The sequence below is a fragment of the Arthrobacter sp. G119Y2 genome (assembly GCF_038069765.1).
Taxonomy (GTDB): domain Bacteria; phylum Actinomycetota; class Actinomycetes; order Actinomycetales; family Micrococcaceae; genus Arthrobacter_B.
Map to the genome: position 1 here is coordinate 449,591 of NZ_JBBPFS010000004.1, position 52,284 is coordinate 501,874.

The 52,284-nt window shown below is 66.1% G+C and carries 58 protein-coding genes, 1 other RNA gene and 1 riboswitch (1 of these 60 running past the window's edge); of the genes, 23 read left to right on the top strand and 36 right to left on the bottom strand.

The genetic code is table 11. From position 1 onward, the window contains the following. Positions 1-502: the 3' portion of a hypothetical protein gene (locus tag WKB88_RS11470; protein ID WP_341394682.1), read on the top strand. The gene continues 110 nt to the left of window position 1, outside the view; only the last 502 of its 612 coding nucleotides appear in the window; its start codon lies off the left edge, out of view; the stop codon is at positions 500-502. On the opposite strand, the gene WKB88_RS11475 is transcribed toward WKB88_RS11470, so the two are convergent. From WKB88_RS11475 to nadE, 3 genes are read right to left on the bottom strand one after another with little or no spacing between them, the layout of a single operon-like run. Then, positions 499-1,353, bottom strand: coding sequence for a hypothetical protein (locus WKB88_RS11475; RefSeq protein ID WP_341394683.1), 855 nt, complete (start codon positions 1,351-1,353; stop codon positions 499-501). The genes WKB88_RS11470 and WKB88_RS11475 overlap by 4 nt on opposite strands. 2 nt (positions 1,354-1,355) lie before the next feature. Then, positions 1,356-2,159: an exodeoxyribonuclease III gene (locus WKB88_RS11480; RefSeq protein WP_341394684.1), complete on the bottom strand. Its 804-nt coding sequence runs from the start codon at positions 2,157-2,159 to the stop codon at positions 1,356-1,358. Between the two features lie 42 nt (positions 2,160-2,201). After that, the gene (nadE, locus tag WKB88_RS11485; protein WP_341394685.1) at positions 2,202-3,026 is read right to left on the bottom strand and encodes an ammonia-dependent NAD(+) synthetase; all 825 of its coding nucleotides are present in this window, start codon (positions 3,024-3,026) and stop codon (positions 2,202-2,204) included. Positions 3,027-3,094: 68 nt separating this feature from the next. On the opposite strand from nadE, the gene pyrE reads away from it, so the two are divergent. After that, positions 3,095-3,664 carry an orotate phosphoribosyltransferase gene (pyrE, locus tag WKB88_RS11490; RefSeq protein ID WP_341394686.1) on the top strand — a complete coding sequence of 190 codons (570 nt, stop codon included), beginning with the start codon at positions 3,095-3,097 and terminating at the stop codon, positions 3,662-3,664. A 57-nt stretch (positions 3,665-3,721) separates the two neighbouring features. Further along, positions 3,722-4,717 carry an alpha/beta hydrolase gene (locus WKB88_RS11495; RefSeq protein WP_341394750.1) on the top strand — a complete coding sequence of 332 codons (996 nt, stop codon included), beginning with the start codon at positions 3,722-3,724 and terminating at the stop codon, positions 4,715-4,717. On the opposite strand, the gene WKB88_RS11500 is transcribed toward WKB88_RS11495, so the two are convergent. Further along, positions 4,714-5,466: an HAD-IIA family hydrolase gene (locus WKB88_RS11500; RefSeq protein WP_341394751.1), complete on the bottom strand. Its 753-nt coding sequence runs from the start codon at positions 5,464-5,466 to the stop codon at positions 4,714-4,716. The genes WKB88_RS11495 and WKB88_RS11500 overlap by 4 nt on opposite strands. 134 nt (positions 5,467-5,600) lie before the next feature. Between WKB88_RS11500 and WKB88_RS11505 the strand changes: the two genes are divergently transcribed. The 3 genes from WKB88_RS11505 (at position 5,601) to WKB88_RS11515 (ending at position 7,881) form a co-directional block, all read left to right on the top strand. After that, positions 5,601-6,296, top strand: coding sequence for a TrmH family RNA methyltransferase (locus tag WKB88_RS11505; protein ID WP_445818912.1), 696 nt, complete (start codon positions 5,601-5,603; stop codon positions 6,294-6,296). Positions 6,297-6,433: 137 nt separating this feature from the next. Next, complete coding sequence (gene fbaA, locus WKB88_RS11510) at positions 6,434-7,453, top strand: class II fructose-bisphosphate aldolase (RefSeq protein WP_341394687.1); 1,020 nt, start codon at positions 6,434-6,436, stop codon at positions 7,451-7,453. Continuing rightward, positions 7,453-7,881 (top strand): DUF3151 domain-containing protein, encoded by a 429-nt coding sequence (locus WKB88_RS11515; protein WP_341394688.1) that lies wholly within the window; start codon positions 7,453-7,455, stop codon positions 7,879-7,881. Before fbaA ends, WKB88_RS11515 begins: the two co-directional genes overlap by 1 nt. A 68-nt stretch (positions 7,882-7,949) precedes the next feature. Here WKB88_RS11515 and WKB88_RS11520 read toward each other — a convergent pair whose 3' ends face one another. From WKB88_RS11520 to WKB88_RS11535, 4 genes are all read right to left on the bottom strand, one after another. Further along, entirely contained in the window at positions 7,950-8,456 is a 507-nt protein-coding gene (locus WKB88_RS11520) for a DUF427 domain-containing protein (protein WP_341394689.1), read from the bottom strand. Positions 8,457-8,724: 268 nt separating this feature from the next. Further along, on the bottom strand, positions 8,725-9,180 hold the full coding sequence (locus WKB88_RS11525; RefSeq protein ID WP_341394753.1) for a class F sortase: 456 nt from the start codon (positions 9,178-9,180) through the stop codon (positions 8,725-8,727). Positions 9,181-9,487: 307 nt separating this feature from the next. Then, on the bottom strand, positions 9,488-9,943 hold the full coding sequence (locus WKB88_RS11530) for an excalibur calcium-binding domain-containing protein (protein ID WP_341394690.1): 456 nt from the start codon (positions 9,941-9,943) through the stop codon (positions 9,488-9,490). Positions 9,944-10,083: 140 nt separating this feature from the next. Beyond that, positions 10,084-10,677, bottom strand: coding sequence for a hypothetical protein (locus WKB88_RS11535; RefSeq protein WP_341394691.1), 594 nt, complete (start codon positions 10,675-10,677; stop codon positions 10,084-10,086). A 230-nt stretch (positions 10,678-10,907) separates the two neighbouring features. On the opposite strand from WKB88_RS11535, the gene WKB88_RS11540 reads away from it, so the two are divergent. Continuing rightward, positions 10,908-12,197: an adenylosuccinate synthase gene (locus tag WKB88_RS11540; protein ID WP_341394692.1), complete on the top strand. Its 1,290-nt coding sequence runs from the start codon at positions 10,908-10,910 to the stop codon at positions 12,195-12,197. Positions 12,198-12,486: 289 nt separating this feature from the next. Here the strand turns inward: WKB88_RS11540 and mscL are convergent, their stop codons facing one another. The 3 genes from mscL to WKB88_RS11560 form a co-directional block, all read right to left on the bottom strand. Beyond that, on the bottom strand, positions 12,487-12,915 hold the full coding sequence (gene mscL / locus WKB88_RS11550; RefSeq protein WP_341394693.1) for a large conductance mechanosensitive channel protein MscL: 429 nt from the start codon (positions 12,913-12,915) through the stop codon (positions 12,487-12,489). A 103-nt stretch (positions 12,916-13,018) separates the two neighbouring features. Next, on the bottom strand, positions 13,019-13,579 hold the full coding sequence (locus WKB88_RS11555) for a CueP family metal-binding protein (protein ID WP_341394694.1): 561 nt from the start codon (positions 13,577-13,579) through the stop codon (positions 13,019-13,021). Between the two features lie 59 nt (positions 13,580-13,638). After that, positions 13,639-14,631 (bottom strand): DUF2804 domain-containing protein, encoded by a 993-nt coding sequence (locus tag WKB88_RS11560; RefSeq protein ID WP_341394695.1) that lies wholly within the window; start codon positions 14,629-14,631, stop codon positions 13,639-13,641. A gap of 100 nt (positions 14,632-14,731) precedes the next feature. Between WKB88_RS11560 and WKB88_RS11565 the strand changes: the two genes are divergently transcribed. The 3 genes from WKB88_RS11565 (at position 14,732) to WKB88_RS11575 (ending at position 17,124) form a co-directional block, all read left to right on the top strand. Next, complete coding sequence (locus WKB88_RS11565) at positions 14,732-15,538, top strand: carbon-nitrogen hydrolase family protein (protein WP_341394696.1); 807 nt, start codon at positions 14,732-14,734, stop codon at positions 15,536-15,538. Positions 15,539-15,716: 178 nt separating this feature from the next. Further along, positions 15,717-16,283, top strand: a complete 567-nt coding sequence (locus WKB88_RS11570) for an RNA polymerase sigma factor (protein WP_341394697.1) — start codon at positions 15,717-15,719, stop codon at positions 16,281-16,283. Beyond that, entirely contained in the window at positions 16,267-17,124 is an 858-nt protein-coding gene (locus WKB88_RS11575) for a hypothetical protein (RefSeq protein ID WP_341394698.1), read from the top strand. Before WKB88_RS11570 ends, WKB88_RS11575 begins: the two co-directional genes overlap by 17 nt. Here WKB88_RS11575 and WKB88_RS11580 read toward each other — a convergent pair. Then, positions 17,121-17,627 carry a CoA-binding protein gene (locus tag WKB88_RS11580; protein WP_341394699.1) on the bottom strand — a complete coding sequence of 169 codons (507 nt, stop codon included), beginning with the start codon at positions 17,625-17,627 and terminating at the stop codon, positions 17,121-17,123. The genes WKB88_RS11575 and WKB88_RS11580 overlap by 4 nt on opposite strands. Beyond that, entirely contained in the window at positions 17,617-18,957 is a 1,341-nt protein-coding gene (locus WKB88_RS11585) for an O-acetylhomoserine aminocarboxypropyltransferase/cysteine synthase family protein (protein WP_341394700.1), read from the bottom strand. Before WKB88_RS11585 ends, WKB88_RS11580 begins: the two co-directional genes overlap by 11 nt. Positions 18,958-19,111: 154 nt before the next feature. Between WKB88_RS11585 and WKB88_RS11590 the strand changes: the two genes are divergently transcribed. Next, complete coding sequence (locus WKB88_RS11590; protein ID WP_341394701.1) at positions 19,112-19,372, top strand: hypothetical protein; 261 nt, start codon at positions 19,112-19,114, stop codon at positions 19,370-19,372. On the opposite strand, the gene acs is transcribed toward WKB88_RS11590, so the two are convergent. The 5 genes from acs to WKB88_RS11615 all read right to left on the bottom strand — a co-directional run bounded on the left by acs (position 19,366) and on the right by WKB88_RS11615 (position 25,394). Continuing rightward, on the bottom strand, positions 19,366-21,390 hold the full coding sequence (gene acs, locus WKB88_RS11595; RefSeq protein ID WP_341394702.1) for an acetate--CoA ligase: 2,025 nt from the start codon (positions 21,388-21,390) through the stop codon (positions 19,366-19,368). The genes WKB88_RS11590 and acs overlap by 7 nt on opposite strands. Further along, complete coding sequence (locus WKB88_RS11600) at positions 21,381-22,271, bottom strand: ABC transporter permease (RefSeq protein ID WP_341394703.1); 891 nt, start codon at positions 22,269-22,271, stop codon at positions 21,381-21,383. The genes acs and WKB88_RS11600 overlap by 10 nt, the downstream gene beginning before the upstream one ends. After that, complete coding sequence (locus WKB88_RS11605; protein WP_341394704.1) at positions 22,271-23,326, bottom strand: aliphatic sulfonate ABC transporter substrate-binding protein; 1,056 nt, start codon at positions 23,324-23,326, stop codon at positions 22,271-22,273. The genes WKB88_RS11600 and WKB88_RS11605 overlap by 1 nt, the downstream gene beginning before the upstream one ends. 140 nt (positions 23,327-23,466) lie before the next feature. Continuing rightward, positions 23,467-24,300: an ABC transporter ATP-binding protein gene (locus tag WKB88_RS11610; RefSeq protein ID WP_341394705.1), complete on the bottom strand. Its 834-nt coding sequence runs from the start codon at positions 24,298-24,300 to the stop codon at positions 23,467-23,469. 269 nt (positions 24,301-24,569) lie between these two features. Beyond that, positions 24,570-25,394, bottom strand: coding sequence for a hypothetical protein (locus WKB88_RS11615; RefSeq protein ID WP_341394706.1), 825 nt, complete (start codon positions 25,392-25,394; stop codon positions 24,570-24,572). A gap of 161 nt (positions 25,395-25,555) precedes the next feature. Continuing rightward, positions 25,556-25,671: riboswitch (SAM riboswitch) on the top strand. Between the two features lie 36 nt (positions 25,672-25,707). Between WKB88_RS11615 and WKB88_RS11620 the strand changes: the two genes are divergently transcribed. Together WKB88_RS11620 and WKB88_RS11625 are read left to right on the top strand one after the other, a co-directional pair. Next, the gene (locus WKB88_RS11620) at positions 25,708-27,123 is read left to right on the top strand and encodes an LLM class flavin-dependent oxidoreductase (protein WP_341394707.1); all 1,416 of its coding nucleotides are present in this window, start codon (positions 25,708-25,710) and stop codon (positions 27,121-27,123) included. A gap of 121 nt (positions 27,124-27,244) precedes the next feature. After that, a complete protein-coding gene (locus WKB88_RS11625; protein ID WP_341394708.1) occupies positions 27,245-27,862 on the top strand; it encodes an alpha/beta fold hydrolase in 618 nt (205 codons plus the stop codon). 28 nt (positions 27,863-27,890) lie between these two features. Here WKB88_RS11625 and WKB88_RS11630 read toward each other — a convergent pair whose 3' ends face one another. Further along, a complete protein-coding gene (locus WKB88_RS11630) occupies positions 27,891-28,664 on the bottom strand; it encodes a MerR family transcriptional regulator (protein WP_341394709.1) in 774 nt (257 codons plus the stop codon). Next, positions 28,651-29,952 carry an MFS transporter gene (locus WKB88_RS11635; protein ID WP_341394710.1) on the bottom strand — a complete coding sequence of 434 codons (1,302 nt, stop codon included), beginning with the start codon at positions 29,950-29,952 and terminating at the stop codon, positions 28,651-28,653. The genes WKB88_RS11630 and WKB88_RS11635 overlap by 14 nt, the downstream gene beginning before the upstream one ends. 286 nt (positions 29,953-30,238) lie before the next feature. Between WKB88_RS11635 and WKB88_RS11640 the strand changes: the two genes are divergently transcribed. Both WKB88_RS11640 and WKB88_RS11645 read left to right on the top strand, forming a co-directional pair. After that, positions 30,239-31,066, top strand: coding sequence for an LPXTG cell wall anchor domain-containing protein (locus WKB88_RS11640; protein ID WP_341394711.1), 828 nt, complete (start codon positions 30,239-30,241; stop codon positions 31,064-31,066). A gap of 107 nt (positions 31,067-31,173) precedes the next feature. Further along, positions 31,174-31,602, top strand: a complete 429-nt coding sequence (locus WKB88_RS11645; RefSeq protein WP_341394712.1) for a CoA-binding protein — start codon at positions 31,174-31,176, stop codon at positions 31,600-31,602. Positions 31,603-31,608: 6 nt separating this feature from the next. Here WKB88_RS11645 and WKB88_RS11650 read toward each other — a convergent pair whose 3' ends face one another. After that, entirely contained in the window at positions 31,609-32,436 is an 828-nt protein-coding gene (locus WKB88_RS11650; RefSeq protein WP_341394713.1) for a DUF1206 domain-containing protein, read from the bottom strand. A 124-nt stretch (positions 32,437-32,560) separates the two neighbouring features. On the opposite strand from WKB88_RS11650, the gene WKB88_RS11655 reads away from it, so the two are divergent. Together WKB88_RS11655 and WKB88_RS11660 are read left to right on the top strand one after the other, a co-directional pair. Further along, positions 32,561-32,947: an MmcQ/YjbR family DNA-binding protein gene (locus WKB88_RS11655; protein ID WP_341394714.1), complete on the top strand. Its 387-nt coding sequence runs from the start codon at positions 32,561-32,563 to the stop codon at positions 32,945-32,947. Further along, positions 32,944-33,513, top strand: a complete 570-nt coding sequence (locus tag WKB88_RS11660) for a DUF1990 family protein (protein WP_341394715.1) — start codon at positions 32,944-32,946, stop codon at positions 33,511-33,513. The genes WKB88_RS11655 and WKB88_RS11660 overlap by 4 nt, the downstream gene beginning before the upstream one ends. Here the strand turns inward: WKB88_RS11660 and WKB88_RS11665 are convergent. Beyond that, the gene (locus tag WKB88_RS11665; RefSeq protein ID WP_341394716.1) at positions 33,489-34,055 is read right to left on the bottom strand and encodes a GNAT family N-acetyltransferase; all 567 of its coding nucleotides are present in this window, start codon (positions 34,053-34,055) and stop codon (positions 33,489-33,491) included. The two genes, WKB88_RS11660 and WKB88_RS11665, sit on opposite strands and share 25 nt — an antisense overlap. A 207-nt stretch (positions 34,056-34,262) precedes the next feature. Here WKB88_RS11665 and WKB88_RS11670 point away from each other — a divergent pair, with 207 nt between their 5' ends. Beyond that, the gene (locus WKB88_RS11670) at positions 34,263-35,255 is read left to right on the top strand and encodes an endonuclease domain-containing protein (RefSeq protein ID WP_341394717.1); all 993 of its coding nucleotides are present in this window, start codon (positions 34,263-34,265) and stop codon (positions 35,253-35,255) included. A gap of 38 nt (positions 35,256-35,293) precedes the next feature. Here the strand turns inward: WKB88_RS11670 and purL are convergent, their stop codons facing one another. From purL to WKB88_RS11690, 4 genes are all read right to left on the bottom strand, one after another. Continuing rightward, positions 35,294-37,600: a phosphoribosylformylglycinamidine synthase subunit PurL gene (gene purL, locus WKB88_RS11675; protein ID WP_341394718.1), complete on the bottom strand. Its 2,307-nt coding sequence runs from the start codon at positions 37,598-37,600 to the stop codon at positions 35,294-35,296. Next, entirely contained in the window at positions 37,601-38,377 is a 777-nt protein-coding gene (purQ, locus tag WKB88_RS11680) for a phosphoribosylformylglycinamidine synthase subunit PurQ (RefSeq protein WP_445818913.1), read from the bottom strand. Further along, positions 38,377-38,631, bottom strand: a complete 255-nt coding sequence (purS, locus tag WKB88_RS11685; RefSeq protein ID WP_341394719.1) for a phosphoribosylformylglycinamidine synthase subunit PurS — start codon at positions 38,629-38,631, stop codon at positions 38,377-38,379. Before purS ends, purQ begins: the two co-directional genes overlap by 1 nt. A 230-nt stretch (positions 38,632-38,861) precedes the next feature. Next, a complete protein-coding gene (locus tag WKB88_RS11690; protein ID WP_341394720.1) occupies positions 38,862-39,272 on the bottom strand; it encodes a hypothetical protein in 411 nt (136 codons plus the stop codon). A gap of 156 nt (positions 39,273-39,428) precedes the next feature. Here WKB88_RS11690 and WKB88_RS11695 point away from each other — a divergent pair, with 156 nt between their 5' ends. Next, positions 39,429-39,989 (top strand): DUF4442 domain-containing protein, encoded by a 561-nt coding sequence (locus WKB88_RS11695; RefSeq protein ID WP_341394721.1) that lies wholly within the window; start codon positions 39,429-39,431, stop codon positions 39,987-39,989. Here WKB88_RS11695 and WKB88_RS11700 read toward each other — a convergent pair. From WKB88_RS11700 to WKB88_RS11715, 4 genes are read right to left on the bottom strand one after another with little or no spacing between them, the layout of a single operon-like run. Continuing rightward, positions 39,952-40,503 (bottom strand): serine protease inhibitor, encoded by a 552-nt coding sequence (locus WKB88_RS11700; protein WP_341394722.1) that lies wholly within the window; start codon positions 40,501-40,503, stop codon positions 39,952-39,954. The genes WKB88_RS11695 and WKB88_RS11700 overlap by 38 nt on opposite strands. Before the next feature lie 43 nt (positions 40,504-40,546). Beyond that, positions 40,547-41,110: an SRPBCC domain-containing protein gene (locus WKB88_RS11705; RefSeq protein WP_341394723.1), complete on the bottom strand. Its 564-nt coding sequence runs from the start codon at positions 41,108-41,110 to the stop codon at positions 40,547-40,549. Continuing rightward, positions 41,053-42,033 (bottom strand): 3-methyladenine DNA glycosylase, encoded by a 981-nt coding sequence (locus tag WKB88_RS11710; RefSeq protein WP_341394724.1) that lies wholly within the window; start codon positions 42,031-42,033, stop codon positions 41,053-41,055. The genes WKB88_RS11705 and WKB88_RS11710 overlap by 58 nt, the downstream gene beginning before the upstream one ends. A 7-nt stretch (positions 42,034-42,040) precedes the next feature. Further along, positions 42,041-42,484, bottom strand: coding sequence for a MarR family winged helix-turn-helix transcriptional regulator (locus WKB88_RS11715; protein ID WP_341394725.1), 444 nt, complete (start codon positions 42,482-42,484; stop codon positions 42,041-42,043). Positions 42,485-42,585: 101 nt separating this feature from the next. Between WKB88_RS11715 and WKB88_RS11720 the strand changes: the two genes are divergently transcribed. Both WKB88_RS11720 and WKB88_RS11725 read left to right on the top strand, forming a co-directional pair. Then, entirely contained in the window at positions 42,586-42,798 is a 213-nt protein-coding gene (locus WKB88_RS11720; protein ID WP_341394726.1) for a hypothetical protein, read from the top strand. Positions 42,799-42,943: 145 nt separating this feature from the next. Further along, positions 42,944-43,258 (top strand): hypothetical protein, encoded by a 315-nt coding sequence (locus WKB88_RS11725; RefSeq protein WP_341394727.1) that lies wholly within the window; start codon positions 42,944-42,946, stop codon positions 43,256-43,258. A 101-nt stretch (positions 43,259-43,359) separates the two neighbouring features. On the opposite strand, the gene WKB88_RS11730 is transcribed toward WKB88_RS11725, so the two are convergent. Further along, positions 43,360-44,646, bottom strand: a complete 1,287-nt coding sequence (locus tag WKB88_RS11730) for an aspartate kinase (RefSeq protein ID WP_341394728.1) — start codon at positions 44,644-44,646, stop codon at positions 43,360-43,362. 235 nt (positions 44,647-44,881) lie between these two features. On the opposite strand from WKB88_RS11730, the gene WKB88_RS11735 reads away from it, so the two are divergent. Next, a complete protein-coding gene (locus WKB88_RS11735) occupies positions 44,882-45,868 on the top strand; it encodes an ABC transporter ATP-binding protein (protein ID WP_341394729.1) in 987 nt (328 codons plus the stop codon). Further along, positions 45,865-46,956 carry an ABC transporter permease gene (locus tag WKB88_RS11740; RefSeq protein ID WP_341394730.1) on the top strand — a complete coding sequence of 364 codons (1,092 nt, stop codon included), beginning with the start codon at positions 45,865-45,867 and terminating at the stop codon, positions 46,954-46,956. Before WKB88_RS11735 ends, WKB88_RS11740 begins: the two co-directional genes overlap by 4 nt. A gap of 21 nt (positions 46,957-46,977) precedes the next feature. On the opposite strand, the gene recR is transcribed toward WKB88_RS11740, so the two are convergent. From recR to WKB88_RS11765, 5 genes are all read right to left on the bottom strand, one after another. Beyond that, positions 46,978-47,574: a recombination mediator RecR gene (gene recR, locus WKB88_RS11745; protein ID WP_268910227.1), complete on the bottom strand. Its 597-nt coding sequence runs from the start codon at positions 47,572-47,574 to the stop codon at positions 46,978-46,980. 89 nt (positions 47,575-47,663) lie between these two features. Continuing rightward, positions 47,664-50,786 (bottom strand): DNA polymerase III subunit gamma and tau, encoded by a 3,123-nt coding sequence (locus WKB88_RS11750; RefSeq protein ID WP_341394731.1) that lies wholly within the window; start codon positions 50,784-50,786, stop codon positions 47,664-47,666. Between the two features lie 78 nt (positions 50,787-50,864). After that, positions 50,865-50,960: signal recognition particle sRNA small type (gene ffs, locus WKB88_RS11755), an RNA gene on the bottom strand. A 7-nt stretch (positions 50,961-50,967) separates the two neighbouring features. Next, a complete protein-coding gene (locus tag WKB88_RS11760) occupies positions 50,968-51,519 on the bottom strand; it encodes a GNAT family N-acetyltransferase (protein WP_341394732.1) in 552 nt (183 codons plus the stop codon). Positions 51,520-52,094: 575 nt separating this feature from the next. Beyond that, the coding region (locus tag WKB88_RS11765) for a hypothetical protein (protein WP_341394733.1) at positions 52,095-52,284 on the bottom strand (190 nt) is incomplete at its 5' end.

The following is a 52,284-nucleotide window of genomic DNA, read 5'->3' on the forward strand; positions in this document are numbered from 1 at the left end:
CCGCCGCTGGCAGTCCTTTGCGCCCGGCGTGATGGACAGGCTGCAGGAGGTCGGGGAACAGACCGCACTGCCCGGCCAGCCGCAAAGCTGGATCTGGGCGCTGCTGGCCCTGGCCATGGTCGTGGCGATCGTGCTGCTGATCCTGTGGGCCGCGGCGCAGGGCCGCGGCCGGACCGGCACCCTGGTCTCCGAATACGACGACGACGGCGCCCCGGGGCGGGTGGCGATCAGCGGAGCCATGGCGGAACAGGCGCTGCGGTCGGCGCTGCAGGAAGACCCGGACGTGGCCGCCGCCGCCGTCAGCACCTACGACGTGCACGGCAGCTCGGCCCTGCGGATCCGGATCAACCCCCGCCCTGGCGCGGCACCGCACCTGATCGCCGCCGACGCCACAGCGCTGGTGGAAGCGCTCGACGTTGCACTGGGCAGGGAAACTCCGGTGCTGATCAGCATTGACAGCGGCCGCAAGCTTCGCTTCAGCCGCGAGGACCGGGTCCGCTAGCTGGCGCGGGAAAGCTGCCGGATTGGAATCCAGCGGTTGGCCAGCCGGCGGTAGGACGCGGCGGCTCCGGTCATGTCGCCCTCGGCCAGCGACTCGATCCCCAGCCGCACGTCGGAGGGGGAATCGTCGGGAAAGACGAGATCCGCCACCGGACCGTAGTCCAGTTCCAGGACGGCGTCCTCGGAGAAGATTTCCAGCCAGTTGGTCAGCTCGTCCAGCTCGTCCAGCAGGTCCAGCTCGGGAGCGGCCATCGCCAGCGCCGCGCTCGCCTTCCGCGCCCGGTCCAGGCACTGGGTGACGGGTGCGGTCAGCCGGACGGTCTGAACCTTCCCGTCGTCCTCCACCACCTCGGAGTGGTCGTCCTCGTGCAGCAGCACAAACCAGCCGAACGGAACTCCCCACGTCGCCGACCGCGTGTGCAGGTGCGCGAGGGAGTCGGCGAAGGAATCGGGATCGATCCGGGCGGCGTGCGCCTCGCGGGCCACCTCCGGCACCAGCACGTCCACCAGCGGCCCGCGGATGCTCTCCCCGAGGGACTCCGCCGCCAGCGACGTCCGGACGGCGAGCTGGTTGGGGCAGTACAGCCGGCGGGTGGTTCCGTCATGGTCCGGATAATGCAGCACGCGCACCAGATCCGCGGTGCTGTGCGGAAACGGGTCCGAGACCGCACGGACCAGCCGGCGCACGGCGTCGCTGCGGTCCAGCACCTCGGTTTCATGCCGTCCCCGGGCACGCTGGTCCATGATCGCCATCTGCTGGTCGTCGTCGAACACATCCAGCGGTTCGTAGACGCGCAGGTGCGACACGTAGGGGAACGTGCGGTAGAGGGAGCGCTGCGGCTTCCCGCTCACGGTCAGTCCAGCTCCACAATGACGGGGGCGTGGTCCGAGGCGCCCTTGCCCTTGCGTTCTTCGCGGTCAATGGAGGCACCCGTAACGCGCGCGGCAAGCGCCGGGGAACCGAGGACAAAGTCGATGCGCATGCCTTCCTTCTTCGGGAAACGAAGCTGGGTGTAGTCCCAGTAGGTGTACACCCCGGGTCCCGGGGTGTAGGGACGGGCGACGTCGGTGAAGCCGGCGTCGAGGAATGCCCGGAACGCCCGGCGCTCCGGTTCGCTGACGTGCGTGTGGTTCTCGCGGCGGAACAGCTCGATGTCCCACACATCATCATCCTGCGGTGCAATGTTCCAGTCACCCATCAGGGCCAGCGGCAGGTCCGGGTTCTCTTTAATCCAGCCTGCGGCCTGGTCCTTCAGGATGTCCAGCCACTGCAGCTTGTAGGGCATGTGGGGATCGTCGAGGGACCGGCCGTTGGGGACGTAGAGGCTCCAGATCCGGACGCCGTTGCAGGTGGCGCCGATCGCGCGCGCCTCGGACACGGTGGTTTCCTCGGTCTTGCCGAACTTCGGCTGCCCCGGGAAGGTGCGCTCGACGTCGTCGAGCCCCACCCGGGAAGCAATGGCAACACCGTTCCACTGGTTCAGGCCGAAGTGCGCAACCTCGTAGCCGTTGTTTTCAAAGACTTCCCACGGGAAATTCTCGTCCTTGGCCTTGGTTTCCTGAATGGCCAGGACATCGACGTCGGAGCGCCGCAGCCACGCTTCCACGCGGTCGGCACGGGCACGGATGGAGTTCACATTCCAGGTAGCAATCTTCACCCTTGCTACGTTACCGAATGCGCCGCCGGATCAGGGCATGCCTCAGGGCTTCCACCACGTGTCCAGGATGCTGACCGGGACGGTGCGCTTGTGCCGGGTCATCAGGAAGCGCCGTTCAATCTTTTCGGCGGCGTCGTCGGGAACGGCCCGGCCTTCGAGGTAGTCATCAATCGTGTCGTAGCTGATGCCCAGTTCGGTTTCGTCGGTCTGGCCGGGGGCGTCGTCGAGCAGATCCGCCGTGGGAGCCTTGTTGACCAGGCTGTCCGGAGCGCCGAGTTCGGCGAGCAGCTTGCGGTTCTGGCGCTTGTTCAGCCCGAAGAGCGGCAGGATGTCCGCACCGCCGTCGCCGTACTTGGTGAAGAACCCGGTGACGGATTCGGCGCCGTGGTCGGTGCCGACGACCACCAGGTTGCGCTGTCCGGCCACCGCGTACTGGGCGGTCATCCGCGCCCGCGCCTTGATGTTGCCCTTGTTGAAGTCGCTGAGCTGTTCGCCGCTCATCTTCACGTATTCCTCCTGGTAGCCGTCCACGGCCGGAGCTACGTTGTAGACCCAGGAGAGGGTGGGACGGATGAACTCAAGGGCTGCCTGGGCGTCCGCTTCATCATGCTGGACCTGATAGGGCAGGCGCAGTGCGATGAACTGCGATTCTTTGCCCTCGGCGGTGAGTTCGTCAACGGCCAGCTGGGCCAGCCGGCCGGCGAGCGTGGAATCCAGGCCGCCGCTGATGCCCAGCACAAATCCGCCGGTGTGGGACGCCGCTGCGTAGGACTTCAGGAAGTCCACCCGCCGCCGGATCTCGGCAGCGGCGTCGATGTCGGGCTGCACGCCCATTTCCGCGATAATTTCAGCTTGTAGTTGGCGCATGTCCTCCACCCTATATCTCCCGTCACATCCGCGGCGGGAAAAGAAACGGCTCGGCTAGGATTGAGGCCATGACCGCGCCCGTTTTGCCTGCAGCCCGTGCCCGCCTTCTGGACCTCATCAGCGAACTGGCCGTGGTTCGCGGCAAAGTGACGCTTTCCTCCGGAGCGGAGGCCGACTATTACATTGACCTGCGCCGCATCACCCTCCACCACGAAGCGTCGCAGCTGGTGGGCGACGTCATGCTGGACCTGATCGACAATGCCGGCATTTCCTTCCAGTGCGCTGGCGGGCTGACGATGGGCGCCGACCCCGTGGCCACGGCCGTCATGCATGCCGGTGCCCGGGCGGGCCGCCCCATCGACGCCTTCGTCGTCCGCAAGGCGCAGAAGTCCTACGGCATGGGACGCCAGGTCGAGGGGCCGGACGTTGCCGGCCGCAACGTTGTGGTCCTGGAAGACACCTCCACCACCGGCGGCTCCGCGCTGACTGCGGTGGAAGGCGTGCGGCGTGCAGGCGGCAACGTGGTTGCCGTGGCAGTGATCGTGGACCGGGACACGGGATCCAAGGAGCGCATCGAGGCTGAAGCCGGCGTGCCGTACCTGTACGCCTTTGGCAAGGATGAACTGGGTCTGGACTAAGGCCGGGCCCACGGCGGCGTCCGTCCTGCCGGGCCCGGAAGCCGGGACGGCGTGAGCATGGACCCGGCCGACTTCCTGCGGTCGGCGGAGAGCCTGAAACGCTATTCCCGCCGCCGGTTCCTGGCCGGCAGCGCGCTCGGCCTGACCCTGGCCGCGGACCTCTTTGTCACCCGCCGGATTCAGCGGTACCGCGAAGACCTGGAAATTCTGCGCGTCCGCGACGAGGAGGCCGAACGGCGCTTCCCCGCTGCTTCCTGGTTCCTGTTCCCCGGCTACAAAACCAGCTGGGAAGAGACGGTCTGGATCCTGAATTCGCTGCGTCCGGCGCTGATCTCCCGCGGGCAGCTGGCCGGCGTCGGCTACTCCAACCTCGGGCTGGACGTGGATGACATTGTCGCCGCGGTATTCCGCTACATCCGCAACCACCAGCTGCGGCGCATCTACTTTTACGGCCACAGCTTCGGCGGAATGCTGGCCGTGGAAGTGGCGGCCCGCCTGCTCGAGCGGGGCGTCGCCGTCGAACTCATCATCCTCGACTCCAGCCCGGCCGGCGCCCAGGATGTGCTGGACCGCGCAATGTTCAGGGGCGTGGCGGCCCTGTACGACGCCGGCTACCGGATTCCCAGCGTGCTGCGCGGCGGCTACGAACTGGGGGAGCGGGTCCTGCACAAGGACGAGCGGTCCTGGGACACCGTGGTGGACCAGACCCTCGAGCAGCTCTCGCCGCTGGCGCCGTCGACCACCCTGATCCAGGCGGAGGCCTCCTACATCTACCACTTCGACGCCGGGCTGTACTCCGGCGCCCTGGGCAGCACCTCGCTGGCGTTCATCGGGAACCCGGAGGACAAAACCGTCAACTACTTCGGCGCGAAGTACGAGTGGGCGGCGCTCTTTCCCGGCAACATGGTGTCCACGTCCCTGGTCACCGAAGGCGCCCGGCCCGCCCACGCCAGCCCGCAGTGGAACCCCGGCATCTACCAGGAGGTGCTGCGCGAGGTGCTGCGACTGTACTCCCCGCCGGAGCTGGGCGGCGGGCTGAAGTCCGTGTTCTAGACGGTGTCGATCAGGTCAGCCACGGAGTTCATGATCTGCGTGGGGCGGAACGGATACCGGTTGATGTCCTCGCGCTGCGTGATGCCGCTGAGCACCAGCACCGTGTGCAGCCCGGCCTCGATGCCGGCCACGATGTCGGTGTCCATCCGGTCGCCGATCATGGCCGTGGTTTCCGAGTGCGCGTCGATCTTGCGCATGGCGGACCGGAACATCATCGGATTGGGCTTGCCCACAATGTAGGGCTCCATGTTGGTGGCCGCCGTGATCAGGGCGGCGATGGCGCCGGTGGCGGGCAGGACGCCCTCATGCGACGGTCCGGTGACGTCCGGGTTGGTGGCAATGAAACGGGCGCCGCCGAGGATCAGCCGGATTGCCTTGGTGATGGTGCCGAAGGAGTAGGTGCGGGTCTCGCCCAGCACCACATAGTCCGGGTTCGTGTCGGTCAGGATCATTCCGGCCTCATGCAGCGCCGTCGTCAGCCCCGCCTCGCCCACCACGAAGCAGCGGCCGGGAGCGCCGGTGTTCTTCACCTGGTCCTTAAGGAATTCGGCGGTGGCCAGTGCGGAGGTCCACAGGTTTTCCTCCGGCACCTCCAGTCCGGAAGCGCGGAGGCGTGCGGCCAGGTCGCGCGGGGTGTAGATCGAGTTGTTGGTCAGCACCAGGAACCGCTTTGAGGTGGCCACCCAGCGTTCAATGAGTTCGGCTGCTCCCGGAATGGGATGGTTTTCATGGACCAGGACGCCGTCCATGTCCGTCAGCCAGCATTCAATGTTCTCGTTTTCGCCCACGCTTTTCCTTTTCCTTACCTGCGGCCGGGTTCCCCCGGGGCCGCTGTTGCCTCATGATCCTGCGGTCCAGTCTTTCACCTTAGGCTTGTTGGGTGATAGACAGCGTTGAGCAATTGCCGGAGAACCCTGAGTTAACAGTCGAAACCGCCGAACCCGCCGGCCCGGACACGGTGCCCGCCCACCAAGTTGGCGTTGGCCCCTGGGAGGGCCCGCTGCCCGACGGCGACCACTGGGATCCCGAGCTGCTCGCCAACGGGGACACCCGCAACGTGGTGGACCAGTACCGGTACTGGAAGCACGACGCGATTGTGGCTGACCTGGATGCCAAGCGGCATCCGTTCCACGTGGCGATCGAAAACTGGCAGCATGACCTGAACATCGGCTCCGTGGTCCGCACGGCCAATGCGTTCATGGCCAAGGAAGTGCACATCATCGGACGACGGCGGTGGAACCGGCGCGGGGCGATGGTCACCGACCGCTACCAGCACGTGCGCCACCATCCCACGGTGGAAGAGTTTGTCGAGTGGGCGCAGGGCGAGGGCCTGCGCATCATTGGCATCGACAACTTCCCCGACTCCGTGCCGCTGGAGACCTACGAGCTGCCGGAAAACTGTGTGCTGGTGTTTGGGCAGGAAGGGCCGGGCCTGACGCCGGAGGTGCACGCCGCCGCGGATGCGACGCTGTCCATCGCACAGTTCGGGTCCACCCGGTCCATGAACGCCTCGGCGGCTGCGGCCATTGCCATGCACGGGTGGGTGCGGCGCCACGTTTTCGGCCAGCGCGTGAACTGAGTCCGGCCCCGGGGTCCGGACACGGACGCTGTTATCCGGGGACATGCCTGATGTCCGAAGCCCACATGTGGCTAGGATGGAGGAAGCCAACGAGGGCCCTGGCCCTGCCGTAGATCGACCTTTCACGAGGAGTCAGCATGCCTATTGCAACCCCTGAGATTTATGCCGAGATGATCGACCGAGCCAAAGCCGGGGGCTTCGCATATCCGGCTGTGAACGTCACCTCGTCCCAGACGCTGAATGCGGCGCTCGCAGGCTTTGCCGAGGCCGGCTCTGACGGAATCGTCCAGGTCTCCACCGGCGGTGCCGCCTACTGGTCCGGCGCCAAGGTCAAGAACATGGTCACCGGCTCCCTCGCCTTCGCCGCGTACGCCCGCGAGGTCGCCAAGAGCTACAACGTGAACATCGCCCTGCACACCGACCACTGCCCCAAGGACAAGCTGGATGATTTCGTGCTGCCCCTGCTGGCAGCCTCCGAAGCAGCGGTCAAGCGCGGCGAGGACCCCATCTTCAACTCCCACATGTGGGACGGCTCCGCCGAAACCCTCGAGGAAAACCTGCGCATCGCCCAGGAGCTCCTCGCCCGCACCCACGCCGCCAAGATGATCCTTGAAGTGGAAATCGGCACCGTGGGCGGGGAGGAAGACGGCGTGGAGAACGCCATCAACGACAAGCTCTACACCACGGTGGCGGACGGCACGAAGACGATCGAGGCACTGGGCGACGGCGACAAGGGCCGCTACCTTACGGCGCTGACGTTCGGCAACGTCCACGGCGTGTACAAGCCCGGTGGCGTGAAGCTGCGCCCCGAGATCCTCAAGGACATCCAGGACGCGGTGGGCGCGTCCATCGGCAAGGAACGCCCCTTTGATCTGGTGTTCCACGGCGGCTCGGGTTCCTCCGCCCAGGAGATCGCCGACGCCGTCTCCTACGGCGTCGTGAAGATGAACATCGACACCGATACGCAGTACGCCTACACCCGGCCCGTCGCGGACCACATGTTCCGCCACTACGACGGCGTCCTGAAGGTCGACGGCGAGGTTGGCAACAAGAAGCAGTACGACCCGCGCGTGTGGGGCGCCTCGGCCGAGGCCGGGATGTCCGCCCGCGTGATGGAAGCAGCCCAAACCCTAGGATCGGCAGGCAAGTCCCTCTAATGTCAGATGAATTCCGCAAGAACCTGCTTGGCCCCGAGCCCACGTACCTGCCCGAGGAGACCGACGTCGTCGCGCGCCTCGAAGCCGGAGACGAAGCCGTGGACCTGGCAGCGAAGCACCCCACTTCCTCGCAGGTGTGGGCGATCCTCGCCGACGAAGCCTTCGATGAAGGCCGCACCATCGAGTCCTACGCCTACGCCCGGGTCGGCTACCACCGCGGCCTGGACGCGCTGCGCCGTTCCGGCTGGCGCGGCGCCGGCCCCATCCCCTGGGAGCATGTACCGAACCAGGGCTTCCTGCGTGCGCTGTATGCACTGGGCCGGGCGGCCGCAGCCATCGGCGAGAGCGAAGAAGTGGACCGCATCACGAAGTTCCTGAACGAGTCGGACCCGCAGGCGAAGATCGCCATCGAGGGCCGCGAGTCCTAACCCCCGGCACAAGCCGGCAGCCCTGATTCCAGGGTTGCCGGCTTGTGCTGTGTCCGGAGGGTTTCGGTTCACCAGCCGCCGGTGCCCGGGGCGCCCTTGAACGGGCCGGTAATCCGCCCGGTGATCCAGCCGCCGTAAAAGTCGCCTGCCTGCGCCTGCACTTCCTCGCCGTCCACCGTGCAGCGGTCCATCTTTCCGGGATACACCGCCGCCCGGCTGGCGAGCGGACCGTAGCCGGAAACCGGGTCCGGGTAGGTCCAAGCTGCCCGGCGGGCACGCGTGCCGCCAGCGACGACGTCGAAATAGGCCGCCTTTCCCTTGTATTCGCAAAAGCTCGACCCGGATACCGGCACCAAAACATCGGGAGCAAAATCCTCCAATGGAAGGTAATACACCGGCGGATGGCTGGTCTCCAGCACCCGGACGGCGGCGGTGGTGTCGGCAATCAGCTCTCCGCCGAGGAAAATCCGGATGTGTTCGGAGGTCGGCTCCAGCCGCGGCGGGCGGGGGTAGTCCCAGACCGACTCCTGTCCGCGGTCCTGGTCCTGTGCACGGTTCAACGCTTGATGTTCCATGGCCAGCCTTTCGAATGCCGGCCGGAGCCGGAGGTAAGGCCCGGGTCCCGGGTTAAGGGGTGCTTCGGAACCGCGGGGGCCGGGGATGGGTGCTGCGGGCCCGGGATCCCTCCGCTTTGGGATGATCCTCCGGTTTGTGCAGATCCCTCCGCTGCAAACCGGAGGGATCTGCACAAACCGGAGGGAACGCCTGGGAGAAGTTGCACTGTCGGGTCCCGGGTTAAGGGGTGCTTCGGAACCGCGGCCCGTCCGGATGGCCCGGTGCGGACTATTGGCTGAGGCGGGCGTACACCACGTAGTTGTCGTCAAAGGTTCCGGCCTTGGGGTCATATCCGTCGCACGTAATCAGGCGCAGCTCGGGACCTTCGGTGTTGCCGTAGACCTTCTCGGTGGGAAACGAGTCCTTGGGATACTGCTCCCCGTACTGGACGGAAAAGACTGCCGTGCTGCCGTCCTCGCGGGCCACCTCCACTTCATCTCCGGGCTGCAGCTTTCGCAGGTCTGCGAAGATCCCGGGACCGCCGCCTTCGGCGTTGACGTGGCCCAGGATCACCGCGGGTCCGGGTTCCCCGGGAGTGGGGGAGTGAAGGTACCAGCCTGCAGGTGACCCCGGCTTGCCGGGAGGAACTTCCAGGGCTCCCTTGTCATCCACGTCCAGGCGGATCAGGGGGGAGCGCGCCCCCACGGACGGAATGTTCAGGGAGGCCGGTGCTGATTCGGCCAGAGCCGGTGGAGGTGGAGGTGCCGGGGCAGGGGGACCCGCGGCCTGCGGTGATTCCTGACCTGGAACGGCGGGCCCGGCGGGTGCAGCGGTGCCAGAGGGTGATACCGGAGAGGACGACGACGGCGAAGTCGTCCGGGCTGATATCTCCAAACCGGCGGTTGCCGTGCTTCCGGCGCCAAGAGGTTCGGCGCCTGCCTGGCCGGTGCTGCTGCAGGCGGTGAGAAGAAGGAGGACGGCCGCCGCTGCGGCCCGAAGGCTTCCGCGGCGGCCGTACGGTGCACTAGTCATTCCGGTTCATCTCTGACGCCTAGTCCTGCTGTGCCGTGCGGCGACGAACAATGAACGTTCCTCCTGCGGCGGCTGCCAGCACCAGCCCGCCGCCGAGAGCCAGCACTCCGGCATTGGACCCCTGCGGTTCCTGGGCTATGCCGGTGTTGGCCCCGCCCGAAGGCACGCGGTCAACCTGCGGTGTGGTGGACCAATCGGTTTGGGTTGAGGCCGGCCACTGAGTCACCGGCTTCGTGGCATCATCACACCCGTAACCGTCCATGTCCTGGTCCAGATGCGTTCCGTAACGGGGATGGTTGGAGGGAATGTTGTACACGCCCTCATTGGCCGCCTCTGTGCAATTCGCGTAGGGCATGACCGGCGGCTCGGGCGGCTGGGGAGGCTGACCTGGCCCGTCAGCCAAAGCCGGAGTTGCCGAAAGGACTGAGAAGCCGGTGACCGCGGCGAGAGCCAAACCTGCAGTGCGCTTTTTCATGGTGCCTCTGCTTTCCGTGTGGAGGTAGTCACCCAAGTGGTGGGTGATGGAAACAGAGTAGGGAGAAGGTAGTTTTTGTCACCCGAGTAGGAGGGGGTTTTGGGTCCCCGGCAGGCAAATAAAATCCGGTGCGGGAGCGCTTAGGAAATGATGGTGGTAGTCACGGCCACAATTTGGGGTTTGGGCGGAAACGAGCTGAAACCGAAGCGAACGGGCGGTTTGAGGGGGGAGAGCCGGCCCAGGTCCCGGCCGTTCCACACCGCGGAAGCTCCGGCCACGGAACGGATGGAACGCACGCCGTAGAACTCACGGCGCCCGCCGCCGGCAGAACCTGCCGTGGAGACGCCCGGCACCAGCACCGCGGCCACGGGGTTAACCGCCGCCAGCCAGCGCGGATGCACGGCCAAAGCAGGAGGCACGTGCTCCAGCAGCCGCCCCAGGATCGTCCGCGGACCCAGGGCCAGGTTCAGCCGAAGGGGGCCGGCGCTCACCAGGAACCGGTCGGCCGTGAGCCTGGCCTCGACGTCGACCACATCCACCGCGTCGAAATGGTAGGTGCCTCCGACATACGCCGCGACGTCGCTGTTCGGCGCCAGGAGCAGACGGGAGCCGGCGGCATTCTCCGCCATAACGTCGGTGAAGGCCCCGAACGGCGACTCGAGCCAGTGTCCCATCACCAGCCGAGTACCCGAATACGTGCCGATCCCTGCAATGTAGCCGCGAAAACGGTCCATCCGGTTACGCTACGCGAAGGTTTCCACCGGGAATACCCATTGTGGCGCTGCGTAAAGGGCGCCGGCGTTACAATCGGCTAAACTTGGTAGGTAAGAGCCCCGCGACTCCGGCTTGACTCCGGCTTTCTGTTATTCCGGTCTGGCCTGCGAGTTCAGGGGCGTTCTCATGCACGGAAGCGGATCGCGCCGTCGGCGTTTTTCCCCTTTCGTAACTAATGGGGGAGGATCCCATGCCCGCAATTGTCATCGTCGGCGCCCAGTGGGGCGACGAAGGTAAAGGTAAGGCCACCGACCTGCTGGGGGGCCGCGTCGATTATGTCGTCAAGCCCAACGGCGGAAACAACGCCGGCCACACCGTCGTCGTCGGCGGTGAAAAATACGAACTCAAGCTTTTGCCGGCCGGCATCCTGAGCCCCAACGCCATTCCCGTCATCGGCAACGGCTGCGTGGTGAACCTCGAGGCACTCTTCGATGAAATCGACGGCCTGGAGGCCCGCGGCGCGGACACCTCCAAGCTGAGGATTTCCGCCAACGCCCACCTCGTGGCGCCGTTCCACCAGGTGATGGACAAGGTGACCGAACGGTTCCTGGGCAAACGCGCCATCGGCACCACCGGGCGCGGCATTGGTCCGGCCTACATGGACAAGGTGGCCCGCCTGGGCATCCGGGTCCAGGACATCTTTGACGAGTCGATCCTGCGCCAGAAGGTCGAAGGCTCGCTGCGCCAGAAGAACCAGCTGCTGGTCAAGGTCTACAACCGCCGCGACGTCGACGTCGAAGAGGTTGTCGAATACTTCCTGTCCTACGCGGACCGGCTGCGCCCCATGGTCATCGACTCCACGTACGAGCTGAACCGCGCGCTGGACGAGGGCAAGGTTGTCCTGATGGAGGGCGGCCAGGCCACCTTCCTGGACGTGGACCACGGCACCTACCCGTTTGTGACGTCCTCCAACCCCACCGCCGGCGGCGCGTCCGTGGGCTCGGGCATCGGCCCGACCCGGATCACCCGTTCCGTGGGCATCATCAAGGCGTACACCACCCGTGTCGGCGCCGGCCCGTTCCCCACCGAGCTCTTTGACGACATGGGCCTGTACCTGCAGAAAACCGGCGGCGAGTTCGGCGTAAACACCGGCCGTCCCCGCCGCTGCGGCTGGTACGACGCCGTACTGGCCCGCCACGCCTCGCGCGTGAACGGCTTCACCGACTACTTCGTCACGAAGCTGGACGTGCTCACCGGCATCGAGCAGATTCCGGTGTGCGTGGCCTACGACGTCGACGGCGTGCGGTTCGACGAGATGCCGATGACGCAGACCGACTTCCACCACGCCAAGCCGATCTTCGAGTACTTCGACGGCTGGACCGAGGACATCACCGGTGCCCGGACCCTGGACGACCTGCCCAAGAACGCCCGGGACTACGTGCTGGCACTGGAAAAAATGTCCGGCACCCGTTTCTCGGCCATCGGCGTCGGGCCGGACCGCGACCAGACCATCGTGGTGCGGGATCTGATCAACGAGTAGGACTTCGATATAAGGAAGGCCCCGCAGCCGCTAAGGCTGCGGGGCCTTCCCCTGTTTAGGGTGCGGCCGGCATATCCGGGGCGCCCGGCACATCCAAGGCGGCTTCCTCGGCGGATCGGCGGAGCACGCAGAATTCGTTGCCCTCCGGATCGGCCAGCACCACCCAGCCCCTGCCCGACGTCGGCGCGCACTGCGCCCAGCGCGAGGAGCCGTTCCACTTCCTGCTCCTGAGTGCTGCTCCCGGCCAAAAGTATCAGGCGCAGGGTCCAATCCGCCCGGCCGGAACCGATTAGTGTTTCTGCCCGCCTTGGGGCGGTGCTGTCCCGTTCGGCGGCTGCGCAGTGAGCGCATCCCGGATTTCGGTCAGCAGCATCACCTGGGGATCCGCGCTCTGTTCCGGGGTGATTCCAAGCCTGCGGTTGCGCCGTTCGATCATTTTGTTCATGGGCAGCACGATCGCGAAGTACACGGCAGCCGCGATGAGCAGGAAGTTCACGACGGCGGTCAGCAGGACCCCGAACTGAATCTGGTTCCCGTTGAAGGTAACTGCAGCGAAACTGTCGAAGTTCGGCGAACCGACGAGCCCGGAGATGAACGGCATAAGCACCGAGTTGACCAGGGCGTTCACGACTGTACTAAACGCTGCGCCGATGATTACGGCAACCGCCAGGTCCAGTACATTGCCCTTCATGATGAAGTCTTTGAATCCCTTTAGCATCTCGCCAGAGTAACCGCCCCAGGACCCGCGGCGCCTCCCCCCACCGAAGAAACACTAGGCTTTGGGGAGAAATGAAGTCCCGCAGAACCTGATTCATGCAGGCTTACGCCAGCCGCATTGTGGTGATGCAGGTGGGACTGTCCTCGAAGGTCCCGAAGTCCTGGGTTGCGGTGCCCGCAGCGGAGGTAATCTGCAGGGACCCGGCAATGTCCTTCGGCAGCCAGAAGCCGGCGAAGCCGTTCTCATAAGTGCTGGTGCTTTCATCCACCAGCACCGTTCCGTCGGCAGCTGTGATCCGCACCTGCACGGGGGTGTCGGTGAGTTCGCCCTGACAGCCGGAGAGACTGTGGTGGAAACAGTCGTGGGTGGTGGTGGTCCATGGTGCCACGGCCAGATAGAACTGATCCTCCGGCAGAGCCAGTACGGTCTCCTGCCCCTTGTCCTGAAGGATGACCGAATCATAGGTCACGGAGGCGGAGAGGCCGGTGGACCGGTCCTCATTGGTGCGGTCCAGCTGTTCAACGACTTCCGAGGTGCTGGCATGCTCCAGCCCATGCTCACGCAGCAAATTGCGGCTGTTCGTTTCACTGTCGTCCGGGCCGGCGCTGCAGCCCGTGGCCAGCAGCAGCGCGGCAACGGGCAGGATGACACGCTTGAGCTTCATGGCACCAGCCTACGACGGCGCCGCGCCGGGCCTCAAAACGCAGCTCAGGCCACGGGGGTTCACCAGCGGTGCCGGGCCTCCTCGATCCAGCCGGTTAGCCCGCTCAGCGAATACTCGGTCCCGTCCGGGGTGCGTGCCGTTCCGGTCCAGGCGCCGAAGGCCTGCCAAATCTCGGAGGAGATCACGCCCAGCTTGGTGGCCGACGTCCTGCGGTGGAACGGCGTCAGCACGGCATCGATCCACGGCCCGTGCACCGTCCAGGGTGACGCGGGATCACTGAGGTCATACGTGAACTCAAGTTCGCCGTCGTAGTGGTGCAGCCGACCGTCCACAATCAGGGCGTTTTCCGTGGCCGGAGTTCCGGCCGTCCACTGCCCGCCGATCTGCAGCCCCAGCCGCGTACCGTTCACGGTTCCCGACCCCGCACCCCAGGTCCACGTGGTCCGGTACGGCCAGCGGCCCCGCCCGCGGTCCAGAACGGCAAAGGCGCCGGCGCCAACGTCAAACGTCTTCCCGTCCACCGTCACGGTTCCGGAGACGTCCCGTGCCACGTCCTTGAGCGTGTACTGGAAGCGCCGGTCGGACCAGGGCACCACCACGCCCAGCACCTCTCCGTCCGCGGGTGCGTACAGATCCACCGCCACCCGCGGCGAGCGGGCACGCAGGTGGGTGCCGCCGTCGTCGTCGTGGAAGCGCAGCGACACATCGCCCGCGGCGCCCAGCGCCGTCAGCGGCGGAAGCGTGTCCGGCAGCTGGACGTCTGCGGGGGAGGGGAGGATCTTCAGCGGCTCGATGCTGATTTCCTCTCCGGTGGCCCGGACCAGCACGTAGATCTGGAGACTTGCCGCATACCCGAGGTTCACAATGGTCATGCCCACGGCCAGTTCCGGGGACAGGATCCCCCAGTACTCCCAGCGCTTGGTCCGCAGCCGCCCCGCCGGGCCGTCAGGGAGCGGGGTGCGGTGCAGCGGCGAGCGGGAGTAGCCAACGGCCTGCGGATTAAGGGATCCGCGGGCAGTGGTCAGGTCTGTCGGCAGCGTGAGTTCGTCCATGCGGCACCAGTCTAGGCGGCTGGTGCTCTCGATCCGTGCTCCGCTTCCGGGTCCTGGTCTAGGCTGGGAGGAACTTCGGTTCCGGAAGAAGGCGGTTGTTATGTTGGTGAGCGTAGGCCAGTTCAGTCCCACGGGCGACGTCGGGGAGAACCTTGACGTCATGCGTTCCCTGACGGCCAAAGCGAAGGCCGAGGGCGCCGAGCTGATCGTGTTTCCCGAGGAATCAATGTTCAGCGTGGGCAAAGTCGAAGGCCCGCTGGCCGCGGCGGTCGACGCCGGCTGGACCACTTTTGTGCAGCAGCTGTCCCTCCTCGCTGCCGAACAGGGCATCGCCGTCGTCGCCGGCGGGTATGAATCCAGCGGCGAGGACCGGCCCTTCAACACGCTGGTGCTGATAGACGCCACCGGGCGGATCGCCGACACCTACCGCAAACTGCACCTGTATGACGCTTTCAGTTACGCCGAGTCGGAGCGGATCAAGCCCGGCGACGGCGGCGTCAAGGTTGTCGAGCTTGGAGGCATCAAGGTTGGGCTGATGACCTGCTATGACATCCGCTTCCCTGAACTGGCACGTGCGCTCACTGATCAGGGCGCGGACCTGCTGGCGGTTCCGGCGGCCTGGTTCAAGGGCGAGCACAAGATTGAACACTGGGAAACGCTGCTCAAGGCCCGCGCCATCGAAAACACCGTATGGGTGGCCGCCGCGGGAACCTCGAGCCGCCACACGGTGGGCCACTCGGCGATCCTGGACCCCATGGGCGTGGCGCAGGCATTCCTGGGTGATGAATCCGAGGCAGTGGTCACGGCGGAGGTCACCCGCAAGCGGATCGACGACGTCCGGGAGTTCCTGCCGGTGCTCCGCAACCGCCGCTTTGCGGCCAACGACCGCATTGTTTCCGCCCAATAAAACTTTTTTCGCAACAACGTAACCTTTCGGTACTCCGGTACGATTACTCTTTTGGAACGACCGCACCGAGGCTTATCCCCCCAACGAGCCCCGGTGCGGTCGTTTCTTCATGTGTGGGGGCCAAACCGGCAGGGTAGTATGTGGGGCGCCCATCCTTCCGCGAGGGAAAGACCGAACCTTGGCCACAGCCCTGACAGAGGAAATCCTCTCTGCCGCCGCCGGCGGGAAGCCCGAAGCACTTCGCCGGATCTATGAGGCGCTCGCACCGTCGATCCTGGCCTATCTCAGCGGCAAGGGAAGCGAAGATCCTGAGGCACTGACCCAGGAAGTCTTCCTGACGGTCTTCGGCAAACTGAACACTCTGACCGGGGGTTTATCCGGATTGCGGACCTTCGCTTTTTCAGTGGCCCATGCACGGATGGTTGATGATGCCCGGAGGCGTGAGCGGCAACCGCTGCTGGCGGAGTTTCATCCCTCGGCCGACGCCCGAGTCACCGCTTCAGCCGAAGAAACGGTGCTTGGATCGGGAGCCGGAGTCGCCGAACTTCTGGAAGGGCTGACACGCCGGCAACAGGAAGTGCTCCTGCTGCGTGTTGTTGGTGACCAGTCCGTCGAAAACACGGCCAAGATCATGGGATGCACCGAGGGAGCAGTCAAACAGCTGCAAAACAGGGCGTTAAAAACACTCAAGGACCGGTTGGAACGGGAACGAAAGGAGGAGCCGGCTCATGAACGAATTGCCTGAACCGGACAACGACCTGGGCATCCGGCATCTCCTGGCCGAATCCGGGACCGGGGAAAGCCCCGAGCTCCTCGAGGGCCTGCGCCGCCTGCGGTCCTTTCGCTCCGCCCCCGCCCCCAAACCCACGGGCGAGCTGGCTGCCCTGCTTGCCGAAACACCCGCCCCGCCCCCTCAGCGGCCGCCGCGGCACCGCGGCTTGATCCTGAGCTTTGCGTTGGCGGGTGCCATGGCGGCGGGCACCACCGGGGTTGCCGCGAACAACGACCTGCGCCTCGCCACCGATACATTCTCCGCCCACCTGATTGAACAGATGCTGCCGGGCCACAACCACGACGAGCCGCAGCCGCCCGCCCAGCCGCCCGACGACGTCCCCCTGGCCGCCGGTGACGCTGCGGCGGAAGGGGGTGCCGGCGGTGCCGGCGGTGCCGGTGGTTCCGGCGGAGAGCCGGCGGTTCCCGGAACCCACCTGCCGGTGCCCGCGGCTGACACCGGCGGGCAGGGGGCACCGGCAGCGGCGGAAACCCCGCCGCCGGCCGACAACACGCTGCCCGCCCCGGCTGCTGAACCCGCACCAGCCGTCCTTCCGGAAACCGCTGCCACTCCGGAAGCCCCGGCCATTCCCGAAGCCAGCGCAGAGCAACCCGGGAAGAGCGGCGGCGCGCATCCCTCCGGCATCCATCCGGGACAGGGCAGGCCGGCCGACGGCCACAACGGGCGGGGCAGGCACTGGCCCGGCGACCGGGAATCGGCCCAGGCCCCCGGACAGGGGAGGGGCTCCGCCGGCCCCGCCGGCCACAGCCGAGAGAGCGCCCATCCAAACAACGGGACCGGACAGGGCCGCTAAGCGGTCAGCTGCCGCTTCGAGGAAATGACTCCGGTGTTAAACCCGGCCAGGTTCAGTCCGCCGTGGAACCGTGCATGCTCGATCTTGATGCAGCGGTCCATCACCACGTCCAGGCCGGCGGCCTCCGCATCCCCCGCCACCTCCTCATGCCAGGAACCCAGCTGCAGCCACAGGGTCTTCGCGCCGACGGCGACGGACTCCTGAAGCACCTGCGGCAGGTCATCATGGCGCCGGAAAACATCCACGATGTCCGGAACCTCGGGCAGGTCCGCCAGCGAGGCATAAACGGGCCGGCCGAGGATCTCCCTGGCCACCGGGTTCACGAAGTAGACCGTGTAGGGCGAGGAGGAGAGCAGATACGTGGCCACGAAGTAGGAGGCACGGGACGGCTTGTCCGAGGCTCCGACAATCGCGATCGACTTCGCGCTGCGCAGCAGAGCGAGCCGTTCCGGGGCGCTCGGCCCGTCCCAGGTCCTGGATTCGGTTCCAACTTCAGCTGACACTGGCGGGCTCCTCAACGGTGGATGCAACGGGAAACGCAGAGGCGGCAGCCACGGCCGCGTCGAGTGCCTGGTCCAGGTCCCAGAGGATGTCCTCGAGGTCCTCCAGGCCCACGGAAATCCGGACCAGATCCTCGGCCACTCCGGCGGCGGAGAGCTGCTCGGAGGAGAGCTGGCCGTGCGTGGTGGATCCGGGATGGATCACCAGCGTCCGGGAGTCACCCACATTGGCCAGGTGCGAGGCCAGCTGCAGGGCTTCAATGAAGGTCTTGCCGGCCTCGCGGCCGCCCCGGACACCAAAGCTGAAGACCGATCCCGGTCCCTTCGGCAGGTACTTTTTCGCCCGGTCGTGATGGGGATGGGACGGAAGCCCGGCATAGCTGACCCACGACACGCGCTCGTCGGCTTCGAGCCATTCGGCCACGGCCTGAGCATTTTTCAGGTGTTCGTCGAGCCGCTGCGGGAGGGTCTCCACTCCCTGCAGCAGGGCAAACGCCGAGGTTGCGCTGAGCGTCGGTCCGATGTCGCGCAGCTGCTCGGAGCGCAGCTTGGTGAGGAACCCGTATTCGCCGAAGTTCCCCCACCACGAGATGTTGCCGTAGCTGGCCACCGGTTCCGTCATGGCCGGGAACTTGCCGTTGCCCCAGTTGAACTTTCCGGATTCCACCACCACCCCGCCCAGCGTGGTGCCGTGGCCGCCGAGGAACTTGGTGGCCGAGTGGATGACAATGTCCGCGCCGTGCTCAAACGGGCGCACCAGATACGGCGTACTGAGGGTGGCATCGAGGATCAGCGGCACACCGGCGTCGTGTGCCACCTTGGCCAGTCCCGCAATGTCGGTGACTTCGCCGCTGGGATTGGCCACCACCTCGGCGTACACGGCCTTGGTGTTCTCCCGGATTGCTGCAGCGTAGTCCGCCGGGTCGGTGCCGGGAACAAAGGTTGTGTCGATGCCGAAGCGGCGCAGGGTTACGTCCAGCTGGGTCACGGTGCCGCCGTAGAGCTGTGCGGCGGCGACAATGTGGTCGCCGGCCCCGCACAGCGCGGCAAAGGTCACGAATTCCGCGGACATGCCCGAGGCCGTCGCCACCGCCCCGATGCCTCCCTCGAGTGAGGCGATGCGTTCCTCGAAGGCAGCCACGGTGGGATTGCCGATGCGGGAGTAGATGTTGCCATACTTCTGCAGCGAGAAGAGGTTGGCGGCGTCGTCGGTGTCCTTGAAGACAAACGACGTGCTCTGGTAGATGGGCACGGCGCGGGCACCGTGCGTGGCGTCGGGGGTTCCGCCGGCGTGCAGGGCACGGGTCCGGAAGCCGAAGTGGCGATCACTCATGAAATGAGTGCTCCTTTCTGGTGGCCGCGGCAAAGCGGCTCGTTGATCGTTGCGAGTTGGAGACAGCGGGCGAAGAATGTTCAGCAGGAGCGGGCACACAGCGGACAGGCAGCGGCGGGCGACGCCGGAGGGACCAACGAAGGGCATCAGCGCCATGGACGAATACGTCGTTGTCATCGAAACCGGCTACAAGCTGGGTGCCGCTACGCACAAAATCTCCGCCACGGAACCGCTGCCGCAGGTCGAAGCCAGCCGGCTGTTCCTGGAACTGATGGACGGGATGCACGCCGATCTGCTGCCCGCAAAGGCGGACACCACCTACCTGGAAATCTCGCCCACGGAGTTCATGCGGATCCACCGGCTGATGGGCGGAGTAGTGGTGATGGACCGGGTGACGCTGGCCCGCGTTCACTGAGACACTCCTTCGCGGCGGTCCCGGCACACGCGGGCGATGTCCGCGATGCAGAGCTCGTTCTGCAGGCTGGTGGTGTCGCCCAGCGCCGTGCCGTCAAACAGCTGGGTCAGCAGCCGCCGCATGATTTTCCCGGAGCGGGTCTTGGGTACATCCGGAACGACGACGACGGCGGCCGGCTTCGCGATCGGCCCGATCTCCCGGGCAATGTGGGCCCGCAGTTCCACGGTGACGCGCCGGGTGAAGGCCGGGTCCGCCGGACCCGGTTCGGGCAGGGCGGCGGCGGCCGCCGGGGACAGGACCACGAACGCCGCGATCGCGTGTCCGGTTTTGGAATCCGGCACCGGGCAGACGCCCGCCTCGGTGACCCAGGGATGGGAAACCAGGGCTGACTCAATTTCGATCGTGGACAGCCGGTGCCCTGACACGTTGAGCACGTCGTCGGTGCGGCCGAGAATCCAGGTGTCGCCGTCGTCGTCATACTTTGCACCGTCGCCGGCCAGGAACCAGCCCTGCCGGGCGTACTGCCGCCAGTAGGAGGACAGGTAACGCTGCGGATTGCCCCACACCGTGCGGGCCATCGCCGGCCCGGTTTTATCCACCACGATGAAGCCCTGCGTGTTCGGCGGCACCGGGTTTCCGTCACCGTCCACGATCCGGGTGCTCACGCCGGGCAGCGCGCGGGAGGCGCAGCCGGGCTTGAACTGCGCGTCGCCGGGACGCGGGGAGAGGATGGTGGCGCCGGTCTCGGACTGCCACCAGGTATCAATGACCGGCACCTCCCCGCGGCCAAGCTGCTCGCGCAGCCAGCGCCACGCCTCCGGGTTCACCGCTTCACCCACCGTGCCCAGCAGCCGGATGGAGGAGAGGTCGTACGTTCCCGGAACGCCCTCGGGGAACCAGCCCATCAGCGACCGGACCAGGGTGGGAGCGGTGTAGTAGCTGGTGACGCGGTACCGCTGGATGATCTCGAAGTGCCGGCCCGGATGCGGCGTATCCGGGGTGCCCTCGAAGATCACCTGGGTGGCGCCGTTGGAGAGCGGACCGTAGATCTCGTAGGTGTGCGCGGTGACCCAGGCCAGGTCGGCGGTGCACCAGTGCACGTCGCGCTCGCGGGCGCCCGGATCCGGGTTCGCGAAGAGGTATTCGTAGCTCCAGGAGGTCTGCGTCAGATAGCCGCCCATGGTGTGGACCAGGCCCTTGGGCTTCCCGGTGGTGCCCGAGGTGTACATGATGAACAGCGGCGTCTCCGCGTCGAAGGCCTCCGGCTCGTGCAGGTCCGGGGCGGTGTCCACGGTTTCGTGCCACCAGAGGTCCCGTCCCTCGGTCCAGTCGATCTCGGATCCGGTGCGGCGGACCACCAGCACATGCTCAATGGCGTTGGTTCCGGACACCGCGGCGTCGGCGTTGTCCTTGACCGGCACGGCGGCGCCGCGGCGGAACTGGCCGTCGGTGGTCACCAGCAGCTTGGCGCCGGTGTCCTCGACCCGGAACTTCAGCGCTTCGGCGGAGAAGCCGCCGAACACCAGCGAATGCACGGCACCGATCCGGGCGCAGGCCAGGGTGATCACGATGGTCTCCACGATCACCGGCAGGTAAATGACCACGCGGTCTCCGCGGCCGATGCCCAGCGCCAGCAGCGCGTTGGCGGCGCGGGAGACCTCGCGCTGCAGATCGGCGTAGGTAACAGTGCGGCGGTCACCGGGTTCGCCCTCGAAATGCAGGGCCGCCTTGTTGCCGCGGCCTGCGGCCACATGGCGGTCCACGCAGTTCACGGCGACATTCAGGGTGCCGCCGGCGAACCATTCGATCGAGGGGACGCTGTATTCGGCGTCGTCCTCGGGCGTTTGCGGCCCGCTCAGGCGCTGCGGCGCGGCGAAGGTGTGGGCGGTGTGCCAGGGCTGCTCCCACTGGAGCCGGCGTGCGGCGGCTTCCCAGAACGCGATGCGTTCGTCCTCCGTGGCGGGATCGACGGCGCCGGCCGGGTCAACGGTGGCTTCGATCGTTGGGATCAGGCCCATTTCTTCACGGCCCCTTTCTCTGCAAGTCCCAGGAGCGCGTCGGTGGCCTTGCCGATGAGGGCAAGCAGGACGATGGCCAGCAGCAGCCGGTCGGTGCGTCCGTTGTTCTGCGAATCGATGAGCAGAAAGCCCAGCCCCATCGAGGAGGCAATGAGTTCGGCGGCAACCAGGAACAGCCACGCCTGGGCCAGGGCCAGCCGCAGCCCGGAGAACACGGCGGGGACGACGGCGGGCAGCTGCACCGTTCTCAGCAGCTTCAGCCCGTTCAGGCCAAAGGCCCGGGCAGCTTCGACCAGGTTCCGGTCCACGTGGCGCAGGGCCAGGGACACTGTGGTGAACACCGGGAAAAACGCGCCGATGGCGATCAGGGTGATCTTGGAATCCTCACCGATCTTCAACCACAGGATCAGCAGCGGCACCCAGGCCAGGGACGGTACGGCGCGCAGCGCACCGATCACCGGGCTGAGCAGGACCTCCGCCAGCCGGGACAAGCCCAGCAGGGCACCCAGCGCCAGCCCCAGCAGGGCGCCGATGACAAAACCAATGAGCACCCGCTGGGTGGAAATGGCGATGTGCTGGCCCAGCTGGCCGCGGTCGATGAGGTCGAGGGCCGCGGTGTAGACGGCGGCGGGGGAAGGCAGCTGGACGGCGGTGAAGACACCGGCGGCCGTGCTGAGCTGCCAGGCTGCCAGCAGGACGGCCGGAACCACCAGTCCCAGGGCGAGCCGGATCCAGCGGCGGGAAAGCAGGCCTGCGGGTGCAGTTTCCCTGCTTGGCCCGGAAGGGGAGGGTGCCGCCGCAGCTCCGGTGGCGGCCAGGCCTGCCCGGGAGACGGGAACGGCACTGTTGCCGGTGAGGTACGGGGTTTCGAACTGCGTCATCAGGACTCCTTGACGGCGTCGGGGTCGGCATTACGCACGTAGGAATCGTCAAAGAGGCTGTCCAGGGCGGTGTCGATCTTGGCCTGGTCCGCAACGTCTCCGGTCTCCACGAGCGTGGGGCCGATCTTCTCCAGGACGCTGCGCTGCGCCTCGCCCGGGGCGGGGTCGACGTCGAGGTTGCTGCGTTCGAGCACCACGGTCTGCGCAACGGCCAGATCCAGTCCGGCGACATCGGCGAGGATCTGCGCGGTTTCCTCCGGGTTCTCCGCAGCCCAGGCGCGGGCCTTCTCGTAGGCGTTGACGACGGCCTGTGCCTGCTCGGGATCCTCCTCAAGGAACGCCTCATTTGCGGCCAGGATGCCGTAGGTGTTGAAGTCCAGGTTCCGGTGGACCAGCCGGGCACCGTTTTGCTCGGCGCCGGCCATGATCGGGTCAAGTCCGGCCCAGGCGTCCACCGAACCGTTCTCCAGCGCGGTGCGTCCGTCGGCGTGCTGCAGCTGCTCCACGGTGACGTCGGTGAGGCTCAGCCCGGCCTCTTCCAGGGCCTGGACCAGGAAGAAATACGGGTCCGTGCCCTTGGTGGCGGCCACCGACTTGCCCTTGAGGTCCGACACGGAGGTGATCTCCGAATCCGCGCCGACTACCAGCGCTGACCACTCGGGCTGGGAAAAGACGTCGATGGCCTTGATCGGGGACCCGTTGGCACGGTTGAGCAGCGCGGCGGAACCGGCCGTGGAACCGACGTCCACCGCTCCGGACCGCAGATTCTCGTTGGCCTTGTTGGACCCGGCGGACTGCACCCACTCCACGGTGACGCCGTCCTCCGCGAGCGTTTCCTCCAGCCAGCCCTGGTCCTTGATGATCAGGCTCAGCGGGTTGTACGTCGCGAAGTCCAGGGTGAGTGTTCCGCCGTCGGCGGTTCCGGCGTTCGCGGCAGATTCGGAATCCTCCCCGGCCACGCAGCCGGTCAGCAGCAGGGACGCTGCGGCTGCGGCCGCGGCGAGGGCCTTGATGGGGGAGGAAATCGGAGAGGAGCTGCGGGAACGGCTGTTCATGGGAGTTTCTTTCTCTGGGAAGTCTGGGAAGCATGAGTCAGTGCCGCAAAAGGCACGGGAGGACCGGGAGTGCGCCCGGGAACCGGGGCGCGTCCCGGGAGGGCGGCAGCCGGGATGGTTCCGGGAGGGGCGCTGGACGGCTAGTGGCGGTCGACGCCGAGGCGGGCCAGGAGCTCGCCGCGCATTCGTGCCAGCTCCGCCGACGCGCGGTTCCGCGGCCGGCTGCCGGGCACGGTGATGGTGTCCGTGATCGTGGCGCCGGGGGTTCCGGGCTCTTTGCCGAGGATGATGATGCGGTCGGCCAGCTGGAGGGCCTCGTCCACGTCGTGGGTCACCAGCAGCACGGTGGTGGGGGTGGCCCGGTGCACTGAGAGCAGCAGGTCCTGCATCTTCAGCCGGGTCAGTGCATCCAGGGCACCGAAAGGTTCATCGAGCAGCAGCACCCCGGGGGTGCGGGCCAGTGCCCGGGCCAGCGAGGCGCGCTGCGCCATGCCGCCCGAGACGGCCCGCGGCCGGTGCTTGGCGAAGGACGCCAGTTCCACCAGTTCCAGCAGTTCGGCGACCTTGGCCTTGCCGTTTTTGGCGCTTGTGCCCTTGGGCAGTCCCATGGCGATGTTGGCCTGCAGAGTCTGCCAGGGCAGCAGCCGGGGTTCCTGGAACGCGACGGCGCAGCGGTCGTCGATTCCGTTCACGGCAGTGCCGTTGATCAGGACTTCGCCGGTGCTGGCAGGATCCAGGCCGGCAGCGGCACGCAGCAGCGTGGACTTTCCGCAGCCGCTGGAACCCAGGATGGCCAGGACCTCGCCGGGGGAAACTTCAAAGGTGATGTCCCGGAGGACGAGGTGGGCCTCAGGTCCGGTGCCGAAGCTGCGGCCCAGGCCGGAAAAGGTCACGGGAAGCGCGGAGCCGGCGGGTGCCTGCCCGGAAACAGCGGGCGGGGCGGCGGCAGGGGACTGTGAAGCCAAGGCGGTCATGTTAACTCTCCATCGGTCCTGGCAGTAGCACCCTACGGAAAACGCCTTGGGCCGGTTACGGCCTCCTGCGGCGTTGTCCTCGTTATTGCCGTTCCTCAAGGAGAAGGTACGGCAACCAGGGTTGCTGCGGCTTCACTGATCCAGGTCTCTCAGCCGCTCGGGATGGTCAAGTGCTACTAAACGCGCCATTCGGGAAACGGGCAAGTCCCCGGCGTAATATTTCGCTGCGCTGCCCTGGCGGCCCACAAGCCGGTGCAGGCTGTGGATCATCATCTGCGCAGGCTTTCGAGGGCAGGGTGGGCCTTCAGTCCGTGCTCCCCGTAGAGTGCCCAGACCAAGTAGGCGATGGCCACCGGCGCCTCCGCTCCTCCGATCAGAAGCGGTTCCGAGGAGTGGAATTCGAGCACCATGCTGTTGTTCTCCGGCTCGGGATAACAAACGGAGACGTGCGCGTAATAGAAGCTGAGCCACCTGCCGTTTGCTTGGCAGATAATCCTCCGGTCGGTCAGGAACATTTGACTGTGCTGGGAATCGCGCCACTGTTGGCGCGATGCAGCCTGAGCTGCCCGCCGTCGTGATCTGTTGGCTAGGGCGGTAACTCCGAATCCTGCTAGGACAAAGGCAGGCTGCCCCCAAAAGAATCCCGATGTATGAACATAAGTTCCGTTGAGGCCGTAAAAGCGTGCATAATCCGCTCTGATTGAAAGGTGCACTGTTTCGCCCGGTTCCAGAACGATTCCCCACACTTCAAGGGACGCCGGCCGGTGTCCCGCCGAGAGTTGTGCAACCAGGTTTCTGGCCGCGGCCCATGAGTTCTCGTAGTTTTGTTGAAGATTTGCCTGGGCCTGCTCCGATTTGGTGAGATGGCCGCCGGACCGCCGATAGCCGCGGAAAACGCGGTAACCGTTCCGCACCGTACGGATCACCAAAACAATGGTGAGCACAACCCACATCAGGAAAATGGCGAGTTGAATGAGGGCCTGAACATTGACACTGCTGCCGGACTGGAGGTTGATGTTTGTCCCCAGGGCCGCGCCGAGATAAAGCGCAAAAACACCAACAAACGGCACGATCCAGCTCAGGTGTCTTTTCATGTCGCACACAATAGCGACTGGGCGCGCCAGCGGAAGCGTGTTTTGGGTCCGGCAACGGGCGGGACCCCGGCCGGCGGCAGGAGTGGGCAGCAACGGGCAGGTTCACAAAAGGTCATTGACTTCCCAAGCGCTGCAGTGCTGTGCAGATACTGGAGCCGAAGGATCATGAGTCCCAACGCGAAGCTCTGGCTGGTTGGGCGGCAACCCTCTTCTCCGTAGCGGGGTGCCCCAGATGAGGATCCGGCCGTCCCGCGTCCGCGGACGGCAAGTACGGCGCTCCTTTGCGGGTGCGTCCCGTTCCGAAAGGTTCCCCATGTCAGAGCAGAGCATCCCCGCGACCGAAGAGAGCAGCCGGCGGCAGATCCGCTTCAATGCCTTCGACATGAACTGCGTGGGCCACCAGTCGCCGGGCCTGTGGCGCCACCCGCAGGATAAGTCCGCCGAGTACACCGACCTCCGCTACTGGGCGCATCTGGCCAGGACCTGCGAAAAAGGGCTGTTTGACGGCATTTTCCTCGCGGATGTGCTGGGCACCTACGACGTGTACGGCAGCTCCAACGAGGCCACCCTGCGGCAGGGAACCCAGGTTCCGGTCAATGATCCGCTGCTGCTGGTGTCCGCGATGGCCCTGGTCACTGAACACCTCGGCTTCGGCGTCACTGCCGGAACCGCGTACGAGCATCCTTATCCGTTTGCCCGCCGGCTCTCCACGCTTGACCACCTCACCAACGGCCGGGTCGGCTGGAACGTCGTGACCGGGTACCTGCCCTCCGCCGCCCGGAACCTGGGGGCTGAAGACCAGCTGGAACACGATGAGCGCTACAACCACGCAGATGAGTACCTCGAAGTAATCTACAAACTGCTGGAAGGCTCCTGGGAGGACGGCGCCGTCGTCCGCGACAAGGAGACCGGCGTTTTCACCGACCCGGCCAAGGTTCATGACATCAACCATGAAGGCAAGTACTTCAAAGTTCCGGGAATCCACATCAGCGAGCCGTCGCCGCAGCGCACGCCGGTGATTTATCAGGCCGGCGCCTCCCCGCGAGGCATAACGTTTGCGGCTGCCAACGCCGAGGCGGTATTTGTCGGAGCGCCCACCAAGGAAAAGCTGAAGGCAACGGTCACGAAAATCCGGGACGCCGCCGAGGCCGCAGGCCGGGACCGGCATTCCATCCGGATCTACACGCTGATGACCGTTATCACTGCCGCCACCGCAGCAGAAGCCGCCGCCAAACACGAGGACTACCAGCAGTACGCCAGCCATGAGGGTGCCCTGGCGCTGATGTCCGGGTGGATGGGCGTGGACCTGTCCGGCTACAACCTGGACGAGCCGCTGGGCAACGTGAAATCCAATGCCATCCAGTCCGCCGCGGGCAACTTCCAGAAGCCCAAGGACGACGGCGAACCCTGGACGGTGCGCGACATCGCCGATTCAGTGGGGATCGGCGGACTGGGGCCGCGGATGGTGGGTTCGGGAGCGGAAATCGCCGAGGAGATGATCCGCTGGGTGGAAGAGACCGACGTCGACGGTTTCAACCTGGCCTACGCGGTTACGCCGGGCACCTTCGAGGACATCGTCGAGTTTGTGGTGCCCGAACTGCAGAAGCGCGGCGCCTACCGGACCGAATACAGCGCCGGCACCCTGCGCAACAAGCTGTTCAACCGGGGAGACAAGCTGCCGGAGGAACACCGCGGCGCCTCGTACCGGCTGCAGCCGGCGGTGTATTAAACCGGAGTACGCAAGTCGGCTCTGCCTCCGCCGCCATTGACCGTACCCGGGCCCGCTCCTACGTTTGAAAGGTGGCGCATCCAATCCGGTGCGTCGTCCCCAGCCTGTGCAGGAGCATGCCATGGAACACTCTCCCAGCGCTTCCGGAATCGCTCTGTCCGCAGACGGAACCCGCATTGCCTGGTCCCGGCAGGGCAGCGGCCCGCCGCTCGTGATCGTCGATCCCCTCACGGCGGACCGCAGCAGCTCCAGCACGCAGGTTCTTGCCGACCTGCTTTCGGAGAACCACACGGTTTACACCTATGACCGGCGCGGCATGGGGGAGAGCGGAATGGGGGAGGAATACACGGCAGAGTCCGACGTCGATGACTTGCTGGCGGTGGTGCAGGTGGCCGGCGGTTCCGCGAGCCTTTACGGGTTTGCCTCCGGCGCTTTCCTGGCGCTGCGCGCCGCTGAGGAGTCGGCGGTGATCACCCGGGTGGTGGCGCTGGAGCCAACTCTGGCGCTGGAGGAAGGTGAGGACGAGCTTCTGCTCCTGCAGACCGAACTTGAAGGACTGGGCGGCGTCCAGGTCCCGGTTCTCGTTCTGGCGGGCAGCACCAGCGGCGACGAAACCCAGGACCTGGCCCGCCGCGCCGCGGCCGCTCTCGATGAGGGGGAGTTCCAGCTGCTGGAGGGCGATACGACGAGCGTGCCTGACACAGCGCTTGCGGACGCCATCGAGTCCTTCCTGAACTAGCGCCGGCGAAGTATCCGGCGTCGCCAGCTCAGCCCACTCCCTCCAGCCGCTCTGTGATCCGGGCCAGGGCCAGCTGCTGGGCCGGATTCAGTGCGCTTTGCCGGTACTCGTCAAAAACGGCCGTGACGGCGGACTCGTCCGCGGCCAGAAGCTGCCCGGAACCCGCGATCGCGTCCCGGACGGGAACAGCGACTGTTTCCACGAAACCGGTAACCAGCTGCTCCAGCTCTTCGTCGGAGGTTTCCTGGGTGAGCCCGGCAAAGTCGGTGTAAAACTGCAGCACCCCGTCGGCAAGCTCCGACGAGCTCAGTTTCTCGTAGACCTCCGCAAGGCTGTTAACACCGTCCTCACCCGCAAGATGTGCCAGCAGGATGGCCTGTTCACGATCCATCTGCCGCACGGATGCAGGAGCTGACGCGGCGAAGGCGTCAACCACCTGCGCCAGCTCCGGCGGCAGATCCAGTGCGCGGGCCGTCCTGAGCCCGGTGATCAGCCGTTTCCGGCGCTGCAGCAGGTCCATTTCCGCGTCAATGCGGGCCTCCAGCTCGTCCAGCAGGGCCGTGGCTTCAGCTCCCGGGCCGCCGGTTCCGCCGTCGCCGTCCAACAATTCCGCCATTGCGTCCAGCGGAATTCCGATGGCGCCAAGCCGCTTGATACGAAGAAGGCGAATGAGGTCCCGGGCGTCGTAATTACGGTACCCGTTGTACCCGCGCTCCGGTTCCGGCAGTACTCCCAGCTGGTGGTAATGCCGCAATGTCCGCACCGTTACCCCGGCCAGCGCTGCCATCTCACTGCTTTTCATCTCCCACCGTCCTCTCGGGGTCCATTGTGCCCGGTGCCGCGGGCGTTCCGGGTGTGGACGCGGAGGCCTCGAGCGGAACCTGCGGGGTAAGACGCAGGGAGGGCGATCCCAGTGCCCACCCCGCCGCCGCGGTCCACAGGCCTGCCACGGTCAGGCCTGCCGCAACCAATCCGTGCCGCTCGGCGATAAGGGCTGCTGCCGCCATCCCCGCGGGCGCTGCCAGAAGGGCCAGGGAGTTCTGGGTTCCCATGATGCGCCCCAGCATCTGTTCCGGGATGCGTTCGACCATGACGGTTCCGGTTACGCATCCGAGCAGGGCGGAGGCGAGGCCCAGGATCAACGCTCCGGTGAGCATGGCCCACGACGCCGGCAGTGTGCCGAGAATGGCCAGGCCGGCTGCCGTTCCGGCCAGACCGGCGGTGAGCCAATACCGGCGGAGCCCCGGTCGTGAGGCCAGGACTGCGTAGAGTGTCCCGCCCGCCAGCGTCCCGGCGGCGAGTGCGGCGAGGACGAGCCCCAGCTCTCCGGGCCGGTTCAGCAGGAAAAAATGCGCGGGCAGGATGATGCCCTGCAGGGCAACCAGGACGCCCACCATCATAAGGGTCATGAGGGTGGCCGCGCGCAGGGTTTTGTCGCGCTGAAACAAGACGCTCCAGCCCTGCCGCAATTGATTCCAGGCCGGACGATTTTTTGTTAGGGACTCCGGCTCGGGTTTAAGGGCGCAGGCACTGCCTGGAATGAGAAGCGTCACCGCTGCTGCCGCAAGGGAGGTCCCCGCGGTTATCCAAAGGACCGTGGACCCCTCAAATAAGACCATTAGTCCGCCCGCGGCCGCCGGCCCGATCACCATGACCAGCGCTCCAATGCTCTCCCGAATTCCGAGGAGTTTCCCTGCGGAAAGACCGGCCGCACGGGCTATTGCCGGAAGGAGCGCCTCCCGTGCGGTCAAACCCGGCATATCACCTACTGCGCCAAGAATGCCGAAAACAATAAACCAGCCCAGATCCAGACCGGTCAACGCATCAACCACCGGCAGAGCCGCAAGTGAAACGGCAGAAACAGCGTCGGCAGCAGCGGAGGCGGTGCGCCGGTTGACCCGGTCGATCACCACCCCCGTTAGCAGGCCGGCCAGGAATGCGGGAACGGCGGTGGATGCCGCCAGGATGCCCGCAGACATGATGCTGCCCGTTGCCTGAAGCAGGATCAGGGGCAGGGCAATTGCCGCAATGGAGTTTCCCAGCAGTGAAAGCGAGTACGAGGTGAGGTAGAAGACTGCGGTTGATTTCATGCTCTCGAGTAAGAACTATGACGCTGCGTCGGAGTCAAGTTTCCGTTTCCGCCCGCACGGCAGTATCCGTCCCGTATGTCTTCGATTCGAAAACAAGTATCAGTCCGGCAGGGGACAAGGAACCTCCGGTGGTTTGCTCCACCCACCGGACGCAGTTTCTAAAAAACTTCTTCCCGGAAACAGCAATTTTGCTTTCTGCTCTGGAATACCCCAGCAGTCGGCCTATAGGTTCAGGGCCCCGAGCGTTCCACTGCGCTTTTGATCTCACTTTAGGCAGGCACACCCTATGAGTCGTTTCCAACCACTTCATGAGGCTCGATCACACACCGGGCGCAGGCGGCTGCGAATTGCCGCCCGAGGCCTGCTGGGTGTGCTTCTGGCGATGCTGATGATCGCTCCGCTCGCTTCACCGGCGTCCGCCAGAATCGATTATGTGCGGGAGGTGCCGGCCAACAATCCCTATGGCCCCAACACCGACATAGTCATCAGCCGGCTGGGGGAGGGCCAGTCGCTGACCGGAGCCCTGCCTCCGGTGGGGACCACCTGGCCGGTTGCGTCATATCCAACGTCCATTCCCTCGGGGTACCAGACCAACAACCCCGGCTTTGCCGGCGTCATCGTTACCGAGGACATCAACGGCGAAACAACGGCACCCATGTACTGCATCGATATCCGCACCGAAACACGTGTCGGGATCGGCTATGAGAACGGCACCTGGGACGAAGCGACAGTGCCCAACATCGGGTACGTCAACCGGATTCTCAACTCGTACTACCCCATAGTGACGGAGCCGGAAGACGGCAGCAGTGAAAGCGTTACTGTCCAGACCACTCTGCCTGAGCCGGTTGCCGTGGCCGCCGGCAGCACTGTGGACCTGACGGTAACCAATGCCTACACCGCGGTGCCGGCTCCCACCCCCACCCCCACGCCTGCACCAACCCCCGCGCCGGAAAAGCCGGAGCGGCCGGAGAAGCCCGGAAAGTCGGGGAAGCTCCCCAAGACCGGCAGCGACGGAACGGCCCTGGCCGTGTCCGCCGGAGTCGGAGCCCTGGGGCTGGGCGGGCTGCTCCTCCTCGCGGCAAAGCGGCGCCGCGGATCCGGTGAGGATCTGTAAACGGGATCCCCGAGCTTTACGCCCGGGCTGCGGACACCTCCTCGCGGGTGTCGGCAGCCCGGGCGTAAGCTGGAGCCCCCTTTACGGTTTCCATCGAAGGACGGCACATGGCAGTTGACGGCGCACACGTAAATGACCCGGCGGTAGTCGAACGCCTGCTTCGGCAGAAGGGCCGGTGGGCCGTCGTCGGGCTCTCCAATAACCCCATGCGCACGGCAGTGGGCGTATCGAAGTACGTCCAGGATCATCTCGGCATGGAGATTATTCCGGTCAGTCTCAAGGGCGACGATGTCCACGGCAACAAGGGCTACCGGCGGCTCAGCGAAATCCCGGGCCCGATCGACGTCGTCGACTGCTTTGTAAACTCCGCCCGGGTGGGCGATGTGGTGGACCAGGCCATCGCCGTCGGGGCGAAAGCCGTGTGGTTGCAGCTCGGCGTCATTGACGAGGCAGCCGCCCGCCGCGCAGCCGATGCCGGCCTGGACGTCGTGATGGACACCTGCCCCGTCATTGAGGCTCCACACTACGGCTTGTGAGCGTTCCTACAGCTTGGCGAACCGCGCCCGCAGGATCCCCGTGTAGAGGCCGTAGCAAATCAGCCCCGCGCCCACCGCGCCCAGTGCCAGCCAGCCGAAAGGCTGCTCGCGCAGGGCGTGCAGGGCGCCGTCGAGGCCGCTGGAACGTTCCGGATCGGCGGTGGCGGCTGCAACCATCACCAGCACTCCAAGAATGGCCAGGGAAATTCCCTTGGCAACGAATCCCAGCACGCCCGTGACCGTAACCGCCCGGTTCCATGTTCCCGGCGGAACGGCGCGGAGGTCATTGCGGAACCGGCGGCTGGCGCCCTTGAACACAAAGTAGCCGCCGACGACGACAATTCCCAGGCCGACCAGGCCCAGCAGCAGCGCCCCGGCAGGCTGGGCCATAAGCCGGGCACTCCAACTGGAGGAACTCTCACCGCTGTCCGTTCCGCCGCCGAGGGCGAAAGAACCAAAGGTCGAGCCGATGGCGCCGTAGGCAATGGCCTGCCCGGCGGCCGAGCCGCGCATCTTCCACAGGTCCTTGCCCTTTAGCCCGCCGCCCTCCAGCCAGATCCGCGAAAGCTGGAAGAGGGCCAGGGTGAGGCAGCCCAGGAAGCAGATCCAGAGCAGGATCAAGCAGCCGGGCTGCCCGGCCAGCGCCGCCACCGCACCGGAGGAATCGGCGTCGCCGCTGCCGCCTGACGCGATCTGCAGTGCAATGACCCCGATGAGCAGATGCAGCAGCCCGCTTGCGACGTATCCCATGCGGGCCGCGCGTTCAAAGCCCTTGGAATCGGCAGCCTTCGCCGCGGCCGAGGCCAGCCTGTCCCCGTGTCCTGTGCGAGCCAAAGTGTCCTCCGTGAGTGAATGAGCGAGTGAGGCGCACGCCATGGCATGCGCCGGTTAGGGTTGTGGGTTCCTTCCATCCTGTCACCTGTGGCGCCGCCGCGCGGCGTCGGACTAGGCTCGGAGGATGGATGCGGCAGCGGTAAGGCGGGTGTGCCTGCAGTTCCCGGGCACCTATGAGGACTTTCCGTTCGGGCCCGATGCCTCCGTGTTCAAGGTCCAGGCATCGGGCGGCAAAGCGAAAATGTTTGCCCTGTGCTGGCTGGACGGCTCGCCGCTGACCATCAGCCTCAAGTGTGAACCGGAGCTGGCTGTCCAGCTGCGCGCCGCCCATCCCCAGATCAACGGGGCGTGGCACATGAACAAGAAGCACTGGAACTCTGTGCGCCTCGACGACGGATTCGCTCCGGACCTGGTGCAGGACCTCGTCGAGGATTCCTATGATCTGGTGGTGGCCTCGCTGCCGCGGCGGGACCGGGAGTCGCTGATGTGGAAAGGACTGGCCGGCGGATGAGCCGGTCCCTGACCTACCCGGACTCCGGCTACACCCGCCGGCCCTATCCGCAGCCGCTGACGCACCGCTGGCCCGAGGGGTACCGGCTGGTGCTGCGCCGGGAGAAGCTGAGCGTTCCGGATCCGGCGGCGGGATTCCTGAGGCTGGCCAACGGCATCCTGGACTGGGATCTGCACCGGCTGTCCGGGCTGCGCGTCGCTGCCTCCACACCCCGCGCGGCTCCCGGCGTGGAGATGTCTTCCGGCGTTGGGCTGGGGCCGCTGCGCTACTTCGCGCCGTGCCGGGTTTTGTGGGCCGAAGAACCCGCAGTCGACGACGCCGGGGCTCCCGTTCCGGGCCAGCGTGCCGGTTTTGGCTACGGGACGCTGAAGGGGCACCCGGAGCAGGGCGAAGAAGGCTTTTATGCCGAACTGGACGGGGACGGCCAGCTCATCTTTCGGCTGGCGGCCTACAGCCGGCCGGCCAACCGGCTGATTGCCGCCGGAGATTTCGCCAACCGCGCCGTGCAGCAGTTCATCACCCGGCGCTATCTCGCGGCAGCCTACTCGTTGGCTTCGGGAAGCTGAGCTGCCTGAAGGATGAAGCCAAGGCCCAGGCCCGGAGTTTCCACCGGGAGGAATCCGGCCGTGAGCAGCAGCGCCTGGGACGCGGCGTTTTCCGGCTCCGTGTACGCAATGACCCGTGACACCGCAGCCTGGTCCAGGGCATGCCGGGCCAGTGCGGTAAGGGCCTCAGTGGCGTAGCCCTGCCCGCGCCGGGACGGCACCACGCTGTAGCTGACCTCAACGTCTCCGTCTTCGGGCAGCAGCAGGAATCCGATGGTGCCCACTACTTGGCCGGTTGCGTTTTCCCGGATGAGCCGGGTGCTCAGGGCGTCTTCCACGGTGTTCAGGCCCGCCTCGAAAAACTGCCGGGCGGCGTCGTGGTCTGTGGGCTGCGGGAAGTCCGGGGCCCAGTCCGGCAGCCGGGACTGGATGATCAGGGCGTCCAGCTCGGCGGTGGTGATGGGAGACAGCCGCAGCCGGTCGGTGGAGAGTCCGGCGGGAAGGCCGGTGGCCGGCGTGGGGCGTTCCGCGGCCGATGCTGTGTCGTCAGGGGTCAAGGTCACTGAGTAATTGTGCCTGCCCGATTTCATTTTGCCGCTATTTGGTGAGCAACATCTTTTCGCGTCCCGTCCCGTCCCGTCGCGTCCGCCCCTCCCCCGCGAACTGGCAGAAACTGCGCTTCCCAGCTCTGAAACGTGCACTTTCTGCCAGTTCGGCGGAGGGTGTGGATAGCGGCTGCAGAGGAAATGCGAAAGGGCCATTCTTCTGGCATGCGTATTCCCGAGCCATTGCCCTCTGGGTTCTCCACCGACCCTTTCACCGTCAGCGAGGCAGACGCGTCCGGCGTTTCCCGCGGCCGGCTGCGGCACGCCCGGATTATTCGCCTGAGCAGGTCCATCCGGTGGGTGGATTCCCGGGACCTTGCGGATCTGCAGAGCATGCCCCCGCACCGCCGCTACCGGGCTTACACACAGGTGACCCCCTATTCCGTTGCCTCCCATGACTCCGCGGCCGAAGTGTGGGAATTTCCGATGCTGTCCTTCGCAGACGACGGCAAGCTGCACATCACGCGGCTGACCGGTATGTCTCCGCAACGGCGTGGTGGGGTCAGCGGCCATACCGGACAAATGTTCGCGGGGGAGATCTGTGTCGTGGATGGCCTGTCGCTGACCGCGAGGGAGCGGACCTGGCTTGATCTGGCCCAGCGGCTAACCGTCGCGGATCTGACGGTCATAACCGACTACCTGATCCGCATTCCCCGCCCCGAGTATGAAAACAGAACGACGCCGTATGCCACCAAGGAGTCTCTGCAGGCGGTTATCGACCGGCACAGCGGCAAACGGGGGATCCGTAAGGCCAGGCTTGCGTTGGAGCTGAGCCGGATCGGAGCGGATTCGCCGCCGGAAACGCTGCTTCGGCTGGCGTTGGCGGACGCCGGGCTGCCGGAACCGCTGGTGAATACACCGATTCTCGATGCCTTCGGCAATCCGCACCATCGGCCGGACCTTTCCTACCCCGATTACCGGGTGGCCGTGGAATATGAGGGTGCGGGACACTCCGAACCCGGTCAGGTGGAGCGGGACATCAGCCGTGAGGAACGGACTCGGACCCTGGGCTGGACTGAGGTTAGAATCTCGCGCCGGCACATGGCCGACGACGGCGGTGCGGCCGTGAGCAAGGTCCGGTCGGCGTTGATTGCTGCCGGCTGGCGCCTCGATTCCCCGTACCGCCGAGATGGCAGAAAGTGCGTCTCTCAGAGCTGAGAAGCGCACCTTCTGCCATCTCGCGGGATGGGAGGTGGCTAGCCGAAGTGCTTCGGCAGGGTCCCCTCGTGGGCTTCCTTCAGCTCGGACAGCGGCAGCGAGAAGTGGCCCTGGAAATCCAGGGCGCCGATCTCGGTGTCCACCACGCCGATCCGCATGTGGGCGTAGCCGCGGGCACCGCACATGTCCTTGAAACGGACCTCTTCGCTGCGGGCCACGGACACCACGGCCCGGGACTGCGACTCGGAGAACAGCATGGTGAACAGGTCCACGCCGTCACGCTCGCAGACTTCATCCAGCCCGATCCGGGCGCCGACGCCGAAGCGGAGCGCCATTTCGGACAGGGCAGCGGCCAGGCCGCCCTCGGACAGGTCATGTGCGGCGTCGATCATGCCGTCGCGGGAGGCGTTGACCAGCAGTTCGCCGAGCAGCTTCTCCCTTTTCAGGTCCACCGCCGGCGGCCGGCCGCCCAGGTGCCCGCGAAGGTTCGCGAATTCCGAGCCGTCCAGTTCGTCCTTGGTGACGCCCATCAGGTAAATGGCCTGGCCGTCTTCACGCCAGCCCGACGGCGTGCGGCGCGCGACGTCGTCGAACACTCCCAGCACGCCGACCACGGGGGTCGGGTGGATGGCGACGCCGCCGGTCTGGTTGTACAGCGAGACGTTGCCGCCGGTGACCGGGATGCCCAGCTCCTGGCAGCCGTCGGCCAAACCGCGGACGGCTTCGGCGAACTGCCACATGACCTCGGGGTCTTCGGGGGAGCCGAAGTTCAGGCAGTCGGAGACGGCCAGCGGTGTTGCGCCCGACGTGGCGACGTTGCGGTAGGACTCGGCCAGGGCCAGGCGGGCGCCCTCATACGGATCCAGGTAGGTGTAGCGGCCGTTGGCATCTGTGGAGATGGCCACGCCCAGCCCGGTGGTTTCATCCACGCGGATCACGCCGGCGTCGTCGGGCATGGCCAGCGCGGTGTTGCCCTGCACATAGCGGTCAAACTGGTTGGTGACCCAGGACTTGTCACACAGGTTCGGCGAGGCCATCAGTTCCAGCATGGCCTTCTTGACCGCTTCGCTGCCGAACGGACGGGCCCCGGCGAAGGAATCCGCCTGCAGCTTGTCCTGCCACTCGGGGCGGTGGAACGGGCGGTGGTAGACCGGTCCTTCGTGCGCAACCGTCTTGGGGTCGACGTCGACAATGGTCTCGCCGGCCCAGTCGATGACCAGCCGGCCGGTGCCGGTGACCTCGCCGAGCCAGGAGTACTCCACGTTCCACTTGGCCATGATCGCTTCAAACGCCTCGACGTTCTCCGGCGTCACTACGGCCATCATGCGTTCCTGCGACTCGGACATCAGGATTTCGCCCGGGGTCAGAGTGGGATCGCGCAGCAGCACCTTGGTCAGCTCCACGTGCATGCCGCCGTCGCCGTTGGAGGCAAGCTCCGACGTCGCGCAGGAAATGCCGGCCGCGCCCAGGTCCTGGATGCCCTCCACCACGGAGGCCTTGAACAGTTCCAGGCAGCACTCGATGAGCACCTTCTCGGCGAACGGGTCACCCACCTGCACGGCGGGGCGCTTGGAGGGCTTGGTGGAGTCGAAGGACTCCGACGCGAGCACGGAGGCGCCGCCGATGCCGTCACCGCCGGTGCGCGCACCGAAGAGAACCACCTTGTTGCCGGTGCCGGAGGCGTTGGCCAGGCGGATGTCCTCGTGGCGCATGACGCCCACGGCCAGGGCGTTGACCAGCGGGTTGCCCTGGTACACGGAGTCGAAGACCAGCTCGCCGCCGATGTTGGGCAGGCCGAGCGAGTTGCCGTAGCCGCCGATGCCGGAGACTATCCCGTGCACCAGCCGGGCGGTGTCGGGATGGTCGATCGCACCGAAGCGCAGCGGATCCATCACGGCCACCGGACGGGCACCCATGGAGATGATGTCGCGGACAATGCCGCCGACGCCGGTCGCGGCACCCTGGTAGGGCTCCACGAAGGAGGGGTGGTTGTGGGATTCAACCTTGAAGGTCACGGCCCAGCCCTCGCCGATGTCGACGACGCCGGCGTTCTCGCCGATGCCGACCAGCAGGTGTTCCTTCATCTTGTCGGTGACTTTTTCACCGAACTGGGACAGGTGCACCTTGGAGGACTTGTAGGAGCAGTGCTCGGACCACATGACCGAGTACATGGCGAGTTCCGCCGCGGTGGGGCGCCGGCCCAGGATTTCGACAACGCGGTTGAACTCGTCTTCCTTCAGGCCCAGTTCGGCCCAGGGAAGCTCGGTGTCGGGGGTCGCGGCGGCGTGTTCAACCGTGTCGATGCGGAACTTCTTCGCCTCGGTGGAGGCTGCGGAAACGGTCATTTATTTGCCTCCGGCAACGAGCGAGGTGAGTACTGAGGTGAACATGCCCAGGCCGTCGGTGCCGTAGCCCAGCCCGACCTCGCCGTAGGCCGAGGAATCCGGCCCGAAACCGGCCTCGACGGCATGTTCGGGGTGCGGCATGAGGCCGACGACGTTCCCGGCGGCGTTGGAAATGCCGGCAATGTTTCGGCGTGAGCCGTTCGGGTTGGCGCCGTCGTAGCGGAACACCACGCGGCCTTCGCCCTCGAGCTCATCCAGGGTTTTTTCGTCGGCGACGTACTGGCCGTCCTGGTTCTTCAGCGGAATGACCATGCCGGAATCCTTGGCGTAGGCAGAGGTCCAGGCCGTGGTGTTGTTTTCCACGCGCAGCAGCTGGTCCGCGCAGGAGAACTTCAGGTGGTTGTTCTTGATCATGGAACCGGGCAGCAGGTGAGCCTCGGTGAGGATCTGGAAACCGTTGCAGATGCCCAGCACGGGCATGCCGGCCTTTGAAGCGTCCACCACTTTGTCCATCAGCGGGGCGAAGCGGGCAATGGCTCCGGCACGCAGATAGTCGCCGTAGGAAAAGCCGCCGGGAATGATGACGGCGTCCACGGACTGCAGGTTGGCTTCGTTGTGCCAGAGGCCGACGGCGGTGCCGCCGGCGAGGGTGACCGCACGGGCGGCGTCGCGGTCGTCAAGGGTGCCGGGAAAGGTGATGATGCCGATCCGGACGGCCCGCAACGCGTCGTTGGCGGGCGCAGCGGCGAAATCGCCGATCAGGGGAGTGCTCAAAATCAGGCCTCCGAGATTACTTCAACGCGGGTGACGTCCTCGATGACGGGATTGGACAGCAGGGTGGCTGCTGCTGTGCGGGCCTGTTCGAGGATTTCTTCAGTGACGTCTCCGTCAACGGTCAGCTCGAACCGCTTGCCCTGCCGGACCCCGGTGAACCCGGTCAGGCCCAGCCGCGGAAGGGCACCGGCGATGGCCTTGCCCTGCGGATCGAGGATTTCAGGTTTGGGCATGACGTCAACAACGATCCGGGGCATCCGGGCAACTCCTGTGAGAGAAATGGGTGGCCGCGGACCCTGCCGTCTCACGCTGATTCAGCGCTCCGCGAGCTTGCGCTTTCATTCTAGCGGCGTTTCCCCCGGCCGTCTTTTCGTGTCGCCGGGCCATGGCTTAAACGTCTTCGGGCCGTCATCCAACTATGGATGACGGCCCGAAGACGGATGTGCGGCGCCGGGCGGCGGCGGTGCTGGCCGCCGCCCGGAGGGGATCAGGCCGGAACGCTCATCTGGAAGCCGCAGCGGCACCGCAGCACTGTGGTGTCGAGCTGTACTTCCGGGACGGTGATGGTGTCCGGTCCGGTGTAGACGGGTTCAAAGATGGACACCGAGGTGGTGTCCTTCGGCTGCATGGGCTCGCCGCAGTGCAGGTATTCGGCGTCGGTTCCGGTGGTGTTCATCCGGCGGGCCCAGACGGGGGAGTGCCGAACCGGGTGCCCGTAGAAACGATCGCACTCCGAGCAGGTGTAGCTGATTTCCAGGAACTCCGCGGCATCTTCGCCGACTGCCGGTTCCACGGATTCGATGATCAGGTATTCATCCGTCCCGCAGTTGGTGCACCACGGGGCGTTGGGTTCCGGGGCGGGATCGGCCGCGCCTTCGGGTCTTGCTTGCGTTGACATAATCGTTCCTCCAGTTCAGGTCCGGACGGAGAACTCCATCGCCCAGAACAGGTAGTAAGTATGCTTACTCATTCTACGCAAGCGTCTCCGGCACAGACAAGTCCCGGAAACACGTTCCCGGCCCGGGTGCGTTTGCGGGGTCGTTAGAGTGGGGGCGTGAAGCCTCTTGCTGCGAAACCGGCCATGGTGCGCCGGTCCATGAACCTCTGGCCGCCCTTCGCCTTCTCCGGCATCCGCATCACGCATCTGGATTCCCTGTCTGCGGAGGTGAGGCTGCGGCAGCACTGGTGGAACGGGAATGTCGCCGGGGTGCATTTTGGCGGCTCGCTGTTCGCCATGACCGACCCGTTCTGGATGATGCTCCTGCTCCAGCATCTGGGCCGGGACCATCTGGTCTGGGACCGCGCGGCCGAGGTGGAATTCCTCAAGCCGGGCAGGGGCAATGTTACCGCCCGCTTCGTCCTCGCCGAGGAGGACGTGGAGCGGATCCGCACGCTCGCTGCCGGCGGAGGCAAGGTTCTCGAGTGGTATTCCGTAGACGTAACGGACGCCGACGGCGACGTGGTGGCCCGGGTGCGCAAGCAGGTTTATGTGCGGCGCAAGCGCGAAGAAGCGGCCGTGCCAGCGGCAGCAGGAGAGTCTGCGCCGGGCGAGCCGGCACCTGCTCCGGCTGCATCAGCTACAGGGTGGCCTCGGCGGGGCCGAGCAGTCCGGTAAGGCTTTCCCAGCGGGGAATCTCGCAGCCGTTGGCGAGCAAGAACTCACGGTCCACGGCTGCCCCGTCCAGCGTGCCGCTCACGTGCGCCCGCTGCGGCCCCTTGATCATTTGCGTGCACATGAGGTTGGGGTCCAGCGGGGCAAAAACTTCGGCACCCTGCGCGGCGAGGGCGGCGCAGGCGGCAACGGGATCCGGGGCGGCGGAGCTGCCAACCGGGGCGCCGCCGTCGCACTCCAGGGAGTATGTGTCCGTGACATCGGCGCCTTCTGCACGGAACTCCACGGTCAACGACGTGGCTGCCGGCGACGACGGAGCCGCGGCGGGGCCCGAGGACGCGGGGCTGGACGGCGTCGGGCTCGATGGCGCTGTGCTTGAAGGTTCTGTGCTCGCAGTCGCTGTGCTCGAAGGTTCCGGGGAAGATTCGGACGTCCCGCTGCCGGGCGAACCGCCGCAGCCGGCAAGCACCAGGACGGTCGCAAGGGGAATCAGCAGACTGCGAAGCGGACGGAACATGTGTGAGACCTCCAGCTAGGGTGGTCCCAGCCTAGTCGGATGCCTAGGCGGTTTCGCCGGTTTTCCCGCCTTCCCCGGTTTCCCCGGAATCCCCGCCGGAGTCAGCCGCTGCCCGGGCCTGGGCCAGGAAATAGGGGCTTTGTCCGGGATAGTACTCATCAAATGCGGGAACTGTGCTTCCGGCGAGGCTCGCCGTCAGCCGGTCAAGGTAGTACTCCCAGCCCGGCCCCACGCTTTCCGCAGCCAGCGGGTCCTCAAGATGGTGGGTGAAATCCAGCCGGGTTCCGCCGGCACTTTCCCGGAATCGGACCTCCAGGTCCCAGCTGCCGTATTCGTCCTCGACCATCAGTCGGAGCAGCTCGGGCGCCGCGCATTCCGCGATCTGCAGCCGACTCCAGGGGAGTCCTTCCTCATAGAGCATCTGAAGGTCAATGCTCTCGCCCCGTCCGGGGTTTCCCTCCCAGCGCCCGAACCACTGTCCGGCCTGCTCCGGGTTGGTGAAGCTGCGCCAGAGCGCCGACGGCGGTTCGGTGAAGTTCCGGATAAACGTCAGGTTGTACGTCTGCGGTCCGGTGCGGCTGATCCGGCCGGTGGGTTCGCGCTGCATAGGTGCTCCTGAAGGGGTTCCAGCAAGCCAAGGATGCGGGCCCGCAGCTGCTGTGATTCCTCGCTGAAGCCGCGTTGGGCCGCCACATACTCGCTCCGCCCGGCGGGTGTCTCCACGGGAATGGGGGTGTAGCCCCAGTCCTGCAGATCGTAGGGGGAGGCGCGCATATCCATGACCCGGATTCGCCAGGACAGCTCGAAGCAGTCCATCACCAGGTCACTGGGCAGCAGGGGAACCAGCTTGTAGGTCCACTTGTACAGGTCCATATTCGCATGCAGGCATCCGGGCTGTTCAAGGTCCGGCTGGTTTTCGCGGGTGGGCGTGAGCTCATTCAGCGGAACGGCCTGCGGCGTGTAAAAGCGGAAGGCGTCAATGTGGGTGCATTTGATCCGGCTCTTTTCCACCAGCCGGTCCGTGCCCTCCGCTCCCAGGCGCAGCTGCAGGTAGTCATGCCGGATGCCGTTGACTTCGGACTTGTAGGCCATGGCCCACTCATGCATGCCGAAGCAGCCGAGTGACGGCTTCCGGGCCGCCGTCCGCGACAACAGCGTGCGGGTGAAGTCGACGGCACTGCCCCGTGCCGAACCGAAGCCCGCCAGGTCCACCGTGACCGCTGTTGTGCCGCCGTCGAGCCCCTGGGCGGCGAGTTCGGCGTCGGTGAGGGGCCGGTAGAATTTCCAGTCCGTGCGCTCTGCCGCCGCGGCACCGGTCAGGACGACGCCGGCGCCGGGGTGCCAGCGCAGCAGCTGCCCGGGTTTCTGGGAGTAGTAGGTAAAAAGGAAGTCCTCCACCGGATGCTTTCGCCCCGCTGAGCGGCGGTCCAGGAAACCGTCTACGAAGGGCTGCACGCGCTCGCGGTGCTGCAGGCTCAGCGGCAGCCACTGGTCCTCGGTCAGGACGGTGGGAAACGGGGAAGGGGTCACGGCACCATTATCCCGCTCCCTGCGCTGCGGAAATCAGCCGGCGCATGGAGTCGTTGAGTTCCTGCACCTGCGTGCGGGTCAGGCCCAGCCTGCCCATCATGGTGCCGGGAACCTCCGCGGCGTCGCGGCGCAGTGCCCGGCCTTCCTCGGTCAGGTCGACGGCGAGGGAGCGGTCGTCCCCGGGGGCCCGGTTACGGGTGAGGAGCCCCGCTGTTTCCAGCCGCTTCAGCATGGGTGAGAGAGTGGCCGGGTCCATCGCCAGGGCGTTGCCCAGGCTGCGGACGCTGCGGGGACTGTGCTCCCAGAGGGCGAGCATCACGAGGTACTGCGGGTGGGTTAGTCCGAGGTTCTCCAGCACCGGCTTGTACGCGCCGACCACACTGCGGGCAGCCACGGAGAGGGCGAAACAGAGCTGGTGCTCCAGCAGGAGGTCCTCGTCAGCCTGATCCATCATCCGCTCCCTCTTTGCCGGTCTTCACCGATCGATCGTTAGTGCACTAATGATTAGCGTACTATGGCAGCAGGATTAGTCGCTGCGGAAAGGTGCGGGAGATGGCGGACAAAGAGAGCTTTACCTCGAAATTCATGCGGACCACCGGCAAGGTACGGATGATTTTCGGCCCTGCCCAGACCAGTTCCCTGGACCACCCGATGACCGAGGAAAACCAGCAGCTGCTCAAAGAACAGCAGGCGCAGGAAAAGGCCCAGTGGCAAACCGTTACCCGGGCTGACGGCAGCTCCTACATTGTTCCGCGCCAGGAGTAGTCCCGCCGGGAGCAGGCCCAGCGGGAGCTAGCTGGAAAACTTTCCGGATTCCGCCCGTAAGGCAGGGTCCAAAGCGTACGGTTGATTAACCCCCGGAGCCCTCATCCAGGAATTTCTCCGGCCTCGACCGCACAAGGAATTCTCCATGAGCGATGAAATCTCTCCCCGGCCCGCACCCGTTTTGCACGGCACAGGACCGCTGGGCAGGCTGGCACGCATGGTCTCCGTCTTTTACGGGGACGCTGAACGGGACCGGGTAACCGAACCGGTCCGCCACCTGCATGATCCGGTGGAAGACGAGATTGACCGGCAGCTCGCGTCCATCTCTGTTGAAACCGATACCGGCGGCCGGCATTACGCCGTCCGCAGGTTGGCTCCCGCAGCTCCGGACCCGGCGGGCCCCGGAGTCACCTACCGCTATTTCGCCAACCGCCCGCTGCTGAACGTCCCGGAAGCCTAAGCCGTTACCGGCCCTAGGCCTGTACCGGCCCTAAGCCTTTATCGGCACGGGGCGGCTCGACGGCCGCCCAGGGGGGAGCCGGGGATCAACCAGGAAGCGCCTTAGCGCCCGGTGCCGCCGTACACGGTGGCCTCGGCGTCGCCGTCGAGCCCGAAGGCGGCGTGGACAGCGCGAACAGCCGTGTCCAGGAGCTTGGCGTCGGTGACAACCGAGATGCGGATTTCGGACGTGGAAATCATGTCGATGTTGACGCCGGCGTGGTGCAGCGCTTCGAAGAAGCGGTGCGAGACGCCCGGGTTGGACCGCATGCCGGCGCCGATCAGCGAGAGCTTTCCAATCTGCTCGTCGTAATCGATCGTGTCGAACCCGACGTCTTCCTTGGCGGCGTTGAGGGCATCAATGGCGTCCTTGCCGTCAATGATCGGCAGGGTGAAGGAGATGTCCGTGCGCCCGGAACCCTGGGTTGAGACGTTCTGCACGATCATGTCGATGTTGGCGTTGGCCCCGGCGACAATCCCGAAGATCTCCGCTGCCTTGCCGGGAATGTCGGGTACACCGATCACCGTGAGCTTGGCCTCCGAACGGTCGTGTGCAACGCCGGAAATGATGGGCTGTTCCAAGGGTTCTCCCTCTTGAATCTTGATCTTGTCATCGGGGCTGGGCAGAACCCAGGTGCCCTCATGCTGGCTGAAGGAGGACCGCACGTGCAGCGGCACGCCGAAGCGGCGGGCATACTCCACGCAGCGCAGATGCAGGATTTTGGCGCCTGAGGCGGCCATTTCCAGCATTTCCTCGCTGGATATCTTGTCGATCTTCTGAGCGGATCCGACCACGCGGGGGTCGGCCGTGTAGATGCCGTCAACGTCGGTGTAGATTTCGCAGACGTCGGCACCCAGTGCAGCGGCGAGCGCGACGGCGGTGGTGTCGGAACCTCCGCGGCCCAGGGTGGTGATGTCGTGGCTTTCCTGGCTCATGCCCTGGAATCCGGCGACGATGGCAACGTCACCCTTTTCGATTGCCGTTTTGATCCGGTGCGGCGAGACGTCGATGATGCGGGCCTTGCCGTGGATGGCGTCGGTAATCATGCCGGCCTGGCTGCCGGTAAAGGACTGCGCGGATCCGCCGCGTTCGTTGATCGCCATGGCCAGCAGCGCCATGGAGATGCGTTCTCCTGCGCTCAGGAGCATGTCCATCTCGCGGGCATTGCCTCCGCTGGTGATCTGTCCGGCGAGGTCCAGAAGTTCGTCGGTGGAATCGCCCATGGCGGAGACCACCACCACTACCTCGTTGCCGGCGGCGTGGGTGTCCACAACCCGCTTGGCGACGCGCTTGATGCCTTCGGCGTCCGATACGGAGGACCCGCCGAATTTCTGCACTATCAGGCTCATGCGTACACGCTCTCTGCATCACTTCCGGTTGCTGCGCGGCGACATCCTCGGCGCGGTGCATCTGGTTTTCTTCCCCGGGAATCCGGGGAGATAAGGCCGCAAAACCTGCGGCCGATCAGCAAAAGTCTATCGTTGCTGCTCTGGCGTGCCGAAATACCGGGGATATATGAACTTAACGTCACGTTTGGGCGAGTCCGCCGGTGCTGTTGGGACAGGCGGCTCCTAGGGTGGGCCCATGGTCAACGGCGAGCCCGCGAAGAACCCCTCGATGAACAACGAGCACAGGGATGCCGGTGGTGTGCCCGCAGGGGTGAGCGCCCTGGGCGTCCGCCGCCGGTTCGGATCCGTTGAAGCGGTGCGGGGAATGGACTTCACGGCTCCGCCCGGGGCAGTCACGGCCCTGATCGGTCCCAACGGTTCCGGGAAAACCACACTGCTGCTGATGCTTGCCTCACTGCTGGCGCCCGACGCCGGTGAGGTGCGGATCTGCGGCTTTGATCCCACAGCGGATCCCGGGCAGGTGCGCAGCCGTGTTGGCTGGATGCCCGACACCCTGGGGACCTGGGACTCACTGACGGCAACGGAAATCCTGGTCACCATGGGTTCGATGTACGGCATGGCGCCGGCCGCGGCCAGGAACCGTGCCGCGGAACTGCTGGAAACCGTGCACCTGAGCGACCTGGCGCTGAAGCCGGCGCGGGTCTTTTCCCGCGGCCAGCAGCAGCGGCTGAGCCTGGCGCGGGCGCTGATCCACGATCCCGAGGTGCTGCTGCTGGATGAACCCGCCTCCGGGCTGGACCCCGGCTCGCGGGTGGATCTGAGACTGCTGCTGCGCAGGCTCGCCGGCGAGGGGAAAACGGTGGTGGTCTCCTCGCATGTGCTCGCCGAGCTGGATGAAATGGCGGACCGCGCGGTCTTCGTGGCACGCGGGGAAACCGTCACCACCCAGTCACTGGCCGACGCCGGGGTGCAGGCACGCTGGTACACCGTCCGGGCGCTCGACGACGGCTCCCTGATGCGCCAACTGGAAGCGCTGCAGGTTCCGCACCGGATGCAGGGTGATGACCGCAGGCCTGCGGTGCAGGTCCGGCTCGCCGGGGAGGGCGCTGCGGCGGAGCTGCTGCGGTCCCTGGTCCGGGCCGACGTTCCGGTGGTCGCCTTTGCTCCTGCCGGCGGCGCGCTAGAGGAGACTTACATGAGTTTGGATACCGATCGCCGATGAGTACGCAAAGTTCCGCACCGACCGCACCTGCCGCGCCGTCGGCCCTGGGCACCCTCGCCGGCGTCCGCTCAGTTTTTGTCCTGGAAATGAAGCAGCGGGTGCGCTCCCGCGGCTGGTACATCCTCCTGGGAGTCTGGTTCGCCGTCATCGGGCTTGTCGCCATGCTGACGGCGTTGAATGCCTCCGCGTCCGAGGGGCCCGCGGGGCCGGTGCTCTATGAACTGATTGTCGGCTTCGTCCTGTTTTTCGGGCTGCTGCTGGCTCCCGCGCTGTCCGCCAACGCAGTCAACGGCGACCGCGCCGCGGGCACCCTGGCGATCCTGCAGGTGACTTTGCTGAGGCCGGGGCAGATCCTGGCCGGAAAGTGGCTGGCCTCGTGGGTGGCGTCCCTCGGCTTTCTGGTGGCCAGCGTGCCGTTCCTGATCTGGGGGCTGGCACTGGGAGGCGTGCGTCCGCTGTCCGCCGTTGTCGCCGTCGTCATGCTGGCCGTGGAGCTGGGCATAGTCTGCGCCATCGGGCTCGGTGTGTCCGCGCTGGCCAACCGGCCGCTGTTTTCCATTGTGGTCACCTACATGCTGGTGGCTCTGCTGGGGCTGGGAACACTGATTGGTTTCGGGTTGAGCCTGACCCTGGTCCAGGGAACGGTGAAAACCAACTTCCCAACCTACGAGCCCTACACCGAGGTGCCCCTCGACCCGGACCTCGCCCCCGGATATACCTGCGACGGGCCGATCGTCGACATTCCGGTGGCGCACACGGATCGGGTGGCCTGGATTCTTGCCGCCAACCCCTTTGTGATCGTGGCTGATGCCATTCCGCACGGAGAGCCGGATCCCGAGAGGTCCATGTATGAGCCAACAGGGGTGATGCAGGGAATCAGCAGCACGGTCCGGCTGGCACAGGCAGGGCCGGAATACTCCCAGCCGTGCGCAAACGGTGAGGCCCGGTCCAGTGCTCCGGAGACCTTCCCCATCTGGCCGCTGGGGCTGGTGGTGCAGCTCGCGCTCGCCGCCGTGCTCCTGGCCTTCGGGCGGCGCCGGCTGGTCACACCCGTCCGCCGGCTGGCAGCGGGGACCCGGATCGCCTAGCCGCGGACCGGGGCCGGCGCGCTAGGACATGCTGCGGCGGCCCTCGAAGGCCCGGCCCAGCGTGATTTCGTCGGCATACTCAAGGTCTCCGCCCACCGGGAGCCCGGACGCCAGACGGGTGACGCTGATGCCCAGGGTCTTCAGCATCCGGGAGAGGTACGTGGCAGTCGCCTCGCCCTCGAGGTTCGGATCGGTGGCGATGATGATTTCGGAGATCTGCTCGTCGGACAGCCGGCTGAGCAGTTCCCGGATGCGCAGCTGGTCCGGGCCAATCCCGGCAATGGGATTAATGGCGCCGCCGAGCACATGGTAGCGGCCGCGGAAGGAGCGGGTGCGTTCCACGGCAATGACGTCCTTGGACTCCTCAACCACGCAGATCATGGTGGGATCCCGGCGGGTATCGCGGCAGATGGCGCAGGTTTCCTGCTCCGTGACGTTGCCGCAGATGCTGCAGAACTTAACCTTGTCCTTCACCGTGACGATGGATGAGGCAAGCTTCCGCATGTCATCCGGGTCAGCTTCCAGGATGTGAAAGGCAATGCGCTGGGCAGACTTGGGGCCGATGCCCGGGAGCCTGCCGAGCTCGTCAATAAGTTCCTGAACGGCACCTTCGTACACGTGACCTTCTCTGCTGGATAGATGTGCGCTGTGTTTGTGCGGCCACTCGTGGGGAGACCTGCAGATGCCATGTGCCGGAGCGGCACTGGTCAGCGGCCGTCGAGGCTGCGTTCCTCAATCAGCCGGCCGCCCAGGATCCGTTCAATGGCTTTTCGGCCCACCAGTCCTGAATCCTCAAGTCTGATGTCGTCGGCGCTGGGGATGTCCTCCACCAAGTTTACGTTGCTGCGCCCGGCCGAGACGTTTGCCGGGCCGCCGCGCTGGGCTGCTTCATTCAGCAGCTTCTGGTAACGGCTCAGCGGACGGCTGCCGTTGCCGGCCGCCGCAGGAGCGGACGACGACGGCGCGGGCGCGGACGACGACGGCACGGGCGCGGACGACGACGGCACGGGCGCGGACGACGACGGCACGGGCGCCGGAGGTGCTGACGACGACGGGGTAGGCGACGACGGGGCCGGTGCCGGTTGCTGCGGCCGCACCTGAGGTGCGGCTGGCGCTGCAGAGGCCTGCGGGGAAGAATCCCGGGGGGAAGAGGCCTGCCCCGGCGCACCGGCCGGCTGGCTGCCCCGGTCTTCCCGGCGCGCGGGAGACGAACCCGTGCCGGCCCAGTTGGTGGCAGCCCATTCGGTATCCGACAGGTGTCCGGCCGAGTACACGTCAACGGGCGGTTCAGCCTGTTCCCAGGCATTGCTTTCCGGTCCGCCTGCATACGGATCCTCAGGAGGCTCCTGCTGCCAGTCTTCCGGAAGCGGACCGGCCGCAGCTTTGCGGGTTCGGCCGGCGGGCTGCGGCGCTTCGGACGTTTGCCCGTTGTGCCGTGCCGTGCCGGAGGAACCGGTCTGGGAACCTTGGCTGCGGCGCCGGTTCAGGGCAGCCGCTGCCGCAGGTCCCGATGCCACGGGCGAAGCTCCGTGTGCGGCGGGGGCAGCAGGGGCACCGGGGACAGCTTCTGCAGGAACGTTAGGTTCAGGTGCTGCCTCCGCAGCGGGCACCGGGATGACGGCGTTCGGCCAGGCCGGAGCCTTGCCGCCGGCGGCACCGTTAGGAACGTTTGGTGCTGCTGCCGCCTCCGGCTGTACCGGAGCGGTGCGGGCTGCGGATGCCGCAGGTGCTGACGACACCGATACCGGCGATTCAGCGGATGCGGGAGCGTTGCCCGGCTGTGCCGACGGCCGAGAATTCGACTGCTGCGGCGCGGACTGCTGCGGAGCCGACGGGGCGGCCTGCCGGGGTGCGGACTGCTGCGGAGCCGACGGGGCGGCCTGCCGGGGTGCGGACTGCTGCGGGACGGACTGTTGCTGGGACGGAGCCTGGACCTGTGCGGAAGCCGGCGCCGGGGTTAGCCGGCTACCTGCTTTTGGGCCCGACTCACCCGCTGCCGCCGAACTGTCGTGCACCACGTTGACCTGACAGTCCACACCGAGCACCTGGGTGACCGCCTTGCGGAGGTTCTCCAGATGATCCGGCCGGTTGAAGTTGGTGGCAGCGCCCTGGTTGCTGAAAGCCAACTCCAGGATCCGCCCGTCAAAGGACTTGGGGCTGGCGTTCTTGCTGACGTTGAGCCAGGTTGCACGCCGGATTCCGGTGAGGGCATCCATGATTTCGGGCCAGGCGCGGCGGATCATTTCGATCTGTCCGCCGCTCGGAGCAGCACCCGGTGCGGAGGCAGCTGCCGGCTCCGGTCGCTGTGCGGAAGCAGCGGCAGGGGAGGGCTGCCGGTCCCGTTCCAGAGCGGGAGCGTCCGCTGCGGGGCGTGCCGTGGCGGAAACGGGGGCCGGAGCGTTGGACGCAGCAGCGGAGCCGTTCGCCGCTGCCTGCGGTTCGGGCGCGGTGGCCCAGGTTCCGCCCCAGTCCAGCGGGGAGCTGTCCGGGGTTGCGGCCGGAGCCGGGGCCGGGGCTGCAGCTGCTGCGGGTGCGGGTTCGGTCCGGGCAGGAGGCGCGTCGGCCACCACGGCGGGTGTCTCCGCCGCCGTCGGGCGCGCTGCCGGGATGGACTCGACGGGTGACGATGCGGCAGCCGCGCGGCCAACCGCCTCGGTGCTGTCGCCGGCGTAGCTCAGCCGCCGTTCGATGCGGTCCACACGCGCTGCGGTGCCCCGCTCGGTCTGGTCGGAGGCGGGCAGCAGGATGCGGGCGCAGAGCAGTTCCAGGTGCAGCCGCGGAGACGTGGCCCCGGTCATTTCCGTCAGCGCCGTGTTCGTGATGTCGGCGGCGCGGGAGAGCTCGGCGCCGCCAAGCTGGGTGGCCTGGGTGCTCATCCGGCTGATCTGGTCTTCGGGCATGCCGCGCAGCACTGCTGCGGCACTGTCCGGCATCGCGTGCACGATGATCAGGTCACGGAAGCGTTCCAGAAGATCTTCGACGAAGCGCCGCGGATCCTGTCCGGTCTGGATGACCCGGTCCACCGCGCGGAAAACGGTGGCGGAATCGCCGGCGGCAAAGGCATCGACGACGTCGTCGAGCAGCGAGATGGGCGTGTAGCCCAGGAGGTTGACGGCCAGCTCGTAGTCGAGGCCCGCGGGTCCGGCTCCGGCCATCAGCTGGTCCAGCACCGACAGCGAGTCGCGGACGGAACCGCCGCCGGCGCGGATCACGAGGGACAGTACTCCGGGCGCCACCGGAACGTTTTCCTGCTGGCAGAGCCGGTCCAGGTACGCCAGCAGCGGTTCCGGCGGTACCAGGCGGAACGGGTAATGGTGGGTGCGGGAGCGGATGGTGCCGATCACCTTGTCCGGCTCCGTGGTGGCGAAGATGAACTTGATGTGCTCCGGCGGCTCTTCCACGATCTTGAGCAGCGCGTTGAAGCCGGCGGAGGTCACCATGTGGGCTTCGTCAATGATGAAAATCTTGTAGCGGTCCCGGACGGGGGCGAAAGTGGCGCGTTCGCGCAGGTCGCGGGCGTCGTCCACACCGCCGTGGCTGGCGGCGTCAATCTCGATCACGTCGAGGCTGCCGGAGCCGTTGCGGGCCAGCTCAACGCAGCTGTCGCACTTTCCGCAGGGGACCGGCGTCGGGCCTTCGGCGCAGTTCAGGCAGCGGGCCAGGATACGGGCGGACGTGGTTTTGCCGCAGCCGCGCGGGCCGGAGAAGAGGTAGGCGTGGTTAACGCGGTTTTTGGAGAGGGCCGCCATGAGCGGCTCCGTGACGTGCTCCTGCCCGATCACATCCGCGAAGCTCTCGGGACGGTAGCGGCGGTAAAGGGCTGTACTCACAGATAGAACCCTATCGGTTGGCACTGACGGTTTGCATCCCGGCACCTGGCACGGGGAAAACCGGTTGGTCCTGAAAAAATTAAAGACCCCTCATGCACCTGCCAGAGCCCGCTTACCCTTGCTACCTTCCGGTCCTGGGGGAGTTCACAGGATGACACCACATGAGGGGCCGCGAATCAGTCTACCCGATTTTTGGACCGGTTTTGCGGCGGCCGGTTTCCGGCGGTTCCACGGTCCGCAGATAGCGGTACATGTCCCGCCACTGGGTTCCGATCTTCTGCCAGGAGGGCAGCAGCCTGTCCATCCGGTAGCCGGCACTTTCGGCAGTGCGCCAGGAGCCCTCGTTCCACGGCTCTATATACAGTTCAATCCGCGGCATCCGCCGGACCGTCAGAGCCCACTCGGTCAGCAGCTTCAGGGCCTCGCCGGCGTAACCCTGCTTTCGGTGTCCGGGTCCGATCCAATAGCCGATCGTGTCGGGGTTCCCGGTGCGGCGCGACGACTGCCCGGGCCACAGCCCAATCTGCCCGACGGCGGCGCCGGTCGCGGCATCTGCGACGGCGAAGGACCAGCCCGCACCGCTTTCCAGACGGTAGTGCTGCCGTTTGATGAAGGCCAGCGCCTCCTCCTGTCCTGGTGTGGAGGGGACCGAGGTGATCAGCGGAATCAGGGGGTCCTGCGAGGCCGACTGTATAAGGACGACGTCGGCGGGCGTGAAGGCGCGAAGCGTCACCCGGAAACTGTGGAGGACAGGAAGCACGAGGGGCGTTCCCCTCAGAGCTCTTGGTGCCGCAGGCATGGTGTTCCTTTCGTCGTCGCTAACGGGCGGCGGTTCGGTTCCATCCTGCCCGCTAAGGCTCCCTTATAGGGGGTCTGTTCCTGCTCCCCATATAGAGGATCCGTTTTGGCGCGCTACAGAGGGTCCGTTCTGGCACCCCATAAGGGAGTCAGCCGCCTGCTCCCCTTATAGGGCTGTAGGGCGGCGATCGTGCCCTGGACCTAGCCATGGGGCGTTTGCGGTGACGGCCTGCGGCGCTGTTCGGAGAGCGAACCAGGGTACGTATCCGGCCTGTCCGAGGGTCGTTTGGAGGCCTTCAGGAGCCGAGTTGCGGCGGGGTCCAAACCTGTGTAAAGTCTTCTAAGTCGCCGCGGCCGGGAGTTGAAAAACTTACCGAGCAGGGCGGCCAAACCCCACCAAAAACATCCTGGTGATCCATCCTGCCCCACGGGCCGGGAACGGAAAGCCGGGGCTTTTGTGCGGGGTCCTCCGGAGGAAAAAGACGCGGTTTCGGGAATTATCCCGAATTGCTAAAACAGTCCGGATGAAATAGAATAAAGAAACACTGCAGCGAAGAGAAAAGAAAAACAATTCATTGTTTTTCCGAGTATTTCGGATGCATCTGTTGTTTGAGAACTCAATAGTGTGCCAAGTTTATTGATACCAATTATTTTAATTGGTTGAACTGGTTCTTCCGCCCACCCCGTGGGCGCGGAGGAC

Coding starts and splice junctions, on each gene's coding strand:
- nadE (WP_341394685.1), bottom strand. CDS start 3,026: ATGCGCCAACTACAAGCTGAAATTATCGCGGAAATGGGCGTGCAGCCC.
- pyrE (WP_341394686.1), top strand. CDS start 3,095: ATGACCGCGCCCGTTTTGCCTGCAGCCCGTGCCCGCCTTCTGGACCTC.
- WKB88_RS11495 (WP_341394750.1), top strand. CDS start 3,722: ATGGACCCGGCCGACTTCCTGCGGTCGGCGGAGAGCCTGAAACGCTAT.
- WKB88_RS11500 (WP_341394751.1), bottom strand. CDS start 5,466: ATGGACGGCGTCCTGGTCCATGAAAACCATCCCATTCCGGGAGCAGCC.
- fbaA (WP_341394687.1), top strand. CDS start 6,434: ATGCCTATTGCAACCCCTGAGATTTATGCCGAGATGATCGACCGAGCC.
- WKB88_RS11515 (WP_341394688.1), top strand. CDS start 7,453: ATGTCAGATGAATTCCGCAAGAACCTGCTTGGCCCCGAGCCCACGTAC.
- WKB88_RS11520 (WP_341394689.1), bottom strand. CDS start 8,456: ATGGAACATCAAGCGTTGAACCGTGCACAGGACCAGGACCGCGGACAG.
- WKB88_RS11530 (WP_341394690.1), bottom strand. CDS start 9,943: ATGAAAAAGCGCACTGCAGGTTTGGCTCTCGCCGCGGTCACCGGCTTC.
- WKB88_RS11535 (WP_341394691.1), bottom strand. CDS start 10,677: ATGGACCGTTTTCGCGGCTACATTGCAGGGATCGGCACGTATTCGGGT.
- WKB88_RS11540 (WP_341394692.1), top strand. CDS start 10,908: ATGCCCGCAATTGTCATCGTCGGCGCCCAGTGGGGCGACGAAGGTAAA.
- mscL (WP_341394693.1), bottom strand. CDS start 12,915: ATGCTAAAGGGATTCAAAGACTTCATCATGAAGGGCAATGTACTGGAC.
- WKB88_RS11555 (WP_341394694.1), bottom strand. CDS start 13,579: ATGAAGCTCAAGCGTGTCATCCTGCCCGTTGCCGCGCTGCTGCTGGCC.
- WKB88_RS11560 (WP_341394695.1), bottom strand. CDS start 14,631: ATGGACGAACTCACGCTGCCGACAGACCTGACCACTGCCCGCGGATCC.
- WKB88_RS11565 (WP_341394696.1), top strand. CDS start 14,732: ATGTTGGTGAGCGTAGGCCAGTTCAGTCCCACGGGCGACGTCGGGGAG.
- WKB88_RS11575 (WP_341394698.1), top strand. CDS start 16,267: ATGAACGAATTGCCTGAACCGGACAACGACCTGGGCATCCGGCATCTC.
- WKB88_RS11585 (WP_341394700.1), bottom strand. CDS start 18,957: ATGAGTGATCGCCACTTCGGCTTCCGGACCCGTGCCCTGCACGCCGGC.
- WKB88_RS11590 (WP_341394701.1), top strand. CDS start 19,112: ATGGACGAATACGTCGTTGTCATCGAAACCGGCTACAAGCTGGGTGCC.
- acs (WP_341394702.1), bottom strand. CDS start 21,390: ATGGGCCTGATCCCAACGATCGAAGCCACCGTTGACCCGGCCGGCGCC.
- WKB88_RS11600 (WP_341394703.1), bottom strand. CDS start 22,271: ATGACGCAGTTCGAAACCCCGTACCTCACCGGCAACAGTGCCGTTCCC.
- WKB88_RS11605 (WP_341394704.1), bottom strand. CDS start 23,326: ATGAACAGCCGTTCCCGCAGCTCCTCTCCGATTTCCTCCCCCATCAAG.
- WKB88_RS11610 (WP_341394705.1), bottom strand. CDS start 24,300: ATGACCGCCTTGGCTTCACAGTCCCCTGCCGCCGCCCCGCCCGCTGTT.
- WKB88_RS11615 (WP_341394706.1), bottom strand. CDS start 25,394: ATGAAAAGACACCTGAGCTGGATCGTGCCGTTTGTTGGTGTTTTTGCG.
- WKB88_RS11620 (WP_341394707.1), top strand. CDS start 25,708: ATGTCAGAGCAGAGCATCCCCGCGACCGAAGAGAGCAGCCGGCGGCAG.
- WKB88_RS11625 (WP_341394708.1), top strand. CDS start 27,245: ATGGAACACTCTCCCAGCGCTTCCGGAATCGCTCTGTCCGCAGACGGA.
- WKB88_RS11630 (WP_341394709.1), bottom strand. CDS start 28,664: ATGAAAAGCAGTGAGATGGCAGCGCTGGCCGGGGTAACGGTGCGGACA.
- WKB88_RS11635 (WP_341394710.1), bottom strand. CDS start 29,952: ATGAAATCAACCGCAGTCTTCTACCTCACCTCGTACTCGCTTTCACTG.
- WKB88_RS11640 (WP_341394711.1), top strand. CDS start 30,239: ATGAGTCGTTTCCAACCACTTCATGAGGCTCGATCACACACCGGGCGC.
- WKB88_RS11645 (WP_341394712.1), top strand. CDS start 31,174: ATGGCAGTTGACGGCGCACACGTAAATGACCCGGCGGTAGTCGAACGC.
- WKB88_RS11655 (WP_341394714.1), top strand. CDS start 32,561: ATGGATGCGGCAGCGGTAAGGCGGGTGTGCCTGCAGTTCCCGGGCACC.
- WKB88_RS11660 (WP_341394715.1), top strand. CDS start 32,944: ATGAGCCGGTCCCTGACCTACCCGGACTCCGGCTACACCCGCCGGCCC.
- WKB88_RS11670 (WP_341394717.1), top strand. CDS start 34,263: ATGCGTATTCCCGAGCCATTGCCCTCTGGGTTCTCCACCGACCCTTTC.
- purL (WP_341394718.1), bottom strand. CDS start 37,600: ATGACCGTTTCCGCAGCCTCCACCGAGGCGAAGAAGTTCCGCATCGAC.
- purS (WP_341394719.1), bottom strand. CDS start 38,631: ATGCCCCGGATCGTTGTTGACGTCATGCCCAAACCTGAAATCCTCGAT.
- WKB88_RS11690 (WP_341394720.1), bottom strand. CDS start 39,272: ATGTCAACGCAAGCAAGACCCGAAGGCGCGGCCGATCCCGCCCCGGAA.
- WKB88_RS11700 (WP_341394722.1), bottom strand. CDS start 40,503: ATGTTCCGTCCGCTTCGCAGTCTGCTGATTCCCCTTGCGACCGTCCTG.
- WKB88_RS11705 (WP_341394723.1), bottom strand. CDS start 41,110: ATGCAGCGCGAACCCACCGGCCGGATCAGCCGCACCGGACCGCAGACG.
- WKB88_RS11715 (WP_341394725.1), bottom strand. CDS start 42,484: ATGGATCAGGCTGACGAGGACCTCCTGCTGGAGCACCAGCTCTGTTTC.
- WKB88_RS11720 (WP_341394726.1), top strand. CDS start 42,586: ATGGCGGACAAAGAGAGCTTTACCTCGAAATTCATGCGGACCACCGGC.
- WKB88_RS11725 (WP_341394727.1), top strand. CDS start 42,944: ATGAGCGATGAAATCTCTCCCCGGCCCGCACCCGTTTTGCACGGCACA.
- WKB88_RS11730 (WP_341394728.1), bottom strand. CDS start 44,646: ATGAGCCTGATAGTGCAGAAATTCGGCGGGTCCTCCGTATCGGACGCC.
- WKB88_RS11735 (WP_341394729.1), top strand. CDS start 44,882: ATGGTCAACGGCGAGCCCGCGAAGAACCCCTCGATGAACAACGAGCAC.
- WKB88_RS11740 (WP_341394730.1), top strand. CDS start 45,865: ATGAGTACGCAAAGTTCCGCACCGACCGCACCTGCCGCGCCGTCGGCC.